Annotated in this window: 42 protein-coding genes and 5 tRNA genes; 36 read left to right on the top strand and 11 right to left on the bottom strand. The window is 67.0% G+C overall.

Annotated elements, in window-relative coordinates:
• The first annotated feature begins 70 nt into the window (after positions 1 to 70).
• The 5 genes from AC07YZ_RS09030 to AC07YZ_RS09050 all read left to right on the top strand — a co-directional run bounded on the left by AC07YZ_RS09030 (position 71) and on the right by AC07YZ_RS09050 (position 4,091).
• Positions 71 to 1,351, top strand: a complete 1,281-nt coding sequence (locus AC07YZ_RS09030) for an aspartate kinase (RefSeq protein ID WP_226493501.1) — start codon at positions 71 to 73, stop codon at positions 1,349 to 1,351.
• 66 nt (positions 1,352 to 1,417) lie between these two features.
• Positions 1,418 to 1,510: transfer RNA gene (locus AC07YZ_RS09035), tRNA-Ser, on the top strand.
• Between the two features lie 452 nt (positions 1,511 to 1,962).
• A complete protein-coding gene (locus AC07YZ_RS09040) occupies positions 1,963 to 2,583 on the top strand; it encodes a DUF1326 domain-containing protein (RefSeq protein ID WP_494794505.1) in 621 nt (206 codons plus the stop codon).
• Between the two features lie 71 nt (positions 2,584 to 2,654).
• A complete protein-coding gene (locus AC07YZ_RS09045) occupies positions 2,655 to 3,287 on the top strand; it encodes a DUF1326 domain-containing protein (protein ID WP_226493499.1) in 633 nt (210 codons plus the stop codon).
• 24 nt (positions 3,288 to 3,311) lie between these two features.
• Positions 3,312 to 4,091, top strand: a complete 780-nt coding sequence (locus tag AC07YZ_RS09050) for a DUF2182 domain-containing protein (protein ID WP_494794506.1) — start codon at positions 3,312 to 3,314, stop codon at positions 4,089 to 4,091.
• Positions 4,092 to 4,161: 70 nt separating this feature from the next.
• On the opposite strand, the gene AC07YZ_RS09055 is transcribed toward AC07YZ_RS09050, so the two are convergent.
• The 3 genes from AC07YZ_RS09055 to AC07YZ_RS09065 all read right to left on the bottom strand — a co-directional run bounded on the left by AC07YZ_RS09055 (position 4,162) and on the right by AC07YZ_RS09065 (position 6,886).
• The gene (locus tag AC07YZ_RS09055; protein WP_494794507.1) at positions 4,162 to 4,620 is read right to left on the bottom strand and encodes an RNA-binding S4 domain-containing protein; all 459 of its coding nucleotides are present in this window, start codon (positions 4,618 to 4,620) and stop codon (positions 4,162 to 4,164) included.
• An 18-nt stretch (positions 4,621 to 4,638) separates the two neighbouring features.
• The gene (locus tag AC07YZ_RS09060; RefSeq protein ID WP_494794508.1) at positions 4,639 to 6,081 is read right to left on the bottom strand and encodes a sensor histidine kinase; all 1,443 of its coding nucleotides are present in this window, start codon (positions 6,079 to 6,081) and stop codon (positions 4,639 to 4,641) included.
• Between the two features lie 115 nt (positions 6,082 to 6,196).
• Positions 6,197 to 6,886: a response regulator transcription factor gene (locus tag AC07YZ_RS09065; protein ID WP_494794509.1), complete on the bottom strand. Its 690-nt coding sequence runs from the start codon at positions 6,884 to 6,886 to the stop codon at positions 6,197 to 6,199.
• A gap of 329 nt (positions 6,887 to 7,215) precedes the next feature.
• Between AC07YZ_RS09065 and AC07YZ_RS09070 the strand changes: the two genes are divergently transcribed.
• The 3 genes from AC07YZ_RS09070 (at position 7,216) to AC07YZ_RS09080 (ending at position 10,328) form a co-directional block, all read left to right on the top strand.
• A complete protein-coding gene (locus AC07YZ_RS09070) occupies positions 7,216 to 8,175 on the top strand; it encodes a Bug family tripartite tricarboxylate transporter substrate binding protein (RefSeq protein WP_226491669.1) in 960 nt (319 codons plus the stop codon).
• A gap of 80 nt (positions 8,176 to 8,255) precedes the next feature.
• Entirely contained in the window at positions 8,256 to 8,804 is a 549-nt protein-coding gene (locus AC07YZ_RS09075) for a tripartite tricarboxylate transporter TctB family protein (RefSeq protein WP_226493494.1), read from the top strand.
• A gap of 30 nt (positions 8,805 to 8,834) precedes the next feature.
• Positions 8,835 to 10,328, top strand: a complete 1,494-nt coding sequence (locus AC07YZ_RS09080; protein ID WP_226493493.1) for a tripartite tricarboxylate transporter permease — start codon at positions 8,835 to 8,837, stop codon at positions 10,326 to 10,328.
• 140 nt (positions 10,329 to 10,468) lie between these two features.
• Here the strand turns inward: AC07YZ_RS09080 and AC07YZ_RS09085 are convergent, their stop codons facing one another.
• Positions 10,469 to 11,440, bottom strand: a complete 972-nt coding sequence (locus AC07YZ_RS09085) for a porin (protein ID WP_494794510.1) — start codon at positions 11,438 to 11,440, stop codon at positions 10,469 to 10,471.
• A 391-nt stretch (positions 11,441 to 11,831) separates the two neighbouring features.
• Here AC07YZ_RS09085 and AC07YZ_RS09090 point away from each other — a divergent pair, with 391 nt between their 5' ends.
• The 16 genes from AC07YZ_RS09090 (at position 11,832) to AC07YZ_RS09165 (ending at position 30,153) form a co-directional block, all read left to right on the top strand.
• Positions 11,832 to 12,518 carry a response regulator transcription factor gene (locus AC07YZ_RS09090; protein WP_226493491.1) on the top strand — a complete coding sequence of 229 codons (687 nt, stop codon included), beginning with the start codon at positions 11,832 to 11,834 and terminating at the stop codon, positions 12,516 to 12,518.
• 52 nt (positions 12,519 to 12,570) lie between these two features.
• A complete protein-coding gene (locus AC07YZ_RS09095) occupies positions 12,571 to 13,656 on the top strand; it encodes a sensor histidine kinase (protein WP_494794511.1) in 1,086 nt (361 codons plus the stop codon).
• Entirely contained in the window at positions 13,653 to 14,723 is a 1,071-nt protein-coding gene (locus tag AC07YZ_RS09100; RefSeq protein ID WP_226493489.1) for an ABC transporter ATP-binding protein, read from the top strand. Before AC07YZ_RS09095 ends, AC07YZ_RS09100 begins: the two co-directional genes overlap by 4 nt.
• A 105-nt stretch (positions 14,724 to 14,828) precedes the next feature.
• Complete coding sequence (locus tag AC07YZ_RS09105) at positions 14,829 to 15,851, top strand: ABC transporter substrate-binding protein (RefSeq protein WP_494794512.1); 1,023 nt, start codon at positions 14,829 to 14,831, stop codon at positions 15,849 to 15,851.
• Between the two features lie 95 nt (positions 15,852 to 15,946).
• Positions 15,947 to 18,139, top strand: coding sequence for an ABC transporter permease (locus AC07YZ_RS09110; RefSeq protein WP_494794513.1), 2,193 nt, complete (start codon positions 15,947 to 15,949; stop codon positions 18,137 to 18,139).
• A gap of 21 nt (positions 18,140 to 18,160) precedes the next feature.
• Entirely contained in the window at positions 18,161 to 19,216 is a 1,056-nt protein-coding gene (locus AC07YZ_RS09115; RefSeq protein WP_226493486.1) for an ABC transporter ATP-binding protein, read from the top strand.
• 93 nt (positions 19,217 to 19,309) lie between these two features.
• The gene (phnD, locus tag AC07YZ_RS09120; protein ID WP_494794514.1) at positions 19,310 to 20,314 is read left to right on the top strand and encodes a phosphate/phosphite/phosphonate ABC transporter substrate-binding protein; all 1,005 of its coding nucleotides are present in this window, start codon (positions 19,310 to 19,312) and stop codon (positions 20,312 to 20,314) included.
• Between the two features lie 31 nt (positions 20,315 to 20,345).
• Positions 20,346 to 20,984: an HAD family hydrolase gene (locus AC07YZ_RS09125; RefSeq protein WP_494794515.1), complete on the top strand. Its 639-nt coding sequence runs from the start codon at positions 20,346 to 20,348 to the stop codon at positions 20,982 to 20,984.
• Between the two features lie 44 nt (positions 20,985 to 21,028).
• Entirely contained in the window at positions 21,029 to 22,519 is a 1,491-nt protein-coding gene (locus AC07YZ_RS09130; RefSeq protein ID WP_226493483.1) for a sigma-54 interaction domain-containing protein, read from the top strand.
• Positions 22,520 to 22,681: 162 nt separating this feature from the next.
• Positions 22,682 to 23,872: a substrate-binding domain-containing protein gene (locus AC07YZ_RS09135; protein WP_226493482.1), complete on the top strand. Its 1,191-nt coding sequence runs from the start codon at positions 22,682 to 22,684 to the stop codon at positions 23,870 to 23,872.
• 198 nt (positions 23,873 to 24,070) lie between these two features.
• Positions 24,071 to 25,585 carry an extracellular catalytic domain type 2 short-chain-length polyhydroxyalkanoate depolymerase gene (locus AC07YZ_RS09140; protein WP_494794516.1) on the top strand — a complete coding sequence of 505 codons (1,515 nt, stop codon included), beginning with the start codon at positions 24,071 to 24,073 and terminating at the stop codon, positions 25,583 to 25,585.
• Positions 25,586 to 25,610: 25 nt separating this feature from the next.
• Positions 25,611 to 26,378, top strand: coding sequence for an ABC transporter ATP-binding protein (locus AC07YZ_RS09145; protein ID WP_226493480.1), 768 nt, complete (start codon positions 25,611 to 25,613; stop codon positions 26,376 to 26,378).
• The gene (locus AC07YZ_RS09150) at positions 26,375 to 27,190 is read left to right on the top strand and encodes an ABC transporter ATP-binding protein (RefSeq protein WP_494794517.1); all 816 of its coding nucleotides are present in this window, start codon (positions 26,375 to 26,377) and stop codon (positions 27,188 to 27,190) included. Before AC07YZ_RS09145 ends, AC07YZ_RS09150 begins: the two co-directional genes overlap by 4 nt.
• Positions 27,187 to 28,173, top strand: coding sequence for a branched-chain amino acid ABC transporter permease (locus AC07YZ_RS09155; RefSeq protein WP_494794518.1), 987 nt, complete (start codon positions 27,187 to 27,189; stop codon positions 28,171 to 28,173). Before AC07YZ_RS09150 ends, AC07YZ_RS09155 begins: the two co-directional genes overlap by 4 nt.
• Positions 28,174 to 28,186: 13 nt before the next feature.
• Complete coding sequence (locus AC07YZ_RS09160) at positions 28,187 to 29,287, top strand: branched-chain amino acid ABC transporter permease (RefSeq protein WP_494794519.1); 1,101 nt, start codon at positions 28,187 to 28,189, stop codon at positions 29,285 to 29,287.
• Positions 29,284 to 30,153, top strand: a complete 870-nt coding sequence (locus AC07YZ_RS09165; protein WP_494794520.1) for an alpha/beta fold hydrolase — start codon at positions 29,284 to 29,286, stop codon at positions 30,151 to 30,153. The genes AC07YZ_RS09160 and AC07YZ_RS09165 overlap by 4 nt, the downstream gene beginning before the upstream one ends.
• 90 nt (positions 30,154 to 30,243) lie before the next feature.
• Here AC07YZ_RS09165 and AC07YZ_RS09170 read toward each other — a convergent pair whose 3' ends face one another.
• The 3 genes from AC07YZ_RS09170 to hemH form a co-directional block, all read right to left on the bottom strand.
• The gene (locus AC07YZ_RS09170) at positions 30,244 to 31,281 is read right to left on the bottom strand and encodes a hypothetical protein (RefSeq protein WP_494794521.1); all 1,038 of its coding nucleotides are present in this window, start codon (positions 31,279 to 31,281) and stop codon (positions 30,244 to 30,246) included.
• A 194-nt stretch (positions 31,282 to 31,475) separates the two neighbouring features.
• Entirely contained in the window at positions 31,476 to 32,051 is a 576-nt protein-coding gene (locus AC07YZ_RS09175) for a hypothetical protein (RefSeq protein ID WP_494794522.1), read from the bottom strand.
• Between the two features lie 214 nt (positions 32,052 to 32,265).
• Positions 32,266 to 33,357 carry a ferrochelatase gene (gene hemH, locus AC07YZ_RS09180; RefSeq protein ID WP_494794523.1) on the bottom strand — a complete coding sequence of 364 codons (1,092 nt, stop codon included), beginning with the start codon at positions 33,355 to 33,357 and terminating at the stop codon, positions 32,266 to 32,268.
• Between hemH and AC07YZ_RS09185 the strand changes: the two genes are divergently transcribed.
• Entirely contained in the window at positions 33,356 to 34,153 is a 798-nt protein-coding gene (locus AC07YZ_RS09185) for an HAD family hydrolase (RefSeq protein ID WP_494794524.1), read from the top strand. The two genes, hemH and AC07YZ_RS09185, sit on opposite strands and share 2 nt — an antisense overlap.
• Before the next feature lie 20 nt (positions 34,154 to 34,173).
• Entirely contained in the window at positions 34,174 to 34,833 is a 660-nt protein-coding gene (locus AC07YZ_RS09190; RefSeq protein ID WP_494794525.1) for a glutathione S-transferase family protein, read from the top strand.
• Between the two features lie 18 nt (positions 34,834 to 34,851).
• On the opposite strand, the gene AC07YZ_RS09195 is transcribed toward AC07YZ_RS09190, so the two are convergent.
• From AC07YZ_RS09195 to hpnC, 4 genes are all read right to left on the bottom strand, one after another.
• Positions 34,852 to 37,281 (bottom strand): Lon protease family protein, encoded by a 2,430-nt coding sequence (locus AC07YZ_RS09195; RefSeq protein WP_494794526.1) that lies wholly within the window; start codon positions 37,279 to 37,281, stop codon positions 34,852 to 34,854.
• 77 nt (positions 37,282 to 37,358) lie between these two features.
• Positions 37,359 to 38,735, bottom strand: a complete 1,377-nt coding sequence (gene hpnE / locus AC07YZ_RS09200; RefSeq protein ID WP_494794527.1) for a hydroxysqualene dehydroxylase HpnE — start codon at positions 38,733 to 38,735, stop codon at positions 37,359 to 37,361.
• Complete coding sequence (gene hpnD, locus AC07YZ_RS09205; RefSeq protein ID WP_494794528.1) at positions 38,732 to 39,598, bottom strand: presqualene diphosphate synthase HpnD; 867 nt, start codon at positions 39,596 to 39,598, stop codon at positions 38,732 to 38,734. Before hpnD ends, hpnE begins: the two co-directional genes overlap by 4 nt.
• A gap of 107 nt (positions 39,599 to 39,705) precedes the next feature.
• Positions 39,706 to 40,599, bottom strand: coding sequence for a squalene synthase HpnC (hpnC, locus tag AC07YZ_RS09210; RefSeq protein ID WP_494794574.1), 894 nt, complete (start codon positions 40,597 to 40,599; stop codon positions 39,706 to 39,708).
• Between the two features lie 266 nt (positions 40,600 to 40,865).
• Between hpnC and AC07YZ_RS09215 the strand changes: the two genes are divergently transcribed.
• From AC07YZ_RS09215 to AC07YZ_RS09260, 10 genes are all read left to right on the top strand, one after another.
• Positions 40,866 to 41,990 carry an efflux RND transporter periplasmic adaptor subunit gene (locus AC07YZ_RS09215; RefSeq protein ID WP_494794529.1) on the top strand — a complete coding sequence of 375 codons (1,125 nt, stop codon included), beginning with the start codon at positions 40,866 to 40,868 and terminating at the stop codon, positions 41,988 to 41,990.
• Between the two features lie 8 nt (positions 41,991 to 41,998).
• The gene (locus AC07YZ_RS09220) at positions 41,999 to 45,172 is read left to right on the top strand and encodes an efflux RND transporter permease subunit (protein ID WP_494794530.1); all 3,174 of its coding nucleotides are present in this window, start codon (positions 41,999 to 42,001) and stop codon (positions 45,170 to 45,172) included.
• Positions 45,173 to 45,266: 94 nt separating this feature from the next.
• Positions 45,267 to 45,353, top strand: a tRNA-Leu gene (locus tag AC07YZ_RS09225).
• A gap of 72 nt (positions 45,354 to 45,425) precedes the next feature.
• A complete protein-coding gene (gene tig / locus AC07YZ_RS09230; RefSeq protein WP_226493465.1) occupies positions 45,426 to 46,736 on the top strand; it encodes a trigger factor in 1,311 nt (436 codons plus the stop codon).
• Positions 46,737 to 46,958: 222 nt separating this feature from the next.
• Entirely contained in the window at positions 46,959 to 47,579 is a 621-nt protein-coding gene (clpP, locus tag AC07YZ_RS09235; protein ID WP_319004826.1) for an ATP-dependent Clp endopeptidase proteolytic subunit ClpP, read from the top strand.
• A 152-nt stretch (positions 47,580 to 47,731) separates the two neighbouring features.
• Positions 47,732 to 48,997 (top strand): ATP-dependent Clp protease ATP-binding subunit ClpX, encoded by a 1,266-nt coding sequence (clpX, locus tag AC07YZ_RS09240; RefSeq protein WP_494794531.1) that lies wholly within the window; start codon positions 47,732 to 47,734, stop codon positions 48,995 to 48,997.
• Between the two features lie 102 nt (positions 48,998 to 49,099).
• Positions 49,100 to 51,532: an endopeptidase La gene (gene lon / locus AC07YZ_RS09245; RefSeq protein ID WP_226493463.1), complete on the top strand. Its 2,433-nt coding sequence runs from the start codon at positions 49,100 to 49,102 to the stop codon at positions 51,530 to 51,532.
• Positions 51,533 to 51,610: 78 nt separating this feature from the next.
• Positions 51,611 to 51,686: transfer RNA gene (locus AC07YZ_RS09250), tRNA-Gly, on the top strand.
• Positions 51,687 to 51,759: 73 nt separating this feature from the next.
• A tRNA-Cys gene (locus AC07YZ_RS09255) sits at positions 51,760 to 51,833 on the top strand.
• Between the two features lie 23 nt (positions 51,834 to 51,856).
• Positions 51,857 to 51,932 (top strand) — tRNA-Gly (locus AC07YZ_RS09260).
• Position 51,933: the final 1 nt, after the last annotated feature.

The following is a 51,933-nucleotide window of genomic DNA, read 5'->3' on the forward strand; positions in this document are numbered from 1 at the left end:
AGCCCAACGGCTCGACAGAACACGTGGCCGCTGCGGGTCACACCGACTTCCAACAGATACACACAACCCGATGGCTTTGATTGTTCACAAGTACGGCGGCACCTCCATGGGGTCCACCGAGCGCATCCGTAACGTGGCCCGGCGCGTGGCCAAGTGGCACAAGGCCGGCCACCAGATGGTGGTGGTGCCCAGCGCCATGAGCGGCGAGACCAACCGCCTGCTGGGCCTGGCCAAGGAACTGGCCCCGGCCAAGACCGACAGCGCCTACGGCCGCGAACTCGACATGCTGGCCGCCACCGGCGAGCAGGCGTCCTCGGCGCTGCTGGCCATTGCCTTGCAGGCCGAAGGCCTGGAGGCGGTGAGCTATGCCGGCTGGCAGGTTCCCATCAAGACCAACAGCGCCTACACCAAGGCACGCATCGAGTCGATCGACGACGTTCGCGTGCGCGCCGACCTGAGTGCGGGCAAGGTGGTCATCGTGACCGGCTTCCAGGGCGTGGACCCGGATGGCAACATCACCACCCTGGGCCGTGGTGGCAGCGACACCTCGGCCGTGGCCGTGGCCGCGGCGCTCAAGGCCGCCGAGTGTCTGATCTACACCGACGTGGATGGCGTGTACACGACCGACCCGCGCGTGGTGCCCGAAGCGCGCCGCCTCTTGCGTGTGAGCTTCGAGGAAATGCTGGAGATGGCCAGCATGGGCAGCAAGGTGCTGCAGATCCGCTCGGTGGAATTCGCCGGCAAGTACAAGGTGCCCCTGCGCGTGCTCTCCAGTTTCACGCCCTGGGACATCGACCTGAATGAAGAAGCCGCCTCCGGCACCCTGATCACTTTTGAGGAAGACGAAGAAATGGAACAAGCCGTCGTTTCCGGCATTGCCTTCAACCGCGACGAAGCCAAGATCTCCGTGCTCGGCGTGCCCGACAAGCCCGGCATCGCGTACCAGATCCTGGGTGCGGTGGCCGACGCCAACATCGAGGTCGACGTGATCATCCAGAACCTGAGCAAGGACGGCAAGACCGACTTCAGCTTCACGGTGCACCGCGGCGAATTCCAGAAGGCCATGGACCTGCTCAAGAGCAAGGTCGTGCCCGAGCTCGGCGCCGCCGATGTGGTGGGCGATGCGCGTATCTGCAAAGTCAGCATCGTCGGCATCGGCATGCGCAGCCACGTGGGTGTGGCCAGCCGCATGTTCAGGTGCCTGAGCGACGAAGGCATCAACATCCAGATGATCTCCACCTCCGAAATCAAGACATCGGTCGTGATCGACGAGAAGTACATGGAGCTCGCCGTGCGTGCCTTGCACCGCGAGTTCGATCTGGACCGCGCCGACGACAGCCTCGCTGGCTGATCGGGGCCGAAGTTGCATGGTTCACCCACGGGAGCCCCGGCAACTTGAGGCATAATAGAAGGCTCCGGAGCGATGACCGAGTGGCCGAAGGTGCTCCCCTGCTAAGGGAGTATGGGGTGTAGAGCCTCATCGAGGGTTCGAATCCCTCTCGCTCCGCCACAGATGGGTTTCAGGATTCTTCAAAAAGATCCGTGGAACCACCTAAAGACCCCGCAGTGCGGGGTCTTTTTTTTACCGCTGCGTCCATATGCCGCCAACCCGTTCCGGGGCATGTTCGGGGCACACTCCAGTGACACCGCAGGACATGGCTGGTTTCGGTGCTGTGTGATGTGCAGGGTGTTAGCCCTGGCGGCTATCAGCAGTACTTCGTCCGGCGCGCCCAAGGCAACAAGCGGCGCCACATCGGTGATGACACCTTGTTGGTTCACATCAAAGCCATTCACCCTCGGAGCTACGGCAGCTACGCAGGCCTCGGGTATGGAAGGAGTCCGCTGCGCCCGATCTCAGGGAGTTGGCGACTGGATTGATGTTCGCCTGGCGAAGGACTATTATGAGTGCCGCCCGAGACCGACCTGGGATCACCCCGGGCCACCGAGCAGCGGGGAAGGACCATGCAGGCATGGAACTTTGAGGCTGACTATTTCACGGCTTGCAACTGCGACTGGGGTTGCCCCTGCAACTTCAACGCCCGACCGACGGAGGGTCGGTGCATGGGCTGGGGGGCGTGGGCCATCCGCAGCGGCCGCTTCGGCAACGTCTCACTCGATGGCGCGCGGTTTGCCCTGTACTACAAGTTTCCGGGCCGGGTCGAGGAAGGCCAGGGCACAGCCTGCGCGTATGTCGATAGTCGGGCCACGGCGGCGCAGCAGCAGGCCCTTGAGCAGATTGGCATGGGCAAGGCCGGCGGCGGCATCTTTGCCCTCTTCGGCGCCGAGCTGGTGACCACCTGGCTGCCGGCCAAGCGGGCGGCCATCGATTTCGAGCTGAACGACGGCCGCGGGCGGGTGGTCATCGACCGCTACGGAGCGGCCGACAGCGAACTGCTGAGCTACCCCGACGGCACGGTGATCCGCCCGACCGAAGACCTGCCGCATGGCATCGAGTTCAAGCGTGGGTTGATGACCAACGCCCGGCGCTGGTGGTGGCGTGACGACGACCTGCTGGCGAGCTACGCCGACAAGTACGGCGCCGTCGCGACGGTGCGCTTTACGCAAGAGGGCTGCGTGGGATGAATCGCTGGGGTATGTCGTCGGCCCCGGCTGCCTGCGGACACCGTGACGACCCAACTTCAAGGAGACAAGACATGGCATACGCAAACTGGCGCCTCGAAGGCGAATGGCTGAAGAACTGCACTTGCGCCTATGGCTGCCCATGCGACTTCAACGCCCGACCGACGCAGGGTCATTGCATGGGTTTCCTGGGCATGCGCATCACCAAGGGACACTTCGAGAACACGAGCCTGGACGGCGTGACCTTCTTCGCCGTCGTGTCCTTCCCGGGCCCGCTGCACGAAGGCAACGGCCAGCTGCAGCCGATCATCGACGAGCGCGCCAGCCCGGCCCAGCGCGAAGCGCTGTTCAGCATCATGTCGGGGCAGAACTCGGCCGAAGGCACGCTGTTTCACATCTGCAGCCTGATCGTGACCAAGATGCACGACCCGATCTTCGCGCCGATCACGCTCGAGTTCGACGAGGTCGCGCGAAAGGCGCGCCTGGTGATCCCCGGCGTGCTCGAGAGCGAGGTCGAACCGATCAAGAACCCGGTCACCGGCGCCGACCACCGCATCCAGGTCGTGATGCCCGAGGGCTTCGAGCACCGCGTCGGCGAGGTGGCTTCTTCGAACATCCGCAGCAGCGGCGCCATCAAGTTCGAAACCCAGGGCGGGCACAGCACGCTGGCGCATGTCGTGCAGACGCCGCAGGGCGTGGTGGCCTGAGGCTCACGCACGCAAGGCACCGCCGTGACGGCAGGCACGCTGCTCGAAGGGGCGCTGCGACGCGAGCGCGTCCTCGTCGTCGGCTGCCTGCTGTTCGTGATCGCTTTGTCCTGGGCCTACCTGCTCACGGGTGCCGGGATGATGGAGGAAATGGGCGACATGCTGATGCCCATGAGCAGCGGGCCGTGGACGCCAGGCCATGCACTGCTCGTGTTGGCGATGTGGGCCGTGATGATGGCCGCGATGATGCTGCCCAGCGCCGCGCCGATGATCCTGCTGCATGCAACGCTGGCGCGGCGCCAGGGCGAACGCGGCGCGCCGGCCGCAGCCTCGGGCGCCGTCGCGGCGGGTTACCTCACCACCTGGGCCGTCTTCAGCCTGGCGGCGACGACGCTGCAATACGCGCTCGAGCAAACTGCGCTGCTGTCGCCAATGATGCAGACCAGCAGCCGCGTGCTCGCCGGTGCGGTGCTGATCGCCGCCGGGCTGTACCAGTGGGCGCCGCTGAAGCAGGCCTGCCTGCGCCATTGCCGCTCGCCGCTCGACTTCGTCATGACCCACTGGCGCCCGGGTACGCGCGGCGCATTCGCGATGGGTCTGCGCCATGGCACCGTCTGTGTCGGCTGCTGCTGGATGTTGATGCTGCTGCTGTTTGTCGGCGGTGTGATGAACCTGGCCTGGATTGCCGGCATCGCGATGTTCGTGCTGGTTGAAAAACTCAGCCCCGCCGGACATTGGATCGGCCGCGGCGCCGGTGTGCTGCTGATCATCTGGGGTGTTGCGACGTTGTTCGCCGCAGCCTGATACTTTCGTCAGCGGTTTCTGGCGCAGCAGCGACATCGGCAGCGTGGACGCTGACCGCTTCTACAGCGGCTCAACTCTCGTCGTCCAGTGAGGCGCTCCAGCGCTGGTTCCAGGGCACCCCCTGCTCGGGGCTTCGCAGGTCTTCGATGTGGCGCCGGTCGCGTTTGGTGGGGCGGCCCTGGCTCAGGCTCTGCGCCGGTTCGGGTGCCAGCCGGCGCTGTTCGGCCTCGGCCAGGCGCTGGGTCACCGACTCAGCGGTCTCTTCGTACAGCAGCGCGGCCACCGGCGCCGGGCCACGCACGCCGCTGAGCGCGCGCACCACCACGGTCCGTGTGACCGGGCCGGTGCGAATTTCCAGGGTGTCGCCGGGCTTGACGTCGCGCGAAGGTTTGACCGGCTGGCCGTTGAGGCGCACGCGACCCTTGTCGATTTCTTCGCAACTGAGGCTGCGCGTCTTGTAGAAGCGCGCAGCCCAGAGCCATTTGTCGAGCCGGATCTTGCCGTCGCCGGATGCCGTGGGTTCTTTCATGCGATCTCTGAGGTGTGTTCAGGTTCTGGCGAGGGGCAGGCGCACCGTGGCGTCCAGCCCCTGAACCTTGCCGTGGGATTCCCGGTTGACCAGGTCGATGCTGCCGCCCAGCGAGAGCACGATGCCATGGCAGATGGCCAGCCCCAGGCCGGACCCCGAGCCCAGGCCATCGGTGGATGGCCGCTGGTCGGTGGCGAAGGGTTGGAACAGCCGCTCGCGCAGGGTAGGGGAAATGCCCGGGCCGCTGTCGCTGATGGTGAGTGCGGCGGTCTGTGCATCGGTCACGAGCGCGACGGCGAGCCGGGAGCCTTGCGGGGTGTTCTTGATGGCGTTGTGCAGCAGGTTGCGGCTGAGTTCGCGCAGCGCCCATTCGTGCGCGCGCACCGGGGCGGCATGCACGTCGAGCGAGAAGTCCAGCGAGCGCTCGGCGATCAGGGGCGAGAGGTCCAGGCTCACCGTGCGCACCACGGTGGCCCAGTCGATCAGCGGCGCATCTTTCTCCTGACGCAACTGCTCCACCTTGGCCAGCGCCAGCATCTGGTTGGCGAGTTCGGTGGCGCGCTCCACCGTGTGGCCGATTTCCTCCAGGGCCTGCTGCGGCGCCACATCGCCGCGGCGGGCCGACTGCACCTGGGTCTTGAGAACGGCCAGCGGCGTGCGCAGCTGGTGCGAGGTGTCGCGCACGAAACGCTTCTGGTGTTCCAGCAGCTGGGCCAGGCGTTGCATGTGCTGGTTGGTGGCCTCGATCAGGGGCAGCAGCTCGCGCGGCGCGCTGCCGGTGGGCAGGGGCGAGAGGTCGTTTTCGCTGCGGGTTTCCAGGGCGTGGCTGAGCGCGCGCACCGGCCGCGTGGCGCGTTGCACCACCACCACCACCACCAGCACGATCACGATCACCAGCACGGCCTGCCGCCACAGGGTGTCGATCAGGATCTGGCGCGCCAGCGTCTGGCGCAGCTCCAGCGTCTCGGCCACCTGGATGGTGGCCATGCCCTGTCCGGCCACGCCGGCCACGGGCTGCAGCAGCACCGCCATGCGCACCGGGTCCCCGCGGTATTCGTCGTCGTAGAAATGCACCAGCGCGGCGTAGATCTTTTGCTCGGGCAGGGGCAGCCGTGCCGCGGGCAGGTCGTCAAAACCCGACACCATCTCGCCGTTGAAGCCGCTGACGCGGTAGTAGATGCGGCTGCGGTTGTCGGCCTCGAAGGCCTCCAGCGCGGAGTAGAGCAGGGTGGACTGCACGCGCACCCGGTCACCCTCGCCCGCGACCTGCAGCTGTTCGCTCAGCGACTTGGCCGAGGCCAGCAAGGTGCGGTCGTAGGCGGTGTCCGCCGCGGCCAGCGCCTGGCGGTAGAGCACCACGGTGTTGACCAGCACGAAGCCGAACACCGGCAGCAGGATGCCCAGCAGCAGCACGCGCCGCAGCGAGGGCAGCACCGAACGTGGGGGGGCAGCGTGCTTCATCCTGGCGCGCTTCGCACGAAGCGGCACCAACCCGGGAACACCGCGGAACCGGCTTTGCCGGGCCGCAGGTGTTGCCCCCTTGAGGGGGTGGCGCGAAGCGCCGCGGGGGTGAGCTTCATACTGTGGCCTTGAGCAGATAGCCCAGGCCGCGCAGTGTGACCAGCTGCGCGCCGGTGTGGGCAATCTTCTTGCGCAGGCGGTAGGCCACGACTTCGATGGCCTCGGGCTGCACATGGCCCTCGCCCGGGAACACCAGTTCGAACAGGCGTTCCTTGGCAATCGCATGGCCGGGCCGGCCCAGCACGGCGCGCAGCAGGGCCAACTCGCGGGGCGCAAGGTCCAGCGGCTGGCCCTCGAAATACACCGCGCCGCTGTCCTTGTCGGCGTGCATGCCGCACCAGGTGGCCGGTTTGGCGCCGGACGGCGAGGGTGCGTCCGCGTTGCTGACGGCGCGCCGCACCAGTGCCCGCACGCGGGCTTCGAGCTCGTCGAGGTCAAAGGGTTTGGGCAGGTAGTCGTCGGCGCCCGTGTTCAGCCCGATGATGCGGTCGCCCACGGTGCCGCGCGCGGTGAGGATGATGACCGGGGTGGTGAGTCCGGCGGCACGTGCATCGCCCAGGACCTGCAGGCCATCGCGGCCGGGCAGGCTCAGGTCCAGCAGCACGGCGTCGGGCAGGCTGGCCTGCCACAACGCCAGGGCACGATCACCGTCGCCACAGGTCAGCACCTGGATGCCGCGGCGTTCAAAACTGCGCTGCAGCGTGGTCTGCATCGCGGGGTTGTCTTCGATCAGGAGCAGTTTCATGCTGCGCCGATTATCAGCGCGTGTCGCCCGCCGTGAGGGGCCACGCAGCGCGGGCCGCAAACGATCCGCCGCCGGGCCGCCCCAAGGCGGATCAGCCCCCTCGGGGGGTAGCGACCCGCGAAGCGGTGGAGCGTGGGGGTCACAGACTCGCCGCCGGGCCGCCCCAAGGCGGATCAGCCCCCTCCGGGGGGCAGCGACCCGCGCAGCGGCGGAGCGTGGGGGCTCATGCCTTCCTCTGCTGCCTAGGGTTTGCCCTAGGGGAATCGACAGCCGATTGACAGCGCCAGCAAGGAACATACGTGGGTCCTGCATTCAACAAGGAGACAAGCATGCGTCGCGACACCTTCCTGAAGTCCCTGGCCGCCATGGCCGCCGCTGGAGCCCTGCCCAACCTGGCCTGGGCCAACGCCAACATCAAGATGATGATCCCCGCCAACCCGGGCGGTGGCTGGGACGGCACCGGCCGCGCCCTGGGCGAAGCCCTGCGCGACGCCGGCGTGGCTTCCTCGGTCACCTTCGAGAACAAGGGCGGCGCGGCCGGCGCCATCGGCCTGGCCCAGTTCTACAACGCCAGCAAGGGCGACCCCAACGCCCTCATGGTCATGGGCGCGGTCATGCTCGGCGGCCTGATCACCGGCAAACCCCCGGTGTCGATCACCCAGCTCACGCCCATCGCACGCCTGACCACCGAATACAACGTGTTCGTGCTGCCGGCCAACTCGCCCTTCAAGAGCATGAAAGACGTGGTCGAACAGCTCAAGAAAGACCCCGGCAGCGTCAAATGGGGCGGCGGCTCGCGCGGCTCCACCGAACACATCGCGGCCGCGCAGATCGCGCAGTCGGTGGGCGTGCCCGCGGCCAAGATCAACTACGTGCCCTTCCGTGGGGGTGGTGAGGCCACGGCGGCCATCTTGGGCGGCAACGTCACGGTGGGCGGCAGCGGCTACAGCGAATTCCAGCAATACATCGACAGCGGCAAGATGAAGGCCGTGGGCATCACCTCGGGCCAGCGCGTGGCGGGCATCAACGTGCCCACGCTCAAGGAGCAGGGCATCGACGTGGAGATCGGCAACTGGCGCGGCGTGTACGGCGCACCGGACATCACGCCGGCGCAGCGCGACGCGCTCACCGAGATGATCGTCAAGGCCACCAAGAGCAAGGCCTGGGCCGAAGCGCTGAAGAAGAACAACTGGACGCCCGCGCTGCTCACGGGCAAGGCCTTTGACGAGTTCGTGGACCGCGACTTCTCCGCGCTGCGGGCCACCATGGTGCGCGCCGGCATGGTGTAAGCACCGGTCCCGATCGCACCGAACATGGCGGCTGCGGCGTTCGCGTCGCGGCCGCGTTGATTTCCAGACAGGAGACGCACATGCAAACCACCAACCCAGGGGCCCCGGTGCCCCAGGACCCGCAACGCCCCGATCACCGCCCCGGCCAGTTGGCCCTGGGCATTGCCGCCGTGTTGCTGGCCGTCGCGCTCGCCTACGGCGCGGCCAACATTCCGTCGGGCGCGGGTTACGCGGGTGTGGGCCCCGATTTCCTGCCTTGGTTGGTGTCGGCCGCCATGGGGCTGTGCGGCGTGCTGCTCATCCGGGAGGTGCGCGCCGGCGGCTACCGCAACATGGAAGAGCCCTCGGGCGCGGCCCGCGGCGACTGGCACGCCATGGCCTGGGTGTCGGCCGGCATTCTGGGCAATGCGGCGCTCATCACCACCGTCGGCTTCGTGCTCAGCTGCGCGCTGTGTTTCACGCTGGCCGTGCGCGGCCTGCGCATCAGCGAAGGCAAGCCCGGCGGCAACGCCATGCAGACGGTGAAAGACGTGGTGATCGGCATGCTGATCTCCACGCCCACCTTCTGGCTGTTCACCAAATTCCTCGCCGTCAACCTGCCGGGCCTCACGGGCACCGGCTGGCTGTGATCTCCGCGACGGGTCCGAAAGGAATTCACCATGCTTGAACTCTGGAACAACCTCATGGGTGGCTTTGCCACCGCGGGCACCCCCATCAACCTGCTGTGGGCGCTGGCCGGCTGCGCCTTGGGCACCGCCATAGGCGTGCTGCCCGGCCTGGGCCCGGCGGTCACGGTGGCCATGCTGCTGCCCATCACCGGCCAGGTGGAGCCCACCGCGTCGATGATCTTCTTCGCCGGTATCTATTACGGCGCCATGTACGGTGGCTCGACCACCTCCATCCTGCTCAACACCCCGGGCGAGACCGGCACCATGGTGACCGCGCTCGAAGGCTTCAAGATGGCCAAGAGCGGGCGTGCCGGTGCGGCGCTGGCCACCTCGGCCATCGGCTCGTTCGTGGCGGGCTCCATCGCCACCGTGCTGGTGACGCTGTTCGCGCCCTTCCTGGCCGAGTTCGCCGTGAAGCTCGGGCCCCCCGAGTATTTCTGCCTGATGCTGCTGGCCTTCACCACCGTGAGCGCCGTGCTGGGGCAAAGCTCGCTGCGTGGCATGACGGCGCTGTTCCTGGGCCTGGCGCTGGGCCTGGTGGGCATGGACCAGATCACCGGCCAGGTGCGCTACACGGGTGGTGTCATCGAATTCATCGACGGCGTGGAAGTGGTGCTGGTGGCCGTGGGCCTGTTCGCGGTCACGGAGGCGCTCTACAACGCGCTCTACGAAGGCAAGAGCGAAGCCAGCATGAACAAGATGAACCGGGCGCACATGACGAAGACCGAGTGGCGCCGTTCCTGGCCCGCCTGGCTGCGCGGCACCTTCATCGGCTTCCCCTTCGGCACCATCCCCGCCGGCGGCTCCGAAATCCCGACCTTCCTGAGCTACGCCACCGAGCGCAAGCTGGCCGACCCTGAATACAAGAAGGAATTCGGCACCACCGGCGCGATCGAAGGGGTGGCCGGCCCCGAGGCCGCCAACAACGCGGCCGTGACGGCCACCCTGGTGCCGCTGCTCACGCTGGGCATTCCCACCTCGGTGACGGCGGCCATCCTGCTGAGCGCACTGCAGAACTACGGCATCAACGCCGGGCCGCAGCTGTTCCAGACCTCGTCGGCCCTGGTCTGGGCGCTGATCGCCTCGCTCTACATCGGCAACGTGATGCTGCTGGTGCTGAACCTGCCCATGGTGGGCCTGTGGGTCAAGCTGCTGAAGATCCCGAAGGCGCCGCTGTACGCCGGCATCCTGATCTTCGCCACGGTGGGTGTGTACGGCATGCGCCAGAGCTCGTTCGACCTGTTCGTCATGTACGGCCTGGCGCTGTTGGGCGTGGCTCTGCGGCGCTTTGACTTCCCGACCGCGCCGGTGATCGTGGGCCTGATCCTGGGCCCGCTGGCCGAGGCGCAGTTCCGCAACGCCATGTCCATCGGCGAGGGCAGCTGGACGGTGTTCTTCCAGCGCCCGATGTCGGCCACGCTGCTGGCCGTGGTGGCCCTGGTGCTGATCACGCCGCGCGTGCTGGCCTGGCACCGCCGGGCCTGAGGTTGGCAAAAAAAAAAGCGGTTCCGGCATGCGCTGGAACCGCAAAAAATCACGCGCCTCTGATGGGCATCGCCCCGCGTGACCCTCGGAGCACAGTCAAGAAAACACATGCCGCGTGCGCCGCACGCGGCGTTTCGGCGTCAGAAGTCGTGGCGCACACCCACGGCGAACAGGCGGGTGTCGGCGGTCTTGGTCCCGCTGCCGTCCTTCACGTTGTGTGAACGCAGGCCGCCATAGAGCTTGGTGCGCTTGGACAGGGCATAGGTTGCCCCCAGGCCAAAGCCCGAGGCTTTGGACGAGGTGGCGCCGGCCTTTTCGGTCTTGCCGGTGGCGAAGCCGGCCGAGAGCTGGAGCGCGCCCAGAGGCACGGTGACGCCCACGGTGAACTCGTTGTCGTCGCCCGTGGCGGCGTTGCCGTTGCGGACGTTGTAGCCGCCCGAGACGCTGGCCACGCCGAAGTCGTAGGCGGCGGCGACCATCATGTAGTCGTTGTCCTTGCCTTTTTCCTGCTGCAGGCCCATGGCCAGGTTCAGCGGCCCGCTCTTGTAGCCCAGTTTGGCGCCGATCATGTCGGCCTTGGCGTCGGGGTCTTCGTCCAGCGCGTACTCGACGCCGCCGTAGAGGTTGCCCATGGCTGGCAACACATAGGTGATCTTGTTGTTGAAGCGGCTGCTGTAGTCGCCACCCGAGCCGAACACGCCGTTGGAAGAGGGCGTGAAGGCCGAGTCGAACACGCTGCTGCTGGCCGACAGGCCGCGCACTTCGTCGTAGATCGTCGAGCTGCGGCCGAGCTTGAGCTCGCCGAAACCGCCCGAGAGACTCAGGGTGGACTCGCCCTTCCAGAACGGATCCTCCGACGCGCCGGTGTCGGCGTCGAAGCGGTGTTCCATCTTGAAGCTGGCCTTGAGGCCGCCACCAAGATCTTCGGTGCCGCGAAAGCCCAGGCGGGTGGAGGTCAGGTTGCCGTCGATCATGCGGCTCTGGCTGCCCTTGTCCAGCTCTTTGAGGTTGCCCAGCGAGAGGTCGACACGGCCATACACCGAGACGGAAGATTGCGCCATGGTGGCGCCACAAGCGGCCACAGCGGCCAGAGCGATCAGGGTTCGTTTCAAGGGGGACTCCATAGGAAGGGTGGGGGTGGCCCGGACGACGGTTGTCGCGTCGGGTCAGCGGGTGCCGGATGCACCGGAACACCGCCGACGCCATGCTGCCCACCCGGGCCCTGCGTCGGCAGCGGACAAGCACGGAGCAATGGCGCAAGCTTCTTGAAAGTCGGCCACGCAGGGTTGGTATCGGGCCCGGTCCCGGGCGGCGCGGGCGTTAGATTTCAGGTTTCTTTCAATCCCCGTGCGGGAATAACACGATGACACACAGGCCGGCCTGCGGGACCATCTTCTCCATGGCACGAGGTGCGTGCCTGGCGGACGAAACCCCCACGACTCCCCCAGGGCGCGGCCCGGTGGCCTGGCCTTCTTTCACGATGAACCTGGAGATTCCCCGGACATGAATGTCCTCTTGGTTGAAGACGATCTGGAGCTGTGCGTGGCGCTCAGCAGGGTGCTGTCGTCCCGCGGTTTTCAGGTGGTGTGCTGCTCCAACGGGCTGGAGGGGCTGGCCTTCGCGCGGCGCCACAGCTTTGATGCCGTGATCCTCGATCTCGGTCTGCCCGGCATCGACGGGCTCGAACTGCTGCAGCGGCTGCGCGATGGCAATGGCTCCGTCCCGGTTCTGGTGGTGACCGCCCGCGGGGCCGTGGGTGAACGGGTGCAGGGGCTGGAGGCCGGCGCGGACGACTACCTCAGCAAACCCTTTGATGTCGAGGAACTGGCGGCGCGGCTCAAGGCCCTGGTGCGGCGCAGCCACGGCGTGGAAGAGTTGCGGTGCGCCACGTTGCGCATCGAACCGGGTTCCGGCCTGGTGTTTCGCGGGGCGTTGCCGCTGGACATCTCGGGCCGCGAATTTGCCCTGCTCAAGGCGCTGATGTCGCGCCCGGGCCAGGCGGTGGCCAAGGAAGACCTGCACCGCGCGGTGTTCGGCCACGATGTCCCGGTCAGCCCCGATGCCGTGGAGGTGCTGGTGCACCGGCTGCGCAAGCGCATACAGGGCTCCGGCGCGGCACTCATCACGCTGCGGGGCCTGGGCTATTTCCTCGTCGACGAAGCCGCCAGCGATGGCGCTGCCAGCGCCTGAGGCCGGACCGATGCCCAGCCCCGTGCCTCCATCCACACCCGACGGACCCGCCGTGAAACCCACCGGTGGGCGCGGCTGGCGCCGCCGTTTGCGCATCGTGCCCTCGGGCTCGATCCAGGGTTTTTTGATCGGCGGGCTGGCGTTGGTGCTGGTGCTGATCGAAGGCCTGCAGTGGCTGGTGTGGGGCGACGGGTCTGCGGCTCCGTTGCTTGGCTCGCTCGTCCGCATCGGCCTGACGCTGCTGGTGTTCGCCTGGCTGGTGGGGCGCGCCATGGCCCCCATACGCCAGCTCGGCGACCATCTGCAGGGCCAGACGTCCTCGGTGGACGACCAAGCGTCGCCGCGGGAACTGCAGCCGGTCACCGAGGTGGTGCACCGGCTGCTGCAGCAGCAGCGCGACGCGGTCGACCAGCAGCGCCGCTTCCTGGCCGATGCTTCGCACCAGCTGCGCACCCCCTTCGCCGTGCTGCGCACGCAGTTGCAGGGCGCCCTCTCGGGGCAGCTGGAGGTGCGCGAGACGCTGCCCAAGATGCTGGCCACGGTGGACCGCTCCAGCCAACTGGTCAACCAGCTGCTGTCGCAGGCCAAGGTGGATCAGCTGGTGGCCAACGCCCACTGGCAGGACGTGGACCTGGAGGCCGTGGCGCGCGAGGTCTGCCTGGAGTTCGCGCCACTGCTGGCGCGCAAGCGGCTGGACTTTTCGCTGGAGTCGGTGCCGGTGAACCTGCGCACCGATCCCTGGCTGGCCGGCGAGTTGCTGCGCAACCTGATGTCCAACGCCATTCACCACTCGGGCAAGGGTTCGGCCATGGGCATGGTGCTGCGCGTGTTGCCGGGCCAGACGGAGTTGCTGGTGTGGGACCACGGGGGCGGCATCGACGAAACCCTGCGCGCGCGCCTGTTCGAGCCGTTCCAGTCGGCGGCCGGGGGCACGGGCATCGGCCTGGGCCTGTCGATCTGCCGGCAGATCGCGCAATCGATGCAGGCCGAGGTGGAGCTGTTCAACCGGGTGCAGGACGGGCAGGTGATCGGCGTGGACGCGGTGGTGCGCTGGCCGCATGCACCGGCGGCGGTAACCGGGCCCGTGCCGGCGCATCCGACCGTGCCGCTGCCCGTGGCCTGGGACCGGCAACCATGAACGACGCGGTGCAACTGGTGGCGGTGGACAAGACCTTCGCCGACGGCACGCACGCCCTCAAAGGCGTGCACCTGCGCTTTGCGCGGCGCCAGTTGACCACGCTGCTCGGGCCCTCGGGCTGCGGCAAGACCACCTTGCTGCGGCTGGTGGCCGGGCTGGAGCAGCCGAGCGGCGGGCGCATCCTGATCGGCGGGCGCGACTTCACGCAGGCCGGCCCCGACCAGCGCCCGATCAGCATGGTGTTCCAGAGCTACGCGCTGTTTCCCCACCTCGACGTGCGGCAGAACGTGGGCTACGGGCTGCGCATGCAGGCCGGCGCCCACCGCAAGCAGGACGACGATGCGCGCGTGCACGAGGCGCTGGCGCTGGTCGGCATGGCGTCGCTCGCCTCGCGCAGCACCGCTTCGCTCTCGGGCGGGCAGCAGCAGCGCGTGGCACTGGCGCGCGCGCTGGTGTTGCAGCCCGAGGTGCTGCTGCTGGACGAACCCCTGTCGAACCTGGACGCCGGGCTGCGCCGCCATATCCGTGAGGACATCCGCGGTCTGCAGCAGCGCCTGGGCCTGACCGTGATCTATGTGACGCACGACCAGGACGAGGCCATGGCCGTGAGCGACCAGGTCGTGGTGCTGCGCGAGGGCCAGGTGCTGCAGGTGGGCAGCCCGCGCGAGGTGTACGAACAACCCGGTTCCGAGTTCGTGGCCGGGTTCATGGGCGATGCCGCGGTCTTTGACGCCGAGGCCGACGCCCAGGGCCGCGTGCATCTGGGGCCCTTGTGTCTGGCGCCGGGCCTGACGCGGCGCCAGGGGCCTCTGCGCCTGGTGGTCCGGCCCGAGGCCTGGCGCATCGCGCCCGCCAGCGGTGCCGGCCTGGCCGGCAAGGTGGTGGCCCGCGCGTTTGAAGGGCGGCTCACCCAGTACCGGGTGCTCACCGCACTGGGCGAGCTTCAGGTGAACACCCTGCACGAGCGCCAGGGGCTGCAGCTGCAGGCGCCGGTGAGCCTGTTCCTCGATGGCCCTGGAGTGAGCGTGCTGCTGGGCGGCGAGGTCGCCGCGCCGCAGGGCCCTTGAGATGGCGCACCCCGCCGCGCCTCACGCGGCCCCTTTTTGACCTTTTTTGACTTTCCGACCCTTGAACCCCCGGACCGCTGTCGGTCCTTTCCCAGGAGACAAACGATGACAAAGAAACTCTGGCTCGCCGCCCCCCTGTTGCTGGCCCAGATGCTGCCCGCGCAGGCCCAGAGCAGCGAATTCAACCTGATCTGCTCGGCCCAGGCCGCGTGGTGCAACATGCTCGCCGTGACCTTCGAGAAGAGCCAGGGCGTGAAGGTCAACATGACGCTCAAGGGTTCGGGCGAGGCGATTGCCCAGATCCTGGCCGAACGCGCCAACCCCAAGACCGACGTGTGGTTCGGCGGCACCGGCGACCCGCACCTGCAGGCCGCCGAGCAGAACCTCACCCTGGCCTACAAGTCGCCCACGCTGCCCAAGCTGCACGACTGGGCGCAGAAGCAGGCCGCGCAGTCGGGCTACAAGACCGTGGGCATCTACTCCGGCCCGCTCGGCTTTGGCTACAACACCGAACTGCTGGCCAAGAAGAAGCTGGCCGTGCCCAAGACCTGGGCCGACCTGCTCAAGCCCGAATACAAGGGCGAGATCCAGTCGGCCAACCCGGCCTCCAGCGGCACGGCCTACACCATGATCGCGACCCTGGTGCAGCTGATGGGCGAAGAGCAGGCGTTTGAATACCTGAAGAGACTGCACGGCAACATCGGCACCTACACCCGCTCGGGCACGGGCCCGATCAAGGCCGTGGCGCGTGGCGAGGCCACCGTGTCGATCAGCTTCGTGCACGACGGCCCGGGTGAGAAGGCCAATGGTTTCCCGCTGGAGACCATCACGCCCGCCGATGGCACCGGCGCCGAGATCGGCTCCATGTCGATCATCAAGGGCGCGCGCAACCTGGACGCGGCCAAGAAGTTCTACGAATGGGCGCTCACGCCGGCGGCCCAGGCGCTGGGTGCGGCCACGCTGCAGTTCCAGTTGCCGTCCAACAAGGAAACCAAGGTCGATCCGCGCGTGCCCGACTTCCGCAAGATCAAGATGATCGACTACGACTACGCCAAATACGGCCAGACCGCCGAGCGCCGCCGCCTGATCCTGCGCTGGGAAAAAGACGTCAACAGCCTGCCGCGCTGAGCGCCGCCGTCCTTCCTCCCGGAGCCACCTGCGGGCACCGGGAGGACCGCCGGGCGACGGTGCATCGCCCAGCCTGATACATCACGGAATTCACCATGACCGTTTCTGTTTTGCGGTCCGGGCGCGCCATCGCCGCCTGGGCTCTGTTGGGGTTCGCGGCCTACGCCGTGCTGCCCTGGTATTTCCTGCAGCAGCACTCGCTGCTGGCCGCCCTGGCCGGGGTCTGGGGAGACGACACCACGGCCAGTGGCCTGGTGCAGGCCGCGCGGCACGGCCGGCCGTGGCTGTGGGTGGGCATCGCCGGTCTGCTGCTGGCGTCCAGCGGCTTGCTGCTGCCTGCCGGGCGGGGGCAGGGGCGGCTGCTGGTGGGCGGCGCGAGCCTGGGCCTGATCGGCTTGCTGGCCAGCGGCTTTGCCATCGGCGCGCCGGGCTGGTCGTTCGAGTCGCTCGAAGCCCTGTTCGGACCGTTGGAGCGCGGCCAGTTCGGCATGGGCTGGGGCGGTTTCATCGTGCTGGCGTCGCTGGTGGCGCTGCTGGGCTCGGGCATTGCGCGGCTGGGCTACTTTCGCTCCGACGTGTTCGTGGCGTCCTCGGTGGTGGGCTGCGTGGCGCTGCTGGCCCTGTTCGTGGTCTACCCGGTGCTGCGCTCGCTGGTCACGGGTCTGTACGACGACATGGGTGAGTTTTCCCCGGCCGCGCTGTGGCAGCGCCTGGGAACGGAGCGCATCTGGGGCCTGGGCTGCGTGGGCGGCGGCACCCGTTGCGGCGTGGCCTGGAACACCCTGTATCTGGCGCTGCTCACCGCCGCCGGAACCACTTTCATGGGCACGCTCATGGCGCTGTGGGCCGAGCGCGGCGGCACGCGCCTGGCGCGCCCGCTCAACGCACTGGCCATGCTGCCCATCATCACGCCGCCCTTCGTGGTCGGGCTGGGGCTGATCCTGCTGTTCGGTCGCGCGGGGCTCTACAACCAGTTCATGGAATGGGCCTTCGGCATCCCGCCCTCGCGCTGGTTCTACGGCGTCTTCGGCGTCTGGCTGGCGCAGATGTTCGCCTTCACGCCGATCGCCTTCATGATCATGCGCGGCGTGGTGCAAGGCGTGAGCCCGTCGCTGGAAGAGGCCGCGCAGACGCTGCGCGCCAACCGGGTCCGCACCTTTCTGACGGTGACGCTGCCGCTGCTCAAGCCCGGCCTGGCCAACGCCTTCCTGGTCGGGTTCATCGAGAGCATGGCCGACTTCGGCAACCCCATCATCCTGGGCGGGCAGTACGCGGTGCTCTCCACCGAGATCTTCTTCGCCATCGTGGGCGCCTCGCTGGACCCGGGCATGGCCGCCGCGCTGGCGCTCATCCTCACGGTCTTTGCGCTGGCGGTGTTTTTCCTGCAGCGCGCCTTGCTGGGCAAGACCAGTTTCACCACCGTCACCGGCAAGGGCGATGCGGGCATGGCCATGCCGCTGCCGCGCGGCGTGCGCTGGATGTGCCTGGGCGTGGCCGGCCCGTGGCTGCTGTTCACGGTCACCGTGTACCTGTTCGCGTTCGCCGGCGGCTTCGTGCGCACCTGGGGCCGCGACTATTCCCTCACGCTGGACCATTTCCGCGCGGCCTTCGATCTGCAATGGGGCGAACACGGGCTGGTCTGGGCCGGCACGGCCTGGAACTCGCTGTTCACCACCGCCTCGCTGGCGGCGATGGCCGCGCCCGTGTGTGCCTTCCTCGGCCTGCTGATCGCCTGGCTGCTGGCGCGCACCGAGTTCCGCGGCAAATCGGCCTTCGAGTTCGCCGCGCTGCTGACCTTCGCGATCCCGGGCACGGTGCTGGGCGTGAGCTACATCATGGCTTTCAACGTGCCACCGGTGGAGCTCACGGGCACCGGGTTGATCATCGTGCTGTGCTTCGTGTTTCGCAACCTGCCGGTGGGTGTGCGCGCCGGCACGGCGGCCTTCAAGCAACTCGACCGCTCGCTCGACGAGGCCTCGCTCATGCTGCGGGCCAGCACGCTCACCACGCTGCGCCGGGTGGTGCTGCCCCTGCTCAAGCCGGCGCTCACGGCTGCGCTGATCTACAGCTTCGTGCGGTCGATGACCACCGTCTCCGCGGTGATCTTCCTGGTGTCGGCCAAATACGAGCTGTCCACCACCTACATCATCGGCCGCGTGGGCAATGGCGACTACGGCGTGGCGCTGGCGTACTGCACGGTGCTGATCGTCTTCATGTCGCTCATCACCGCGCTGGTGCAGCGCCTGGTGGGCGAACGCAAACTCGGCCGGCGCGCACGCGCGGCCTGATCCCTTCTTCAGGAGTCCTTCATGACCAAACCAACCGCCGGCATCGAATTCCGCCAGGTCACCAAGCGCTACGGTGGCCCATCGTCTCCCCTGATCGTCAAAGGCATCGACTTCGTGGTGCCCAAGGGCAGCCTGACCACCATCCTCGGCCCCTCGGGCTGCGGCAAGACCACCACGCTGCGCATGATCGCCGGGCTGGAAACGCCCAGCGGCGGGCAGATCCTCATCAACGGCCAGGACGTGACCTCGCTCGGGCCGAACGAGCGCAACGTGAGCATGGTGTTCCAGAGCTACGCGCTGTTCCCGCACATGAGCGTGCTGCAGAACGTGAGCTACGGCCTGAGCGTGAGCGGTGTGTCCACCACCGAAACGGCCGAGCGCGCACGCGCCGCGCTGGCCACCGTGGGCCTGGTCGGCATGGACCAGCGCCTGCCCAGCGAGCTCTCGGGCGGCCAGCAACAGCGCGTGGCGCTGGCGCGCGCGCTGGTGATCGAGCCGGCCGTGCTGCTGTTCGACGAGCCGCTGTCCAACCTGGACGCGCGCCTGCGCCGCAGCATGCGCGAGGAGATTCGCAGCTTGCAGCAGCGCCTGGGCCTGACCGTGGCCTACGTGACCCACGACCAGAGCGAAGCCCTGGCGGTCAGCGATCAGATCATCGTGATGGACCACGGCGTGGTCGCGCAGGCCGGCAGCCCGGCCGACCTGTACGAGCGGCCCGTGAGCGAGTTCGTGGCGGGCTTCATGGGCGAGGCCATGCTGTTCCCGGGCCAGGCCCTGGAGGACGGCACGGTGCAGGTGGGGCCTTTGAAACTCGGGGCTCTGCACGCCGTGCGGCCCGGGGCGATCAAGGCCGCGATCCGGCCCGAGGCCTGGACCGTCAGCCCGGCCGGGCGGGAGGGCGCGGTGAGTGGGGTGGTGTCCAAGCTGGCCTACCTGGGCAGCTTCTACGAGCTGACCGTGCAGACCGATCTGGGCGCGATCTTCGTGGTCTCGCCCGACGTGGAGCGGTCGTGGCAGATCGGCGACGCGGTGTCGCTCAGCCCGCCGGCCCGGGGCGTCTCCGTGGTGGCGGCCTGATCGGCGCCACCAAGTCTGCGAAGCCCGGAGCCCCGCCTGTCGCATCAGGCGGTGGCGTTGCCCTGTCCCCGCCTTTTGGAATGGACCGACACCATGAAATCTTTGACGCGTCGCTTCTGCCTTCGCTCGGCCGTGCTGGCCGCCCTTGCGGGGATGGCGGGTCTGCGCGCCGCCCAGGCCCGCGGCCCGGCCCTGGTGTTTGGCGTGATCTCTCCCCGGGCGGTCGAGCAGACCCGCGACAACTGGTGGCCGTTCGTCGAACGGCTGGGCGCTGCGGTGGGGCAGCCCATCGTGCTCCAGGTGTTCGAGTCGCAGGAGCTCATGGTCCGTGCGTTCAAGGCGCACGAAGTCGATGTCGGGTGGATGGGCAACGTGCCGGCCCTGGAGGTGGTTGAAGCCGGGGCCGGGTCGGTTTTTGCCCAGATGGTGAGCCGGGATGGGGGCTTGGGCTACAAGTCGCAGATGGTCGTGGGGCGGCAGGCGACGTCGATCAACGATCTGGGCGACGTGCTCGCGCAGGCCAGGCAACTGCGGTTCAGCGATGGCGAGGCCAAAAGCACCTCGGGGCATCTGGTGCCGCTGTACTTCGCCTTCCAGAAGAACGGGATCAACGAGGTGAAATCCACCTTCCGACACTACGAATCGGGCAGCCACCAGGACAACCTGAAGAAGGTGGCCACCGGCGCGGTGGACGTGGCCACCGCCAACAACGAGGAGGTGGCCTTTTTTGCGCGCGACTTCCCCGATCTGGCCGCGAAGATCAAGGTGGTGTGGGAATCGCCCCTGATTCCACAATCTCCCTTGTTGTGGCGGACGGGGCTGCCGCCGGAGGTGCGGCGAAAGATCAGCGGCTTTGTGGTCGGGTTCGGTGCGAACCGGCCCGAGGAGAAACAGATCCTGGAAAAGGTCAACGGTCTTTCCCGGTTTCGCGCGTCGAGCAATCTGCAACTGGTGCCCATCGCGGACCTGGAGATGTTCAAGGCCCGCCAGGCGATCAACCACGAGAGCTCGTTGAGCGCGCCGGAGCGGGCCCGCCGGATCGAGGCGGTGATCAAGCGCGGATCGCGCCTGGAGCTGCGCCTGAAGCTGGGCGCGTGAGGATCCATTTTTTTAACGATGAGGATGTTCGATGACGAAGTCGGTGGTGGTGTTCGATCTGGGCGGTGTGGTGTTCAACTGGCAACCCGAGGTGTTGCTGCAGCAGGTGCTGCCGCAGCACGCGCCTGACGAAGCGGCGGTGCAGCGCCTGAGCGCGCGCATTTTCCAGACCCTGGACCTGGACGGCGACTGGACGCAGTTCGACCTCGGCCACATCGGGCCCGATGGGTTGGCCGAGCGCATCGCGCGGCGCACCGGCTTGCCCGAGCAGGACCTGCGCGCCTTGATCGAGGCCATTGCGCCCCACATGACGGTCAAGACCGACACCGTGGACCTGATGCGCGAGCTGCGGGAGCAGGGGCATCGCCTGGTCTATCTCTCCAACATGCCCACGGGGCTGGCCGAGTGGATCGAGCGCGACCATGCCTTCTTCGACTGGTTCGACGACGGCGTTTTCTCCGCGCGCGTGCGGCAGGTCAAGCCCGATCCGGCGATCTTCCAGACCGCCGTGCAGCGCCTGGGCCTGCAGGGACAGGTGCCGGTGTTCCTCGACGACATGCAGCGCAACATCGATGTGGCGGTGGCGCAGGGCTGGCGCGGCGTGCGCTTTGAATCGGCGCGGCAGGCGCGCGCGCAGCTGCAACGGCTCGGGCTGCTGGCCGCGGGCTGACCGGGGGCTTGGGCCGCGCGCGGGGCTGCGCGTAACATGGCCGCATGACCCGAGACGACCGACTTCCCCGCGACGCGCAGAGCATCCTGGAGCTGGCTGCGCGGTCCATGTTCGACCTGTTCGCTACCGCCAGCGAAGGCATGATGCTGGTGGACCGCAAGGCGCGCGTGGTCTGGATCAACGACCAGTACCGCCGTTTCTTGCCGGCGCTGGGTTTCGAGCGCGAGGAAGACTTCGTCGGCCACCCGGTCTCCAGCGTGGTGCAGAACACGCAGATGCACCAGGTGCTGGCCACCGGCAAGCCGATTCTGATCGACCTGCTGACCAACAAGGCCGGCACCTTCGTGGTCAGCCGCATCCCGCTGCGCGACGACGCCGGCGAGGTGATCGGCGTGCTGGGCATCGTGCTGTTCGACCACCCGGAAACCACGTTGCAGCCGCTGATCGCCAAGTTCGCGCGGCTGGAGCAGGACCTGAACGACGCCCGGCGCGAGCTCGCCAGCCAGCGCCGCACCAAGTACACCTTCGCCAGCTTCGTGGGCACCAGCCCGGGCGCGCTGGAGGTGAAGCGCCAGGCCCGGCGCGCGGCCTCGTCGGCCAGCCCGGTGCTGCTGCTGGGTGAGACCGGCACCGGCAAGGAACTGCTGGCCCACGCCATCCACGCCGCGTCGCCGCGCGCGGGTCGGCCGTTCGTGAGCGTGAACATGGCGGCCGTGCCCGACACGCTGCTGGAGGCCGAGTTCTTCGGCGTGGCGCCCGGTGCCTACACCGGGGCCGACAAAAAAGGGCGCGACGGCAAGTTCAAACTGGCCGACGGCGGCACGCTGTTCCTGGACGAACTGGGCGACATGCCGATGTCGGTGCAGGTCAAGCTGCTGCGCGCCTTGCAGGAAGGCGAGATCGAGCCGCTGGGCTCGAACAAGCTGGTGCGCTTCGACGTGCGCGTGGTGGCGGCCACCTCGCGCGACCTGCAGCAGATGGTGCGCGAGGGCAGTTTTCGCGAAGACCTGTATTACCGGCTCAACGTGCTGCCGATCCGGGTACCGCCGCTGCGCGAGCGCCAGGGCGACATACCGCTGCTGATCGAGGCACTGTGCGAAGACATCGCGGCGCGCGGCGGCGGCGCCCAGCTGGAAATCAGCGCCTCGGCCCAGGCCCTGCTGGCGGCCCAGGCCTGGCGCGGCAACATTCGCGAGCTGCGCAACGTGCTGGAACAGCTGGCTCTGCGCAGCGACTCGCCGCACATCGACGCCGCGCAGGTGGAGCCGGTGCTGCGCGAGGCCGGGCTGGACCGCATCGAACCCGCCGTGGCCTGGCCGCCGGGGGAGGCGGGCGCGCCGGCGGGCGAAGCCGATCTGCGGCCCTTGCCCGAGCAGATCGCCGAGCTGGAGCGCCGGGCGATCACGCTCGCCCTGGCCCGCACTGGTGGCAACCGCACGGCCGCGGCCCGGCTGCTGGGCATCTCGCGGGCCAGCTTTTACGACAAGCTGGCGGGCATGGAGGTGGCGTCTGAATTTCGGACAACTGTCCAATGATCAGACATATTGGGTCTCCGAAAACCGTCTGAAATTCAGACGATAAAGCGGTGATCTGGTAAAAATGCCTTGTGAATCAAGGCCGGTCCGCCCTGGCACGGACCCTGCAATGTGAAAGACACGGCGCCACGCGCTGTGACACTTCCAACCAGGAGACAAGACATGCACCACACCACCCGCCGCCTGGCGGTCATCGCGCTCGCCTGCACCGCCACTTTGGGCTTTGCCCAGTCGAACAAAGGCGAGATCCGCATCGCCCACGTCTACGACAAGACCGGCCCGCTCGAAGCCTATGCCAAGCAGACCCACACGGGCCTGATGATGGGCCTGAACCACGCCACCGGCGGCACGATGATGGTGGGCGGCAAGAAGCTGGTGGTGATCGAAAAAGACAGCCAGTTCAAGCCCGACGTGGGCAAGGCCCAGCTGGCCGCCGCCTTCGCCGACGACAAGGCCGACATCGCCGTGGGCCCGACCGGCTCGGGCGTGGCGCTGGCCATGCTGCCGGTGGCCGAGGAGTACAAGAAGATCCTGCTGGTGGAGCCGGCCGTGGCCGACTCCATCACCGGCGACAAGTGGAACAAGTACATCTTCCGCACCGGGCGCAACAGCAGCCAGGACGCGATCTCCAACGCGGTGGCGCTGGACAAGGCCGGCGTGAGCATCGCCACCCTGGCGCAGGACTACGCGTTCGGCCGTGACGGCGTGAAGGCCTTCAAGGACGCGGTCAAGACCGCCAAGATCGTGCACGAGGAATACCTGCCGACCACCACCACCGACTTCACCGCCGGTGCGCAGCGCCTGATCGACAAGCTCAAGGACCTGCCGGGCCGCAAGGTGATCTTCATCATCTGGGCCGGCGCGGGCAACCCGTTCAAGATCGCCGACCTCGACCTCAAGCGCTACAACATCGAGATCGCCACCGGCGGCAACATCCTGCCGGCCATGGCCAACTACAAGAACTTCCCCGGCATGGAGGGTGCCACGTACTACTACTTCGGAATCCCGAAGAACCCGGTCAACGACGCCATGGTGGCCCAGCACTACAGCCAGTTCAAGAGCCCGCCCGACTTCTTCACCGCCGGCGGCTTCAGCGCCGCGATGGCGGTGGTGACCGCGCTCAAGAAGACCAATGGCGACACCAAGACCGACACACTGATCAAGGCCATGGAAGGCATGAGCTTCGAGACGCCCAAGGGCACGATGACCTTCCGCAAGGAAGACCACCAGGCGATGCAGAGCATGTACCACTTCAAGATCAAGGTGGACCCGGCCTTCCCGTGGGGCGTGCCTGAACTCGTGCGCGAGATCAAGCCGGCGGACATGGATGTGCCCATTCGGAACAAGCGCTGAAAGCGCTTGACCCCCTGCGCTGCTGACGCAGCTTCCCCCTGAGAGGGGGACAACACGAGCGGCCCGGCGGAGCCGGTTCCGCCGTGTTCCTGGAAGGGGTACGTGCGCGCCGGCGCCTTCTTTTCCGTTCACTGAGGAACCCCTGGGCACACAGGGGCCGGAGATGTTTCGTCCGAAAACACCCCAGGAGACAAACCCATGAGCTTCCAGCCGCTTCGTTCGCTTGCCGTTTTTGCCACGCTCTCTGCGATTTCTGCCAGCACCGCATTCGCTGCCATCAACCTGCCCGCCTACAACGTGGACACCAGCCAGACCACGGTCTCCGGCCTGTCCTCGGGGGGCTTCATGGCCAACCAGCTGGGCATCGCCTACTCGTCGCTGTTCAAGGGCGTGGGCGTGTTCGCGGCCGGCCCCTACATGTGCGCGGGCCTGAGCAATTACACGGCCTGCATGTACAACGCCAGCATTTCGAGCACGGCGCTGACCAACATGCAGAACCGCATCGACAGCTACAGCGCCAGCGGCGCGATCGACAACAAGTCGAACATCGCCGGCCAGAAGGTGTACCTGTTCATCGGCACCAGCGACACCACGGTGGGCCAGAACCCCGTCACCGCGCTCAAGACGCAGTACACCAACAACGGCGTGGTGGCGACCAACATGGAACATGTGGTGCGCGGCAGCGCGGCCCACACCTTTCCCACCGACTTCGACAGCACGGGCAACAACGCCTGCGGCAGTGCCGCATCGCCCTACATCAGCAACTGCGGCTACGACGGCGCCAAGGCCGTGCTGCAGAAGTTCTACGGCACCCTGAACCCGCGCAACAACGCGCCCGCGGCCGGCAATTACATCGAATTCAACCAGAGCGAGTTCGTCAACACCCCGGGCATGGCGGCCACGGGCTGGGCCTATGTGCCGGCCAACTGCGCCAGCGGCAGCCAGTGCAAGCTGCACGTGGCGCTGCACGGCTGCCAGCAGAGCACCGACAAGATCGGCGACAAGTTCGTGAAGAACACCGGCTACAGCCGCTGGGCCGACACCAACAGCATCATCGTGCTGTTCCCCCAGACGAAGATCGACAACACCAGCCGCAGCACGGCGGCCAGCGGCTCGCTGGCCAACCCCAACGCCTGCTGGGACTGGATCGGCTGGTACGGCGGCAACTTCGCCCAGAAGGCCGGCACGCAGATGGCCGCCATCAAGGCCATGGTGGACCGCGTGTCCTCGGGTTCGGGCGGCGGCGGTGGCACCCCGGCGCTGGCGGCGCCCACCGGCGTGGCGGCGTCCAACCCGACCGACACCACCATGACCATCACCTGGAACGCCGTGAGCGGCGCCGACAGCTACAACGTGTACCGCAACGCCAACAAGACCAACGCACTGCCGATCATGGGCACCAGCTTCACCGACTCGGGCCTTGCCGCTGCCACGCAGTACAGCTGGACGGTGCGCGCGGCGGACGAAGAGGGCGTGGAAGGCGCGGTGTCCACGGCGGCCCTGGGCACCACCACGGGCAGCGCGCCGCCGCCCGCCACCTGCTACACGGCCAGCAACTACGCCCACACCACGGCGGGTCGCGCCCACCAGTCGGGCGGCTACACCTACGCGAACGGGTCCAACCAGAACATGGGCCTGTGGAACGTCTTCATCACCACCACGCTGAAGATGACCGGCAGCAACTATTACGACGTCATCGGCACCTGCCCCTGACGCAACGGACCACCCCAAGGAGATCATGAGCCAGCTATCCACCCAGGACCTGACCGTCCGCTTCGGCGGCCACGTGGCGGTCAACCGCGTGACCTGTGCTTTTCAGCCCGGCACGCTGACCGCCATCGTCGGCCCCAACGGCGCGGGCAAGACGACCTACTTCAACCTCATCTCGGGGCAGATCCGGGCCTCCGCGGGCAGCGTTCATCTCAACGGGGTGGACATCTCGGCGCTGGGTGCGCCGGCGCGCGCGCAGGCGGGTCTGGGCCGCGCGTTCCAGCTCACCAACCTGTTTCCCAACCTCACGGTGCGCGAGAACGTGCGCCTGGCGGTGCAGGCGAGGGCGGGCGCGGGCCTGAACCTCTGGCGCATCTGGAGCGACCGCAAGGACCTGATGGTGCGGGCCGACGAGGTGCTGCACGCCGTGGCGCTGGCCGACAAGGGCGACGCGCTGGCGTCCAGCCTGCCGCACGGCGACCAGCGCAAGCTGGAGGTGGGCATCCTCATGGCGCTGGAGCCGCAGGTGTTCATGTTCGACGAACCCACGGCCGGCATGAGCGTGGACGAGGTACCGGTGATCCTGAACCTGATCCGCCAGCTCAAGGCCGACAAGACCAAGACCATCCTGCTGGTCGAACACAAGATGGACGTGGTGCGGGAACTCTCCGACCGCATCATCGTGCTGCACAACGGCGAGCTGGTGGCCGACGGCGACCCGGCCACCGTCATCGCTTCGCCGGTGGTGCAGCAGGCCTACCTGGGCATCAACCCAACCGAAGAGGAGCTGGCATGAACGACCAAGGCCAGCGCGGAACCGGCTTTGCCGGGCCGCAGGTGGCGCCCCCCTGGGGGGGTGACGCCGCAGGCGGCGCGGGGGGGCTTCTTGCCCTTCAAGGGGTGCACACCCACATCGGCGCGTACCACATCCTGCACGGCGTGGACCTCACCGTGCCCACCGGGCAGCTGACCATGCTGCTCGGCCGCAACGGCGCGGGCAAGACCACCACGCTGCGCACCATCATGGGCCTGTGGCATGCGAGCCAGGGCACGGTGGTGCTCGACGGCGAGGACATCACGCAGAAGCCCACGCCCGACATCGCGCACAGCGGCGTGGCCTACGTGCCCGAGAGCATGGGCATCTTCTCGGACCTCTCGGTGCGCGAAAACATGCTGCTGGCCGCGCGCGGCGCGCGCACGCTGGACGACATCGACACCACGCGGCTGGAATGGATCTTCGGCCTGTTCCCGGCCATGAAAAAGTTCTGGACCCACCCGGCCGGCAAGCTGTCCGGCGGGCAGAAGCAGATGCTGGCGGTGTCGCGCGCCATCGTCGAGCCGCGCAAGCTGCTGTTGATCGACGAGCCCAGCAAGGGCCTGGCGCCCGCCATCATCCAGAACATGATCGAAGCCTTCCGCCAGCTCAAGGCGGCGCAGACCACGATCCTGCTGGTGGAGCAGAACTTCAACTTCGCCAGACAGCTGGGCGACACGGTGGCCGTGATGGACGACGGGCGCGTGGTGCACAGCGGCTCCATGGCCGAGCTGGCTGCCGATGAATCGATGCAGTCGCGTCTGCTGGGCCTCTCACTCGGAGCGCATCAATGAGCCTTTTCAAAGATCTCGACTGGAAACCCATGGCCCTGGTGCCGGTGCTCGCGCTGGCCGCCTTGCCCGCCATCGGCAGCCCCTCCACCTGGCTCACGCTCACGGTGGCCGGGCTGGCCATGGGCATGATCGTCTTCATCATCGCTTCGGGCCTCACCCTGGTGTTCGGCCTGATGGACGTGCTGAACTTCGGCCACGGCGTGTTCATCGCGCTCGGCGCCTTTGTGGCCACGACGGTGCTCGCGAGCATGGGGAGCTACACCACGGCCGACAGCCTGTGGCTGAACCTGCTCGCGCTGTTGCCCGCGATGCTGGTGGCGATGGCGGTGGCGGGTGCGCTGGGCCTGGTGTTCGAGCGCCTGATCATCCGGCCGGTCTATGGCATGCACCTGAAGCAGATCCTCATCACCATGGGCGGCATGATCATCGGCGAGGAACTGATCAAGGTGATCTGGGGGCCCGAGCAGATCCCGCTGCCGCTGCCCGAGGCACTGCGGGGCGCGGTGCTCATGGGCGATGCCGCGGTGGAGAAATACCGGCTGCTGGCGGTGCTGGTGGGCGCGGCGGTTTTCGCCGCCATGGTCTGGACGCTCAACCGCACCAAGGTCGGCCTGCTGATCCGCGCCGGCGTGCAGGACCGCGAGATGGTCGAGTCGCTGGGCTACCGCATCAAGCGCCTGTTCGTCGGCGTGTTCGTGGCCGGCAGCGCGCTGGCCGGCCTGGGTGGGGTGATGTGGGGCCTGTACCAGCAGAGCGTGACGCCGCAGATGGGTGCGCAGGTCAACGTGCTGATCTTCATCGTCATCATCATCGGCGGCCTGGGCTCCACGCTGGGCGCGCTGATCGGCGCGCTGCTGGTGGGCCTGATGGCCAACTACACCGGCTTCCTGGTGCCCAAGGTGGCGCTGTTCTCCAACATCGCCTTGATGGTGGCCATTCTCTTGTGGCGCCCCCAAGGTGTTTACCCGGTCACGAACCGTTGAGCAGGAGGATTTGATGCTTTACCGAATCCTCTCCAACGACCTCCCGCGCAGCCGCTGGCTCGCCGCGCTGCTGGTCATCCTGTTCCTCGGCCTGGCGTTCGCGCCTTTCCTGTTCCCGGGCGTGAAGGCGCTCAACGTGGCGGCCAAGGTGCTGGTGTTCGTGGCCCTGGTGGCCAGCTTCGACCTGCTGCTGGGCTACACCGGCATCGTGAGCTTTGCCCACACCATGTTCTTCGGCATCGGGGCCTACGGCGTGGCGATCGCGCTCAACGCGGTCGAAGAACCGTCGTGGGGTGCGATCGCGCTGGGGGTGATCTGCGCGCTGCTGGTGTCGCTGGTGCTGTCGCTCATGATCGGGCTGTTCTCGTTGCGGGTGCGCGCGATCTTCTTCGCCATGATCACGCTCGCGGTGGCCTCGGCCTTTCTCACGCTGGCCTCGCAGCTGTCGGACTTCACCGGGGGTGAAGACGGCCTGAGCTTCAGCGTGCCCGAGCTGCTGTCGCCCGGTTTCACGCTGACCGAAGAGCCGCTGGTCACGCCGCTGGGCGAGGTCGATCTGAACGGCAAGCTGATCACCTACTACCTGATCTTCGTCAGCGTCTGCGCCATCTTCCTCACCATCCTGCGCATCGTGAACTCGCCCTTCGGCCGCGTGCTGCAGGCGATCCGCGAAAACGACTTCCGGGCCGAGGCGCTGGGCTACCGCACCGTCGTCTACCGCACGCTGTCCAACGTGCTCTCGGCCGCCTTCGCCACGCTGGCGGGCTGCCTGCTCGCGCTCTGGCTGCGCTACAACGGGCCCGACACCTCGCTCTCGTTCGAGATCATGTTGGACATCCTGCTCATCGTCGTCATCGGCGGCATGGGCACGCTCTACGGCGCGCTGATCGGCAGCGTGCTGTTTGTGCTGGCGCAGAGCTACCTGCAGGACCTGCTGCGCCTGGCCGGCGAGGCCACCACGGGCATTCCATTGCTGCCGGCCCTGCTCACGCCCGACCGCTGGCTGCTCTGGATGGGCGTGCTGTTCGTGCTCTCGGTCTACTACTTTCCGACAGGCATTGTGGGCAAGCTCAGGGAGCGCGCCGTTCTCGCCCGATTGAAAGGCATGAAATGAACAACGCCGCTGTGATTCCCCAGTCGCGCTACCTCCCGTGTGAAGGCCGCGAGATCCATTTCATGGACTGGGCGCCCGCGCCCGGCGTGCCCGAAAGCACGCCCGTGGTCGCCTGGCACGGCCTGGCGCGCACCGGGCGCGACATGGACCCGCTGGCCGCGCACCTGAGCGGCCTGGGGCACCGCGTGATCTGCCCCGACACCATCGGTCGCGGCCTGTCCGAGTGGAGCCCGAACCCGAAGGCGGAGTACTGCCTGGACTTCTATGCCCGCATCGCCACGGCGCTGGTGGACCAGCTCGGGCTGGAGACCTTTCACTGGGTCGGCACCTCCATGGGCGGCGCCATCGGCATGGTCTGCGCGGCCGGTCCGCTGCAGGGCCGCGTCCAGCGCCTGGTGCTCAACGACATCGGCCCTAAGCTGGCCGACGCGGCGGTCGAGCGCATCCGCAGCTACGCGGGCAACCCGGCCAGCTTTGCCACGGTGGGCGAGCTGGAGCAGTACTTCCGCACCATCTACAAACCCTACGGTTTTCTGAGCGACGCGCAGTGGAAGCTGCTCACCGAGAGCTCCACCCGCCGCCTGCCCAACGGCCGCGTGACGCCGCACTACGACCCGACCATGGTGATGCAGTTCACCCACCACCCGGCCGACTACGAGCTGTGGGATGCCTACGACCGCATCGACATCCCGGTGCTGTGCCTGCGCGGCGCGGACTCGGACCTGCTGCTGGCCGACACCGCCGAAGCCATGCGCGACCGCGGGCCGCGCGCGCTGGTGGTGACGATTGCCGACTGCGGGCATGCGCCGGCGCTGAATGTGCCGGAGCAGCTGGATCTGGTCAGTCGGTTTTTGGCGGGGCAGTGAGGCGGGGGAGAGGCGTTGTTAGTTAACAACGCCTCGTTTCATAGCAGTTGCTCATGTCTTCGCGTCGAACAGACCCGGTCCCCCCATTGGTCAGTGTGACCCTAATACTTGGCTAAGTTGTTGCTGCTCTTCGGCGGAAGCGGACGGGCGTTTGACGGCCGTGGTCAAAGCGATGCGCAGGTTGGGCGTAAGTTCAACATCGCCGCTGCTCACCGCATTCAGTGTTTCTCGGACCAACTCGCTATCGACGCCTTTCGACAGTTGCATGATGGCAATGTTGGAAGCTTCCGCAGGTGTGCTCATGCGATAGAGCTTCTGGACGGCAAGTGCCCGTACCACTTCGCTGTCCTTGTTTTCCGCCAGTTGATTCAAAAGCGAGATGGCATCACTTCGAAGATTGGCGGTATTACCATTTCTCCAATCCTCGAGCGAGGAGCCAATGAAGTTCAGTCGCGCGACGGCGGTTCGCTCATCGGTTTGCGAACCCTCCTTCAAATCGGCCAACGCTCGGTCAACAACCTCCATGGGCGCCTGGCCTGGCAAGTTGAAGTAAGTCTCATACATCTCTGCAAACTTGGCTTCGCTCTTGTTTTCCCAGATGGAGTTCGCCTCTTGCAACACGATGCTCCGGCCAGCCGGTGACACTACCAGCAGCGACCGAAGCATGTCGCGCTCCATGCCCCGTTCGCCCGGCATGTTGTGATAGAACTGTTCCACCACTTTGGTGACCGCGGGGTTGCTCTCGATCGAAGCCAGGAGCCGAGCTTGGAGTTCATCAACCTCCGTCGAAGACAGGTCTTCCAGCTTCATCACCTTGTCAAAGAAGGCCCGTAAATTCTCGGCTGCCTCTTCCGGAGTGAATGGATTGACGGGGGTGTCATCAGCGGAGGCGACGGCCAGCGACGCTTGGGCGGCGCCCGCATCGGTAGGCAAAAGAGTCTGAGTCTGCGCGCGGAGGGCGGGCGTCTGACCGCTGGTGCTGCTTGCCTCAGGCGCTTCGGCCTTGTCCCCTTCATACTCGCCGCGAGCAACAAAGTACACCCCGGCCACGATCAACAGACATAGACACCCGACGACGACCGCGTTCGCTGGCATCCGGGGTGAAGAAAAATAGATATTGGAAGACACAACAATCCTCGGGGAGTGGAGCGTTGTGTGAATGGCGAAAGAGCAGCCGAACACACAACCCTACCGACCGCAAATAAACAAGCTGGTCAAGCCATGGCTAACCTGCGATGCAGGTCTCGGCATCCGATCAGCAGCAGGCACCGCCTATGAACCTTTGTTCAAAGACAGTGCCCTTACGATGGCGCGGTGGGCGCTTAGATCTTGTTGTACTGGCAGCTACTACCCCGCCACTCCGGCAAATAGCCATCACGGTCGTAACTTCCGCCTACATAGGTGCAACGCCAACCCGAACCACCCATCCAATCAGACCTCCAGCCTGCGGGGCAGCTCGACCTCAGCGTCAGGTAATTTTCCCCACCAACCACATGAATCTTGCCCCAGCGCTTGCTGAAGTTGACAACCGCGCGGCCCTTGTAACCCCGGTTGGGGGCGCAGGTGATGGTTTCACTTCGATTGTTGCAAGCCGACCAAGAGCGGTTGTACCCGCCGGAGATGCTCATACCGCCGACCTTGGGCGGGCTCCAACTGGCGCCGATGTCGAAGCCATTGGATGTGCATGAGGAACGGCCGGTCGTCAAACTCTTTGATCCGCAGCTGCCACCTTTGTCGCTGAAGCAATAGTGCCAACCCGAGGCATCCAAGTAATATCCCTTCTGGTTCTTGCCAATCCAGCCCTTGAACTGAGTAATTACTTCTCCTTCTTTTGCACCGACAAGGCCGCTGAAGGCGGCCATCCAAACAAACACCAAAACTATCTTTATAAATTTCATATGGGGTTCCTGAAAACAAAATAGATTTCTGAAAACGAACGCTTCGATTCCGGTGCAAACACACCATTCATGGGCACTTGCGCCTCAATAGAGGACTGATCGTTAAAGAATTGTTACAGGTATCAACTGAAATGCGTTCCTGAGGAAAACCCTAGTTGAACTCCTCGGGAAGGTCTGCAATGACTCGGGTCGAAATTCGCCAGTTCACCGGACGTCAATCCTTCGACCCCCGCGCCAGCGCCCGCTCCCGGCTCGCCGCCAACGCCATCGGGTCGTCGGCCTGTTTCGTGGGCCAGCCCTGCAGGTGGCGCTCGATGAGCGCGGTCAGGGCGCGGATCCAGTCCGGGCTGTCGTTGAGGCAGTCGATGTAGTTGAACGCCTGGCCACCCGCGTGCAGGAAGGCTTCGCGGGCTTCCATGTTGATCTCTTCCAGCGTTTCCAGGCAGTCGCTGGTGAAGCCGGGGCAGACCACGTCCACGCTCTTCACGCCCTGCTGCGCGAGTGCGATCAGCGTGGGTTCGGTGTAGGGCTCCAGCCATTTGGCCTTGCCAAAGCGCGACTGGAACGTGAGCTTGTAGCGGTCTTTCGCCAGCCCCAGGCGCTCGGCCAGCAGGCGCGCCGTCTTCTGGCACTCGCAGTGGTAGGGGTCGCCCAGCTGCAGGGTGCGCTCGGGCACGCCGTGAAAGCTCATCACCAGTTGATCGGCCTGGCCGTGGTGCATCCAGTGCGCGCGGACCTTTTTGGCCAGGGCTTCGATGTAGCTGGCGTCGTCGTGGTAGCGGTTGATGAAGCGCAGCTCGGGCAGGTGGCGCACCTTCAGGCCCCAGTGCGCCACTGCGTCGAACACGCTGGCGGTGGTGGTGCCGCTGTACTGCGGGTAGGCCGGCACGATCAGCACGCGGGTGGTGCCCTGGGCCTTGAGTTCGTCGAGCACGGCGGGGATGGATGGGTTGCCGTAGCGCATGGCGTAGCGCACCGTCACCTGGTGGCCGCGCTCGCCCAGGTAGCCGCGCAGCAGCGTGGCCTGCCTTTCGGTCCACACCTTGAGTGGTGAGCCCTCGGGCATCCAGATGCTGGCGTACTTCGCGGCCGATTTGGCCGGCCGGGTGCGCAGGATGATCCCGTGCAGGATCAGCCACCAGATCGGCTTGGGGATCTCCACCACGCGGTGGTCGCCCAGGAACTCCGCGAGGTAGCGGCGCAGGGCGGGGGCGGTGGCTTCGTCGGGGGTGCCCAGATTGCACAGCACGATGGCCGTGCGCGCCGCCTGGCCATGGGGGATCGGGGGTTCTTGTTGGAAAGGCATGCGCTATTCTCCCGCACACATGACCGCCGCCACCCCCTCGCCCTCGCAAGCCCTCGAGCGCCACGCCCCAGCGGACGCACTCGCCACCACGGTCGACCTCGGCCTCGACGCGGGCCGTGTGCGCGCCATCACGCTCGATCTGGACGACACGCTCTGGCCGATCTGGCCCGCCATCGCGCGCGCCGAAGACGTGCTGCAGGCCTGGCTGAGCGAGCACGCGCCGGCCACCGCCGCGCTGTGCGCCGCGCCCGGCACGCTGCGCGAATTGCGCAACCAGATGAGCACCACCCGGCCCGATCTGGTACACGACATGAGCGGGCTGCGCCGCGAGTCGATCCGCCTGGTGCTGCAGCGCGCGGGCGACGACCCGGCACTGGCCGAGCCGGCGTTCGAGGTGTTCTTTGCCGAGCGGCACCGCGTGGAGCTGTTCGACGACGCGCTGCCCGCGCTGGAGTGGCTGAGCAGCCGCTACCCGGTGGTGGCGGTGTCCAACGGCAACGCCGACGTGCACCGCGTGGGCATTGGTGCGCATTTCCGGGCCTCGCTCAACGCGCACGGCTTCGGCGCGGCCAAGCCCGACGCCCGTATCTTCCACGCCGCCGCGCAGGCCGCGGGCGTGGACGCCTCGCAGGTACTGCACATCGGGGACGATGCGCACCTCGACGGCGTGGGCGCGCTCCAGGCCGGCATGCAGCTCGCCTGGGTCAATCGAGCCGGGCAAGCGTGGGCACACGCACCGCTGGCGCCCCACATCACCGTGACCGAGCTGCTGGCCCTGTGCCGCGCGCTCGGCTGACCACACCCCATCGTTTCACCATGAGCCTCACCATCCACGGCATTCCCGCCTCGCGTGCGGTGCGCCCGCTCTGGGCCGCGACCGAACTCGGCCTGGATTTCACCCACGTGCCCACGCCCTACCAGGGCGGCGCGACGCGCAGCCCCGGTTTCCTGGCCCTCAACCCCAACGGCCACATCCCGGTGGTGGTCGATCAGCAGCCCCCGGAGCAGGGCGGCGAGATCGTGGTGTGGGAAAGCATGGCCTGCGCGCTCTACATCGCGCGCCACCACGGCCAGCCCGACGGCCACAGCATCACGCCCGCCACCGCGCGCGAAGACGCCGAGGCGCTGCGCTGGAGTTTCTGGGCCGTCAACGAACTCGAAGCCGACGCGCTCACGGTGCTGATGCACCGCATGGCGATGCCGGCCGAGCGGCGCAAGCCCGAGCTGGCCGCCGCTGCCGAAAAACGCCTGACCGTGCCGCTGCGCGTGATCGAGCAGCACCTGCGGCAGCAGCACGAGCGCGGCGAAAGCCATCTGGCGGCGGACCGCTTCACGGTGGCCGACCTGTGTGTGGCCAGCGTGCTGAACTGGGCCAGGCCGGCGCGCGAACTCATGGCCGCGCACCCGCTCACGCACCACTGGGTCCGGCGCTGCGTCGAGCGCCCTGCGCACGTGGCGGTGAAGGCGTCGGGCTGACGGCTCCTGCCGACCCGGTCACGGCCGAGACCGGCGTGACCGCCCCGCCGTCCCGGCGCGCTGGCAGGCGCGGCGGTAGGCCTGCAGGGTCTGCTGCGCGCGCCCGAGCACGCTCTCGGCCGGGTAGTCCACCTCTGCCGCGGGCGCCGCCGGCAGGCCCGAGGGCAGGCCGGTCAGCAGCTCCAGCCCGTCGCTCAGGTGGGCGGCGGTGTGGATGTGGAAGCGGCCCTGTTCCACGGCCTCGATCACGGGGCGCTCCAGCATCAGGTGGCGCAGGTTGCGCGCGGGCATCAGCACGCCCTGGTGGCCGTCCAGGCCCGAGGCTTCGCAGACGCGGAACCAGCCTTCAATCTTTTCGTTGATGCCGCCCACCGGCAGCACCTCGCCGTGCTGGTTGAGCGCGCCCGTGACCGCGATGCCCTGGTTGAGCGGTACACCCGAGAGCGCCGAGAGCACGGCGAACAGCTCGGCGCACGAGGCCGAGTCGCCCTCCACGCCGTGGTACTCCTGCTCGAACACGATGGAGGCGTTGAGCGCCAGCGGTGCCAGGTGCGCGAACAGGGCCGTGAGGTAGCTGTGCAGGATCAGCACGCCCTTGTCGTGGATGGGGCCCGACATCTCGACCTCGCGTTCGATGTTGAGCAAGCCCTGCGTGCCCGCGTGGGTGCGCGCGCTCACGCGCACCGGCAGGCCAAAGCGCCAGTCGCCCAGGTCGATCTGGGTCAGGCCGTTGATCTGGCCCACCTGCTCGCCGTGCAGCGTGATCAGGCGCTCGCCCTCGGCGATGGATTCGCGCAGGCGCTGCTCGGGGTAGTTGTGGCGCTGGCGCCGCGCGTCCAGCGCCGCGTCCACGTCCTTCAGCTCGACCCGGCTGGCGCCGCGCGCGCGGCACATGCCCGCGCTCTCGGCCACCAGGGCCTCGGTGCGCGCGAAGATGGCGCTCTGGCGCGTCTGGTCGTCCACCTGGCGGTGAGCGTCCTCGATCAGGCGGGCCACGGCCGGTGCCGACAGGTGGGGCAGGCCGAGCTTGCGGCAGGTGTGGGCCACGAACAGCGCGCTGGCCGCGCGCGTGTCGTCGCTGGCCGGGAAGCTCTCGGCGAAATCCACCTTGACCCGGAAATGGCGCGCGAATTCGGGGTCGGCCTCCTGCAACGCGTAGTACTCGTCCACCGATCCGATCAGGACCAGCTTGGCCTCCACGTCCACCGCCTCGGGGTGCATCGAGACGGCCGCCATCGGCATCAGCGAGCTGCCGGGCTCCTCGATCTGCACCCGGCCCGAGCGCATGAAGCGGCGCAGCTTTTCCCACACCAGTTCGTCGGCCAGCAGATCGCGCAGGTGCAGCAGCAGAAAACCGCCGTGGGCGCGGATCAGGCTGCCCGCGCGCACGCGGAAGAAGTCGGTCATCATCACGTCCTCTTCGGCCTGGTACTCGATGCGGCCAAAGAGCATGTGGAACACCGGGTTGTCTTCCGCGATCACCGGCGCGCCCGACAGGTCGGCGTTGTCCACCACCAGGTTGACGCGGTAGCCCAGCAGCAGCTGGGCCAGCGCTTCCTGGCGAGCCTCGTCGTCGCTGTCCTGCGCGATGAAGAGTTCGATGTGTTCGAGCACGTCGTGCTGCACCTGGTCAAGGTAGCTCCCGAGCTTGACGGAGTCCTTGATCTGTTTCTTCAGGCTCACCCGGATGTTCTGCAGCTCGTGGTCGAGCAGGGGCTTGACGGTCTGGCGGCGCAGCGCGGCCAGGCCCTCGTTCATCACCCGCAGCATGGGGCGGGTCTTTTCCAGGAAGCGCGCGATCTCGTCGCGCAGCTCCTGTTCGGCCTTGTCGATCTCGGCGCGCCGGTCCTTGGAGAGCGCGCGGGCCTCGGCTTCGGTCAGCGCGGCGCCTTTTTCACCGATGAGGGTGAAGACCAGGTGGCCCGACTCGCGAAACAGGTTGAAGCTGCGTGCCTCGGCGAAGGCGTCGAGTTCGACATAGGCCTTGGCCTCCTCGGCCTGGTAGGCGTTCTGGATGCGCTCGCTCTCGGCCTTGAAGTCCTCGCTGCTCAGGCGCAGCGGAATCTCGCTCTGCAGGAAGCGCGAGAGCTTGCCCATGAGCTGGCGCAGCTCGCGCCCCTGGCCGGCGGGCATGCGCAGGGCGCGCGGGCGCTCGGGGGCGTCGAAGTTGTGCAGGTAACACAGGTCGGGCGGCACCGGGCGCTCGGCGGCCACCGCCTTCGTCAGCTGCCGCAGCAGCGTGGCGCGCCCGCTGCCCACCTCACCCAGCACGAACAGGTTGTAGTCGGGCTGGTCCATCGCCAGGCCGAAGCGCGCGGCGGTTTCGGCGCGTTCCTGGCCGATCCAGGGCAGGGCCCCGGTGGGCAGCGCGGAGGTGTCGTCGAAGCCCAGCGAGGCGGGGTCGATGCGCAGGCTCAGTTGCTCGGGGGCAAGGCGGGTGGTGCTCATGAACAGGGTCCCTTGGGTTCGGTGTGACCATGATGCGCGGATTGGGGCGCCGCGCAAGCGCGGACGTCAAACCGGGATCAGCAGACCCGCGCCACCGCCGCCAGACCGCTGCGCACCGCGCCTTCCAGCGTGGCCGGGTACGGCCCGTCCACATAGTCGCCCGCCGCCCACAGGCCCGGTGCGATGGCCTGCGCCGGGCGCCGCAGGCCGGGGGTGCAGGCGAAGGTGGCGCGTTTTTCCACCACGGTCCGGATCGGCTGCAGCCCGCCCAGGCCGAGCTGGCGCGTCGCCTGCTGCAACACGCGCGCCTGCAGCGCGTCGCGCTCGCCCTCGCTGGCGCTGATCACGAACGCCAGCACGCCCTGCGCGGCCGGGTCCTGCGGGGCGAGCTGGCCGCGGTCGAACACGAATTGCGCCGGAGCCGCCAGGGCGTCGGGCTCGGCGCGCAGTGCAAGCATGGGCGCGGCCAGGCGAACGCCGGGCGCCCAGGCGTAGACGGTGGTGATGGCGGTGAAGTCGAGCGCCGCGGCCTCGCCGGCCCAGGCGCGTAGCCGCTCGGCGGTGTCGGCATCGGGCGTGTGCGACGCGGTCTGCGCCATGGCCTGCGCGGCCGGGCCGGCGGCGGTGGCCCAGATCACCTGGTCAAAGGTTTCGTCGAAAGCCTCGCCCTGGCGCTGGCCGCTCAGGCGCCAGCCGGGGGCCTGGTGCTGCAGGCCCGACACGCGGGCGCCCTCAACAATCCTGGCGGTGGCCGCATGCCGTGTCTGCAGCCAGCGCGCGGCGGCCTGCGGAAACAGGGCGCAGAGATCGGTGCGCGGCAGCAGCAGGCTCGACGCGGCCCAGCCGCCAAAGCCCCGGCCGAACAGGGCGTCGCGCATGACGCGCAGGAACACCTGCGCGCTGGCGTCGCGGGCCGGCAGGTTCAGGGCCGAGACGCACAGCGGTTCGATCAGTTCGTCCATCACGCGCGCGGGCAGCCGGGCGCACAGCGCGGCCACGGTCAGCCCGGGCGCGCAGACGAACCCCCCGGCCTGCCAGCCCAGCGAGGCGCGGATCAGCGCCAGCCGCTCGCCCCAGCGCCAGCCGCGCGCGCTGGCGATGGCGGCCAAAGCGTCGAAGGGCGCGGGCCAGCGCGCGGCCCAGGCGGGGGTCTGCAGGCCACTGCCATCGGGGTAGGGCAGGGCCAGCGGCAGGCACAGCAGCGCCTGCGCCGGATCGGTGCCCACGCGCTGCATCAGCGCCAGGGTTTCGCTGTAGGCGCCGATCAGGATGTGTTGTCCGTTGTCCAGCGTGAGCGGCAGGCCGTCGGGCCGTTGCACATGCAATGCGCGGGCGCGGCCACCGAGGGCTCGGGTCGCCTCGAACACGGTCACGTCGACGCCCGCCTCGGCGGCGGCCACGGCCGCCGCCATGCCGGCCCAGCCCGCACCGACGATGGCCAGCCGTGCGCTCAAAGGCGCCCCAGCGCCTGCACCTTCCACGCCAGCCAGAACTTGCGCAGGGGCGTCAGGCTCACGCGCTGGCTCAGCACCAGCAGCGGATCGGCGGCGATCTCCTGCAACAGGGTGCGGTAGATGCTGGCCATCATCAGGCCCGGCTTCTGCGCGCGGCGGTCGGCTTCGGGCAGCAGGGCCAGGGCCTCGTCGTAGGTCTTCAGGGCGCGTTCGCACTGGAACTGCATCAGCGCGCGAAAGCGCCGCTGGAAGTCGGCCACGTCGGTGCCGGGCGCGGTGCCGCGCTTGAGCAGCTCGTGCGCCTTCACGTCGAAGCGCTGCAGTTCGTTGACCGGCAGGTAGATGCGCCCGCGCGCCGCGTCTTCGCCCACGTCGCGGATGATGTTGGTGAGCTGGAACGCCAGGCCGAGCCGGTGCGCATAGTCGGTGGTCTGCGCCTGCGTCTGGCCGAAGATGCCGGCGGCCACTTCACCCACCACGCCGGCCACCAGGTGGCAGTAGCGCTGCAGGTTGGCGAAGTCGAGGTAGCGGTTCTGGTCCAGGTCCATCTGGCAGCCGTCGATGACGGCGAGCAGGTGGCGGGCCTCGATGCCGAAGTCCGCGGCCTGCGGCATCAGCGCGCGCATCACCGGGTGCTGCGCATGGCCCGCAAAGGACTGGTTCACTTCGTGCTGCCACCAGGCCAGCTTGTTCTGCGCCACGCCCGGGTCGCTCACCTCGTCGACCACGTCGTCCACCTCGCGGCAGAAGGCGTAGAAGGCCGTGATCGCGGCGCGTCGCTCCGGTGGCAGGAAGAGGAAGGCGTAATAAAAGCTGCTGCCCGAGGCAGCGGCTTTTTGCTGGACGTAGTCTTGGGGGGTCATGGGCTCGGGGCAAGGTTGCCTGAGTGTAAACAGGCGCACCGCCGATCCCGCCTTGCGCCTCCCGGGTTGCGTTGAGGCCCCAGCGAGATCACCGACCCGTTCTTGCCTTACCGCATCCAGAGGGCGCGCCACAGCAGGCGGGGCACATCGGACCTGCCCAGCTTGGGCCGGGTCTGCCAGCTGCGGTACTCCCGCTCGGCAATCGCGTCGAGCGTGCGCAGGCCGCCTTGCACCACCAGGCGCAGTTCCCAGCCGGCGCGCCCGGGCACGCGGTGCACCAGCGGGGCGCCCATCTGCATCAGCCCACGGGCCTGGGCGCAGAGTTCGCTGACCAGGGCCTGTTGCGCGCTGGGCCCGGCATGCGCCGGGGCCGGTGCGCCGGGCAGGAAGTCTTCGATCGCCAGCGCGTGGCGTTGCAGGGCGTCGGCCGGCAGGTAATACCGGGCGCGCGGCAGGTCCACGCTCAGGTCCTGCCAAAAGTTGATGAGCTGCAGGGCGCTGCAGATCTGGTCGCTGTGTTGCAGCGAGGCTGCGTCGGTGATGCCGTAGAGGTGCAGCAGCAGGCGGCCCACCGGGTTGGCGGAGAGGCGGCAGTAGTCGAGCAGCTCGGCGGTGCTGGCGTAGCGGTGGCCGCTGGCGGTGTGGCGCACGTCCTGTTCGAACGCGCTGAGCAGGTCGTGCAGCAGGGCGCCGGGCAGGGCGTGTTCGCGCGCCGCCTGGCCCAGCGGACCAAAAATGTGGGGCCAGCGCCCGGTGGTGGGAGCGCCCGGCGGGTCGGCCAGGCAGGCATCGAGCGCCTGCCGGAACGCCGCCAGCTCGGCCAGGCGCTGCTCGGCGCTGGCATCGCCCTCGTCGGCGATGTCGTCGGCGGTGCGCGCGAAGTGGTAGATCGCCATCACGGCCGGGCGCAGGCGCGGCGGGCAGAGCCACGACGCCACGGGGAAGTTCTCGTAGTGCCCCACGCCGGCGGTGAGTGGGGTGGCCTCGCTGGCGGGGGGCATCGGGGAGGGTGTGGGGGTGACCGGGGAGGGCGTGGACATGGGTGGGGGCAGCGGCGTTGCGGAGATGAGCAGCGGTTTATTCCACAAAAGACCCGTTTCGGGCATCGTGGCGGGCGCGATGCGGAGGGCAGAGCCCCTGCATTGAACTACAATTTTTATTACTAACCGGTCAGTCATTAGTAGAATCCGGACCAGGCCGTTTATCCGGCTGTTCGTTTTCCCCGCAGTTCGCCGGCCAATTCCACCCTCGTACGCCCAGTCCGACCATGAAAACACCGCACTTTGCCCTCATCGTGACCGCAGCCCTGGTGCTGTCGGCCTGTTCGCGGCCCGAGGCGCCGCAGCCGCCCGTGCGTTCCGTCAAGTTGATGACCGTGAGCGTGGGCACGGTGAACGCCCGCAGCGAGTACGCGGGCGAGGTCAAGGCGCGGGTGGAGTCGCGGCTGGGCTTTCGGGTGGGGGGCAAGCTGGTGCAGCGCCCGGCCGAGGTCGGGCAACGGGTGCAGGCCGGCCAGTTGCTGGCCCAGCTGGATGCGAGCGACCTGGCGCTGGCCAGCCAGGCTGCGCAGGCGCAGGTGAGTGCGGCGCAGACCCAGCGCGATCTGGCGGCGGCCGACCTGAAGCGGTTCACCGATCTGAAAGCACAGGGTTTCGTGAGCGGTGCGGAAATCGAGCGCCGCCAGGCCACGCTGCAGGCGGCCGAGGCCAGCCTGCGCCAGGCCCGGGCCCAGGGCGCGGTGCAGGGCAACCAAGCCGGTTACGCCCGGCTGCTGGCCGACGGCGCGGGCGTGGTGGTGGCGGTGGAGGCCGAGGCGGGCCAGGTGGTGGCCGCGGGCACGCCGGTGGTGCGCATCGCACGCGACGGTGCCCGCGACGTGGTGTTCGCCGTGCCCGAAGACCAGCTGGCGCAGGTGCGCAGCGGTCAGACGGCGCAGGTGCGCCTGTGGAGCTCCGCATCGGCCGGTGCTGCGGCCACGGCCGGCGCCACGCTCAGCGCCGAGGTGCGGGAGGTGGCGGCCAGCGCCGACCCGGTCACCCGCACCTACCAGGTCAAGCTCTCGCTGCCGGCCGACGCGCAGGCACCGCTGGGCGCCACCGCCCATGTGACGCTGGCCCCCAACGGGCAGAGCGCCGCGCCGGCGGCCATCAAGCTGCCGACCAGCGCGCTGATGCGCTCGACCGAGGGCGACAAACAAGGCAGCGCGGTGTGGCTGTTTGATGCCGCCAGCAGCACGGTGCAGGTGCGCCCGGTGGAGGTGGCCGGCGCCGATGGCAACGACGTGGTGATCGCCGCTGGCCTGAAGCCGGGCGACGAGGTGGTGGCCGCCGGTGTGCATGTGCTGTCGCCGGGCCAGAAGGTCACGCGTTTCACCGGCGCCCGGGTTCAGTGAGCGACGCCATGCATCCGATCCCCCCGAACCTCTCGAACCCCACCGACGGCGCCACCTCCTGGGTGTCGCGCTTCAACCTCTCGCAGTGGGCGCTGGACCACCAGGCGTTCACGCGCTACCTGATGATCGTGCTGATGCTGCTGGGCGTGGCGGCCTACTTCCAGCTCGGTCAGGACGAGGACCCTCCGTTCACCTTCCGCGCCATGGTGGTGCGGGCCTACTGGCCGGGCGCGACCGCCGAACAAGTGGCCGAGCAGGTGGCCGACCGGATCGAGAAGACGCTGCAGGAAGTGCCTTACGCGGACAAGATCCGCAGCTACTCCAAGCCGGGCGAAGCGCTGATCCTGTTCCAGCTCAAGGACTCGTCGCCGCCGGTCGAGGTGCAGCAGAGTTGGTACACGGCGCGCAAGAAGGTGGGCGACATGCGCGGCACGCTGCCGCAGGGCGTGGTCGGGCCGTTCTTCAACGACGAGTTCGGCGACGTCTTCGGTGTCATCTACGCGCTGCAGGGCGACGGGTTTTCGCCGGCCGACAAGAAGCAGGTGGCCGACCGCGTGCGCCAGCAGCTGTTGCGTGTGAAGGACGTCAACAAGGTCGAGCTCTTCGGCGTGCAGGACGAAAAGCTCTACGTGGAAATCTCGCACCAGCGGGTGGCCACCCTGGGGCTGGACGTGCAGCAGGTGCTGGCCGCGCTGGGGCAGCAGAACGCCATCGAATCCGCCGGCACGGTGCAGGCGCCGCACGACGTGGTGCAGGTGCGCGTGGGCGGGGCCTTCCAGTCGGTGGAGCAGTTGCGCGCCATGCCCATCCGCGCTCCCAACGGCACCCAGATCCGGCTCGGCGACATCGCCGACATCCGCCTGGGCTACGCCGACCCGGCGCAGGTGATGGTGCGCCACAACGGCCAGGACAGCATCGCCCTGGGCATCTCCATGGCCAAGGGTGGCGACATCATCGCGCTGGGCGAAGCGCTCAAACAGGTCGTGGCCGACATCGAACGCGAGCTGCCCGCGGGCATGGCGCTGGTGCAGGTGCAGGACCAGCCGAGCGCGGTGACCAATTCGGTCAACGAATTCGTCAGGGTGCTGATCGAGGCGGTGGCGATCGTGCTGGCGGTCAGCTTCCTGGCGCTGGGGCTGCACCGGCGCGAAGGTGGCCGGGGCCTGCGCCGTTTCGTGCTGGACGTGCGGCCCGGTCTGGTGGTGTTCATCACCATCCCGCTGGTGCTGGCGATCACGTTCCTGGCCATGAATTACTGGGGCATTGGCCTGCACAAGATCTCGCTGGGCTCGCTCATCATCGCGCTGGGCCTGCTGGTGGACGACGCCATCATCGCGGTGGAGATGATGGTGCGCAAACTGGAAGAGGGCTACACCATGGCGCGGGCCGCGACCTTCACCTGGGACGCCACCGCCATGCCCATGCTCACCGGCACGCTGATCACGGCCACGGGCTTCCTGCCCATCGGCATGGCGAACTCGGCGGTGGGCGAATACACCTTTGCGATCTTCGCGGTGACGGTGATCGCGCTGGTGATCTCCTGGATCGTGGCGGTGATGTTCGTGCCCTACCTGGGCGTTCGGCTGCTCAAGGTCAAGCCCCATGTGGGGCCGGCGCACGAGGTGTTCGACGGGCCCTTCTACGTGCGTTTTCGTGCGCTGGTGAACTGGTGCGTGCAGCACCGCTGGATCACCATCGGCCTGACCATCGGCACCTTTGTGCTGGGCATCGTGGGCATGGGTCAGGTGCAGCAGCAGTTCTTCCCGGATTCGAGCCGGCCCGAGATCCTGGTGGACGTGTGGTTGCCCGAGGGCAGCAGCATCGGCACCACCGACGAGGTCGCGCGCCGCATCGAGGCGCGCATGGCCAGCGAGCCGGGCGTCAAGAGCGTGAGCACCTGGGTCGGCTCGGGCGTGCCGCGCTTTTACCTGCCGCTGGACCAGACCTTCCCGCAGACCAATGTGTCCCAGCTCATCGTGTTGCCGCAGGACCTGAAGACCCGCGAACGCCTGCGCCAGGCGCTGCCGGCCCTGCTGGCGACCGAGTTTCCCGAGGTGCGCGGCCGCGTCAAGCTGCTGCCCAACGGGCCCCCGGTGCCGTACCCGGTGCAGTTCCGCGTGGTCGGTGACGACCCGACGGTGCTGCGCGGCCTGGCCGACGAGGTCAAGCAGGCCCTGCGCGACAACCCGCACACCCGGGGTGTGAACGACAACTGGAACGAATCGGTCAAGGTGCTGCGCCTGGACGTGGACCAGGCCAAGGCGCGTGCGCTGGGCGTCTCCAGCGAGTCGATCGCGCAGGCCTCGCGCACCATCCTCAGCGGCAGCACGGTGGGGCAGTACCGCGACGGCGATAAGCTGATCGACATCGTGCTGCGCCAGCCGCTGCACGAGCGCGACGCCATCACCAGCCTGGGCAATGCCTACCTGCCCACGGCCAGCGGCAAGAGCATTCCGCTGCTGCAGATCGCGCGCCCGGTGTTCGGCTGGGAGCCCGGCGTGATCTGGCGCGAGAACCGCGACTTCGCCATCACGGTGCAGAGCGACGTGGCCGAAGGCCTGCAGGGCGCCACCGTCACGGCCGAGCTGTTGCCGCAGCTCAAGCAGATCGGCGAGGGCTGGACCCAGCGTGGCCTGAATGGCTACCGCGTGGAGGTGGCCGGCGCGGTGGAGGAGAGCAGCAAGGGTTCGTCGTCGATCGCCGCCGGCATTCCCATCATGCTGTTCATCACCTTCACGCTGCTGATGCTGCAACTGCAGAGCTTCAGCCGTTCGCTGCTGGTGTTCCTGACCGGTCCGCTGGGTATGGCCGGCGTGGCCGGTGCGCTGCTGCTGCTGAACCGGCCGTTCGGCTTTGTGGCCCTGCTGGGCGTGATCGCGCTCATGGGCATGATCCAGCGCAACTCGGTGATCCTGATCGACCAGATCGAGCAGGACCGCGCGCGCGGCGTGCCGGCCTGGGACGCGATCGTGGAGGCCGCGGTGCGCCGCGCGCGTCCCATCGTGCTGACCGCGGCCGCCGCCGTGCTGGCCATGATCCCGCTCTCGCGCAGCGTGTTCTGGGGCCCGATGGCGGTGGCCATCATGGGCGGCCTGATCGTGGCGACGGTGCTCACCCTGCTGGCCCTGCCGGCGATGTACGCGGCCTGGTTCCGCGTGCGGCGCGAACCCCGGCCGGCCTGACCCACAGCAGCTACAATCTAAGGTTGCCGTGAAGCAGACGACCCGGCGCACAAGGTGAGCAAAGCCCTGTGACCGGGCCGCATGGAATGAAGGCGCGCGGGTGGCGAAATTGGTAGACGCACCAGGTTTAGGTCCTGACGCCAGCAATGGTGTGGGGGTTCGAGTCCCCCCCCGCGCACCACAGCTCAGACAAACGCATTTCCGCCGGTGAGCCAGACAGGCTGGTTGACCGACTTCCCTTTTGGAGAAAACCATGACCGTGACCGTTGAAACCCTGGAAAAGCTTGAGCGCAAGATCACGCTGACGCTGCCAGCCGATGTCATCCAGACCGAGGTGACCAACCGCCTCAAGCGCGTGGCGCGCGACGTCAAGATGGACGGTTTCCGTCCGGGCAAGGTGCCGATGAACGTGGTGGCCCAACGCTATGGCTACTCGGTGCACTACGAAGTCATGAACGAAAAAGTGGGCGAGGCATTTGCCGTGGCCGCCAATGAAGCCAAGCTGCGCGTGGCCGGTCAGCCCAAGATCACCGAGAAAGAAGAAGCGCCCGAAGGCCAACTGGCTTTTGATGCGGTCTTCGAGGTGTACCCGGAAGTCAAGATCGAAGACCTGTCCACCGCCGAGATCGAAAAAGTATCGGCCGAAGTGACCGATGCCGCCATCGACCGCACGCTGGACATCCTGCGCAAGCAGCGCCGCACCTTCGCGCAACGCGCCCAGGACCAGGCCGCCCAGGACGGCGACCGCGTCACCATCGATTTCGCCGGCAAGATCGACGGCGAAGCCTTTGAAGGCGGCAAGGCCGAAGGCTTCCAGTTCATCGTCGGCGATGGCCAGATGCTCAAGGAGTTCGAAGACGCCGTGCGCGGCATGAAAGCCGGCGAGTCCAAGACCTTCCCGCTGGCCTTCCCCGAGGACTACCACGGCAAGGACGTGGCCGGCAAGACGGCCGACTTCCTGGTCACGATCAACAAGATAGAAGCCGCCCATCTGCCCGAGGTGGACGAGGCCCTGGCCAAGTCGCTCGGCATCGCCGACGGCACGGTGGACGGCCTGCGTGCCGACATCAAGAAAAACCTGGAGCGCGAAGTCAAGTTCCGCCTGCAGTCCCGCAACAAGCAGGCCGTGATGGACGCGCTGGTGGCCAAGGCCGAACTGGACCTGCCCAAGTCGGTGGTGCAGGCCGAGCTCGACCGCCTGGTCGAGGGCGCCCGTGCCGACCTCAAGCAGCGTGGTGTGAAAGACGCCGACAAGGCGCCGATCCCCGAAGAGTTGTTCCGTCCGCAGGCCGAGCGCCGCGTGCGCCTGGGCCTCGTGGTGGCCGAACTGGTCCGCGCCAACGAACTGCACGCCAAGCCCGAGCAGCTCAAGGCCCACATCGAAGAGCTGGCGGCCTCCTACGAGAAGCCCGCCGACGTGGTGCGCTGGTACACCGGCGACAACCGCCGCATGGCCGAAGTCGAAGGCATCGTGGTCGAGAACAACGTGACCGAGTATGTGTTGTCCAAGGCCAAGGTCACCGACAAGGCCATTAGCTTCGACGAACTGATGGGCCAGGCCTGAGCGGTTTTCCCCTCGGGGGCCGGGGCGAGCGATTCCGGTCGCCGCTCGGGACGCCTGGGCATGAAAAAGGGCGGTTGATTCCGCCCTTTTTCATGTCTGCCCGCTTGCCTTTTTCTTCGGGCACGCCATATGCATGCCTGGGCCATGCCCGCGACCGTGTGGCGGGTTTGGCGGGTTGGTTACAGTAGTGGCATCGCGACACATCAATACATGGAGAAACGCATGAGCGCAATGGATATTCAAGGCTTGGGCATGGTGCCCATGGTGATCGAGCAGTCGGGCCGAGGCGAACGCGCCTACGACATCTATTCGCGCCTGCTCAAGGAGCGCGTCATCTTTCTGGTGGGTCCGGTCAACGACCAGTCGGCCAACCTGGTGGTGGCCCAGTTGCTGTTCCTGGAAAGCGAAAACCCGGACAAGGACATTTCCTTCTACATCAACTCGCCCGGTGGATCGGTGAGCGCCGGCATGGCGATCTTCGACACCATGAACTTCATCAAGTCCGATGTGTCCACGCTGTGCATCGGTATGGCCGCGAGCATGGGGGCTTTCCTGCTGGCGGCGGGCGCCAAGGGCAAGCGTTTTGCGCTGCCCAACTCCAAGGTCATGATCCACCAGCCGCTGGGCGGTACGCAGGGGCAGGCCACCGAGATCGAGATCCATGCCCGCGAAATCCTGAAAACGCGCGAGCAGCTCAACAAGATCCTGGCCGAGCGCACCGGCCAGCCGTTGGACAAGATCGAGCGCGACACCGAACGCGATTACTACCTGTCGGCGGCCGAGTCGGCCGAATACGGGCTGATCGACAAGGTCATCGACAGGCGCCCGGGGACGGCGACCTGATGCTTGCGGAATCGGGGGCCGGCACGCATATGGGTCTCCCGATACGGGTGACCGGCACCGATTCGGCCTTCTTTTCCTGCGTTTGGCCCCTGGCGGGCTTGAACTATCATTGTTGACACTGAACTTCCCTCGTATTCCGGAACCCCAGACCCATGGCCGACAAAAAAGCCACCTCCAGTGAAAAAGCGCTCTACTGCTCGTTTTGCGGTAAGAGCCAGCACGAGGTCAAGAAGCTGATCGCCGGCCCCTCGGTGTTCATTTGCGACGAATGCATCGACCTGTGCAACGACATCATCCGCGACGAGTTGCCCGGCCTGGAGTCGGTCAAGGCTTCCGGCGATGACGTGCCCACGCCCGCCGAACTCAAGAGCAACCTCGACAACTACGTGATCGGGCAGGAAGCCGCCAAGCGCGCACTGGCGGTGGCGGTGTACAACCACTACAAGCGCCTGCGCCACAAGCAGAACGCTCGCAAGGACGACGTGGAACTGGCCAAGAGCAACATCCTGCTGATCGGCCCCACCGGTTCGGGCAAGACCCTGCTGGCCCAGACCATGGCCCGCATGCTCAATGTGCCCTTCGTCATGGCCGACGCCACCACACTGACCGAAGCCGGTTATGTGGGCGAAGACGTGGAAAACATCGTCGCCAAGCTGCTGCAGAGCTGCAATTACGACGTGGAGCGCGCGCAGCAGGGCATCGTCTACATCGACGAGATCGACAAGATCACCCGCAAATCCGACAACCCCTCCATCACACGCGACGTGTCGGGCGAGGGCGTGCAGCAGGCCCTGCTCAAGCTCATCGAAGGCACCATGGCTTCGGTGCCTCCCCAGGGCGGGCGCAAACACCCGAACCAGGATTTCCTGCAGGTCGACACCACCAACATCCTGTTCATCTGCGGCGGTGCTTTCGCCGGGCTGGAGAAGATCATCGAAAACCGCACCGAGGCCTCGGGCATTGGTTTTGGTGCTGTGGTCAAGAGCAAGAAGCAGCGTAGCCTGACCGAGGCGTTCAAGGAGATCGAGCCCGAGGACCTGATCAAATTCGGTCTGATCCCCGAGCTCGTGGGACGTGTGCCGGTGATTGCCGCGCTGTCCGAGCTCAGCGAGGATGCGCTGGTCGAGATATTGACCGAGCCCAAGAACGCCGTGGTCAAACAGTTCTCGCGGCTGTTGTCCATGGAAGGTGCCGAACTGGAAGTGCGTCCGGCGGCGCTCAAGGCGATTGCCCGCAAGGCGCTGGCGCGCAAGACCGGCGCCCGTGGCCTGCGCTCGATACTGGAAAACGCGCTGATCGACACCATGTTCGAGCTGCCGGGCATGAGCAATGTGGAGAAGGTGGTGGTGGACGAGTCCACCATCGAAGAGAACAAGCCACCGCTGCTGGTGTACCGCGAAGCGGCCAAGCAGGCTTGAGGCGTTGCCCGCACGCGATGTGAGTGCGTGCCGAAGTTGACGATGCGTCCGGTTGATATCGCCCGCATCAACCCCATCTGACCATTTTGTTGAGGTTGAGAAATGTCCGGACAAACCCCCCTCCCTAGCACACCGGTTGAACTGCCCCTGTTGCCCCTGCGCGACGTGGTGGTGTTCCCGCACATGGTGATCCCCTTGTTTGTGGGTCGCCCGAAAAGCATCAAGGCGCTTGAGGCCGCGATGGAGGCTGAGCGCCGCATCATGCTGGTGGCGCAGAAAGCCGCCGCCAAGGACGAGCCGTCGACCGACGACATGTTCGAGATGGGCTGCGTCGCCACCATTTTGCAGATGCTCAAGCTGCCCGACGGCACGGTGAAGGTGCTGGTCGAAGGCGTGCAGCGCGCCAAGGTGCTGTCGATCAGCGATGGCGAGAGCCATTTTGTCGCCAGCGTCCATCCGGTGGACCCCGCGGTGGAGCGCGCCAACATGCAGTCGACCGAACTGGAAGCGCTGCGCCGTGCGGTGATGCAGCAGTTCGACCAATACGTCAAACTCAACAAGAAGATCCCATCGGAAATCCTGACCTCGATCTCCAGCATCGACGATCCTGGTCGCTTGGCCGACACCATCGCGGCCCATCTGCCGCTCAAACTCGAATCCAAGCAGGTCGTGCTCGATCTGGACCTGGTCAACAAGCGGCTGGAAAACCTGTTTGAACAGCTTGAGCGCGAGGTTGACATTCTCAATGTCGACAAGAAGATCCGTGGTCGCGTCAAGCGCCAGATGGAGAAGAACCAGCGCGACTTCTACTTGAACGAACAGGTCAAGGCGATCCAGAAGGAGCTCGGTGAAGGCGAAGAGGGCGCCGACATCGAAGAGATCGAAAAGAAGATCAAGGCCGCCAAGATGCCCGCCGAGGCGCGCAAGAAGGCCGACGCCGAGTTCAAGAAGCTCAAGCTGATGTCGCCCATGTCGGCCGAAGCCACCGTGGTGCGCAACTACATCGATGCCCTGGTCGCTTTGCCCTGGAGCAAGAAGACCAAGATCAAGCACGATCTGGCACACGCCGAGGTTGTGCTCAACGAGGATCACTACGGCCTGGACAAGGTCAAGGACCGCATTCTCGAATACCTCGCGGTGCAACAGCGCGTGGACAAGGTCAAGGCACCCATCCTGTGCCTGGTCGGTCCTCCGGGGGTGGGCAAGACCTCGCTGGGGCAATCGGTCGCCAAGGCCACGGGCCGCAAGTACGTGCGCATGGCGCTGGGCGGCATGCGTGACGAGGCAGAGATCCGTGGCCATCGCCGCACCTACATCGGCGCCATGCCGGGCAAGGTCCTGCAGAGCCTGTCCAAGATCGGCACGCGCAATCCGCTGTTTCTGCTCGACGAGATCGACAAACTCGGGACCGACTTCCGGGGTGACCCCTCGAGCGCGTTGCTGGAGGTGCTGGATCCTGAACAGAACCACACCTTCGGTGATCACTACGTCGAGGTGGACTTTGATCTGTCCGACGTGATGTTTGTCGCCACCTCGAATTCGATGAACATTCCGCCGGCGCTGCTGGATCGCATGGAGGTGATTCGCCTGTCGGGTTACACCGAGGACGAAAAGACCAACATCGCCATTCGCTACCTGCTGCCCAAACAGCTGAAGAACAACGGGATTCGCGAGGGTGAGCTGGAGGTGCATGAAGACGCCGTGCGCGACATCGTGCGTTACTACACCCGTGAGGCGGGTGTGCGTTCACTCGAACGTGAACTCTCCAAGATCTGTCGCAAGGTGGTCAAGGGCGTTCTGCTCAAGAAGTACACCCCCACGGTGGTGGTGGACGCCGAGAACCTCAGTGAATTCCTGGGCGTGCGCAAATACAGCTACGGGCGTGCCGAAGCGCAGAACCAGGTGGGACAGGTCGTGGGCCTGGCCTGGACCGAGGTCGGTGGCGATCTGCTGACCATCGAGGTGGCCATCATGCCCGGCAAGGGCGTGATCACGCGGACCGGCTCGTTGGGCGATGTGATGAAGGAGTCGGTGGAGGCGGCGCGCACGGTGGTGCGCAGCCGTGCCCGGTCACTCGGCATCAAGGACGAACAGTTCGACAAGCGCGACATCCATATCCATGTGCCCGATGGCGCCACGCCCAAGGACGGTCCGAGCGCCGGTGCGGCCATGACGACGGCGCTGGTGTCCTCGCTCACGGGCATCCCTGTGCGTGCCGACGTGGCCATGACCGGCGAGATCACCCTGCGTGGTGAAGTCACCGCCATCGGTGGCTTGAAGGAGAAGCTTTTGGCGGCTTTGCGTGGTGGCATCAAGACCGTGATCATTCCGGAGGAAAACGTGAAGGATCTGGCCGAGATTCCCGACAACGTGAAGCAGGGCCTGGAGATCGTTCCCGTCAAATGGATCGACAAGGTGTTGGCCATTGCCCTGGAGCGCCAGCCGGTTCCCCTGACCGATGAAGAGGTGGCGGCGCAGGTGGCGGCCGCGTCCGTGCGCCCGGCGGCACCCGCACCCGATGCGGTGAAACACTGAGTCAAAAAATTTTCGGGGGCTTGAAAAGAGGCGTTTTTCTGCGCTAGAATTTCAGCTTCTGACAAACATCAGAAACATGCGGGAATAGCTCAGTTGGTAGAGCGCAACCTTGCCAAGGTTGAGGTCGCGAGTTCGAGTCTCGTTTCCCGCTCCAGTATTGAAAAGGGAAGCCCGGCTTCCCTTTTTTGTCAGTTGTGAGGGATTGGTTTATCCGGTCGTTCGCATTGGGCGCGATAGCAAATCGGTTATGCAACGGATTGCAAATCCGTCTAGCCCGGTTCGACTCCGGGTCGCGCCTCCAGTCACTGACAGGCAACAGATCGTGCGGGAATAGCTCAGTTGGTAGAGCGCAACCTTGCCAAGGTTGAGGTCGCGAGTTCGAGTCTCGTTTCCCGCTCCAG

It is taken from the genome of Hydrogenophaga sp. GW101-3F08 (assembly GCF_059424585.1).

Coding starts and splice junctions, on each gene's coding strand:
- AC07YZ_RS09030 (WP_226493501.1), top strand. CDS start 71: ATGGCTTTGATTGTTCACAAGTACGGCGGCACCTCCATGGGGTCCACC.
- AC07YZ_RS09215 (WP_494794529.1), top strand. CDS start 40,866: ATGAAAACACCGCACTTTGCCCTCATCGTGACCGCAGCCCTGGTGCTG.
- AC07YZ_RS09190 (WP_494794525.1), top strand. CDS start 34,174: ATGAGCCTCACCATCCACGGCATTCCCGCCTCGCGTGCGGTGCGCCCG.
- AC07YZ_RS09115 (WP_226493486.1), top strand. CDS start 18,161: ATGACCAAACCAACCGCCGGCATCGAATTCCGCCAGGTCACCAAGCGC.
- AC07YZ_RS09075 (WP_226493494.1), top strand. CDS start 8,256: ATGCAAACCACCAACCCAGGGGCCCCGGTGCCCCAGGACCCGCAACGC.
- AC07YZ_RS09070 (WP_226491669.1), top strand. CDS start 7,216: ATGCGTCGCGACACCTTCCTGAAGTCCCTGGCCGCCATGGCCGCCGCT.
- AC07YZ_RS09135 (WP_226493482.1), top strand. CDS start 22,682: ATGCACCACACCACCCGCCGCCTGGCGGTCATCGCGCTCGCCTGCACC.
- tig (WP_226493465.1), top strand. CDS start 45,426: ATGACCGTGACCGTTGAAACCCTGGAAAAGCTTGAGCGCAAGATCACG.
- AC07YZ_RS09150 (WP_494794517.1), top strand. CDS start 26,375: ATGAACGACCAAGGCCAGCGCGGAACCGGCTTTGCCGGGCCGCAGGTG.
- AC07YZ_RS09130 (WP_226493483.1), top strand. CDS start 21,029: ATGACCCGAGACGACCGACTTCCCCGCGACGCGCAGAGCATCCTGGAG.
- hpnD (WP_494794528.1), bottom strand. CDS start 39,598: ATGACCCCCCAAGACTACGTCCAGCAAAAAGCCGCTGCCTCGGGCAGC.
- clpX (WP_494794531.1), top strand. CDS start 47,732: ATGGCCGACAAAAAAGCCACCTCCAGTGAAAAAGCGCTCTACTGCTCG.
- AC07YZ_RS09140 (WP_494794516.1), top strand. CDS start 24,071: ATGAGCTTCCAGCCGCTTCGTTCGCTTGCCGTTTTTGCCACGCTCTCT.
- AC07YZ_RS09175 (WP_494794522.1), bottom strand. CDS start 32,051: ATGAAATTTATAAAGATAGTTTTGGTGTTTGTTTGGATGGCCGCCTTC.
- AC07YZ_RS09155 (WP_494794518.1), top strand. CDS start 27,187: ATGAGCCTTTTCAAAGATCTCGACTGGAAACCCATGGCCCTGGTGCCG.
- clpP (WP_319004826.1), top strand. CDS start 46,959: ATGAGCGCAATGGATATTCAAGGCTTGGGCATGGTGCCCATGGTGATC.
- AC07YZ_RS09165 (WP_494794520.1), top strand. CDS start 29,284: ATGAACAACGCCGCTGTGATTCCCCAGTCGCGCTACCTCCCGTGTGAA.
- phnD (WP_494794514.1), top strand. CDS start 19,310: ATGAAATCTTTGACGCGTCGCTTCTGCCTTCGCTCGGCCGTGCTGGCC.
- AC07YZ_RS09220 (WP_494794530.1), top strand. CDS start 41,999: ATGCATCCGATCCCCCCGAACCTCTCGAACCCCACCGACGGCGCCACC.
- lon (WP_226493463.1), top strand. CDS start 49,100: ATGTCCGGACAAACCCCCCTCCCTAGCACACCGGTTGAACTGCCCCTG.
- AC07YZ_RS09090 (WP_226493491.1), top strand. CDS start 11,832: ATGAATGTCCTCTTGGTTGAAGACGATCTGGAGCTGTGCGTGGCGCTC.
- hemH (WP_494794523.1), bottom strand. CDS start 33,357: ATGCCTTTCCAACAAGAACCCCCGATCCCCCATGGCCAGGCGGCGCGC.
- AC07YZ_RS09100 (WP_226493489.1), top strand. CDS start 13,653: ATGAACGACGCGGTGCAACTGGTGGCGGTGGACAAGACCTTCGCCGAC.
- AC07YZ_RS09045 (WP_226493499.1), top strand. CDS start 2,655: ATGGCATACGCAAACTGGCGCCTCGAAGGCGAATGGCTGAAGAACTGC.
- AC07YZ_RS09040 (WP_494794505.1), top strand. CDS start 1,963: ATGCAGGCATGGAACTTTGAGGCTGACTATTTCACGGCTTGCAACTGC.
- AC07YZ_RS09055 (WP_494794507.1), bottom strand. CDS start 4,620: ATGAAAGAACCCACGGCATCCGGCGACGGCAAGATCCGGCTCGACAAA.
- AC07YZ_RS09060 (WP_494794508.1), bottom strand. CDS start 6,081: ATGAAGCACGCTGCCCCCCCACGTTCGGTGCTGCCCTCGCTGCGGCGC.
- AC07YZ_RS09160 (WP_494794519.1), top strand. CDS start 28,187: ATGCTTTACCGAATCCTCTCCAACGACCTCCCGCGCAGCCGCTGGCTC.
- AC07YZ_RS09125 (WP_494794515.1), top strand. CDS start 20,346: ATGACGAAGTCGGTGGTGGTGTTCGATCTGGGCGGTGTGGTGTTCAAC.
- AC07YZ_RS09185 (WP_494794524.1), top strand. CDS start 33,356: ATGCGCTATTCTCCCGCACACATGACCGCCGCCACCCCCTCGCCCTCG.
- AC07YZ_RS09105 (WP_494794512.1), top strand. CDS start 14,829: ATGACAAAGAAACTCTGGCTCGCCGCCCCCCTGTTGCTGGCCCAGATG.
- AC07YZ_RS09065 (WP_494794509.1), bottom strand. CDS start 6,886: ATGAAACTGCTCCTGATCGAAGACAACCCCGCGATGCAGACCACGCTG.
- AC07YZ_RS09110 (WP_494794513.1), top strand. CDS start 15,947: ATGACCGTTTCTGTTTTGCGGTCCGGGCGCGCCATCGCCGCCTGGGCT.
- AC07YZ_RS09080 (WP_226493493.1), top strand. CDS start 8,835: ATGCTTGAACTCTGGAACAACCTCATGGGTGGCTTTGCCACCGCGGGC.
- AC07YZ_RS09145 (WP_226493480.1), top strand. CDS start 25,611: ATGAGCCAGCTATCCACCCAGGACCTGACCGTCCGCTTCGGCGGCCAC.
- AC07YZ_RS09195 (WP_494794526.1), bottom strand. CDS start 37,281: ATGAGCACCACCCGCCTTGCCCCCGAGCAACTGAGCCTGCGCATCGAC.
- hpnC (WP_494794574.1), bottom strand. CDS start 40,599: ATGCCCCCCGCCAGCGAGGCCACCCCACTCACCGCCGGCGTGGGGCAC.